Origin of the sequence: Bradyrhizobium sp. 195 (assembly GCF_023101665.1) — a bacterium.
In the GTDB taxonomy this organism is placed as follows: Bacteria; Pseudomonadota; Alphaproteobacteria; order Rhizobiales; family Xanthobacteraceae; genus Bradyrhizobium.
In genome coordinates this window covers 57,672-112,416 of record NZ_CP082161.1, presented here as the reverse complement: position 1 = coordinate 112,416, position 54,745 = coordinate 57,672, and the positions used below count along the sequence as shown (strand labels likewise).

The following is a 54,745-nucleotide window of genomic DNA, read 5'->3' as shown; positions in this document are numbered from 1 at the left end:
GGCCGGCGAAATGCCGGCCGTTCTGCGTTGATGGGACGTGTTCAGCGTATGACGAGTCCCGCCCTTGCCAGCCCCTCCCCGAAAGCGCGACCGCAAACCCACCTCTCTCGTCGCGATGGAGGCGCGTTCGGTCGACGAGATCCCGCGCGGCAAGGAATGGCAGTACGAGCCGAAATGGGATGGCTTTCGCTGCCTGCTGTCGCGCAACGGCGGTGACGTCGATCTACGCTCGAAGTCCGGCGAGGATCTCACGCGCTATTTCCCCGAGATCGTCGCCGCCGCCTTGAGACGGAAGGTGGATCGCTTCACGCTCGACGGCGAGATCGTCGTGCCGCAGGGCAAAAGCTTTTCCTTCGACGCCCTCCTGCAACGCATTCATCCGGCGGCGAGCCGTGTGAAGAAACTCTCGGAGGAGACACCGGCGCTCTACCTCGTCTTCGATCTGCTTGCGACGGCTCGGGAGAAAGGCCTGGCTGAGAAGACGCTGAGCGCGCGCCGGCCGGCGCTGGACGCTTTTGCGAAAGCCAATCTCAAAGGCAGTCGCTTCCGCCTTTCACCGTCGACAACGAGCTACGCCACGGCCAAAAAATGGCTGGCGCAATCCGGCGGCGGCTCGGACGGTGTCATCGCCAAGCGCATCGACCTGCCCTATCAGGCCGGAAATCGCGACGGCATGCAGAAGATCAAGAAATTCCGCAGCGCCGATTGCGTCGTCGGCGGCTTCCGCTATGCCACCAACAAGATCGCGGGCCGGAAAGTCGTGGGCTCACTGCTGCTCGGACTCTACGACGATGAGGGTCTCCTGCACCATGTCGGCTTCACCTCGGCGATCAAGGCCGAACAGAAACCGGCGTTGACCGACCGCCTGGAGGCGCTGATCGGCGAGCCAGGCTTCACCGGGAACGCGCCGGGCGGGCCAAGCCGCTGGTCCACCGAGCGCTCCGCGAAATGGTGTCCGCTCAAGCCGAAGCTGGTGATCGAAGTCTGCTACGACCATTTCAGCGGCGAACGTTTCCGTCACGGCACCTCAATCCTGCGCTGGCGCCCGGACAAGGCGCCGCGGCAATGCACCTTCGAGCAACTGAAGCAGAAGGTCGCCGACCCGATGAAGCTGTTGAAGTAGCCCGGATGGAGCGCAGCGCAATCCGGTGCCGCGTCGCTCGTGGCACGAATCCCGGATGCTTCGCTCCATCCGGGCTACGAAGCAGAGAACACGTCTACTTGATCCATCCCGTCGCGAGCGCGTTTGCCAGCTCAGGCTGACCGTTGCGCCGCGCCAGCACCGCCATCGCCTCATGATCATAGGCGACATGGCGGAACGTCACATGCCAGGCTCCATTCGCCAGTTGGAGAATCGCATAACGCGCGTGCGGCGTGCCCGCCTCCACCACATGCGGATAGGGATGCTTGTCACGATACCCAGGGCTGCCGACGCTGCCGGGGTTGACGATCAAGCGACCGTCGCGAAGTCGCACGGCGCGGGCGAGATGGCTGTGAGCACAGAGGATCAGCGACTGCGTGATACCTCGCGCGAATTGCTCGATGCGGTCCAGCGGCGACAGCGCCACCACACCGTCGGGATGCACGGTGTCGAGCCAGTAGACTTCGTCATTGCCGGGCGTCGCATGACAGAGGAACACCCGGTCACGAAAGACCCGCGTCATCGGCTGCGCGCGCAGCCAGTCGAGCTGCGCGACGCTGAGCGCTGCATGGGCAGGACGATCCCAGGAGCCCATCTTCTCAGGCGGACGGTCGAGCAGGTAGCGGTCGTGATTGCCGAGCACGTGCACGGCGTCGAGCGCCATCAGGATTTCGATGGTCCTGTGCGCATCGAGCGGACCGCTCAGCATGTCGCCAAGATTGACGATGTCTATGATGCCGTGAGCGCGGATGTCGGCGAGGACAGCTTCCAGCGCGAGGTAATTCCCGTGGACGTCCGCAATGGCGGCGAAACGCATTGTTGTATCCCCACTCTCGTGCCCCGGACGCGGCGCAGCGCTTCTTCAGCGGTGCGCTGCAGAGCCGGGGCCCATATCGCGGCATGCTGGGTCCCGGATCAGCGCTCCGCTTCGCTGCGCTTGTCCGGGACAAGAGAAATCATGCAGGAGGCGTGCCGTTGATCGCCAGCACATGGCCGGCCAGATACAGCGAGCCTGATATCAGGATGCGCGGCGGCACCTCATAAGCGAGCTTCGACAGGGCGCGCAGCGCGGCTTCGACGCCAGCGACGGTCTCGACGCGCATGCCGAGGCTGCGCGCGGCGTCGGCGAGGCGATCGACCGGCATGGCGTTCTCGGTGTCGGGAATCGGCACCGCGATGATGTGACGGGTGAGACCGGCAAAATTGGCGAGAAAGCCCTTCGCATCCTTGTTGGCCATCATGCCCGCGATGACGACCAGCGGCCGCGACACCCGCTCTTCGAGGTCGCCGAGCGCGGCGGCCGCGACGCGGCCGCCCTCGGCATTGTGTCCGCCGTCGAGCCAGATCTCCGAGCCCCGCGGCCCAAGAGCGAGCAGCTCGCCCGCGGTGATGCGCTGCATCCGCGCCGGCCATTCCGCGCCGACGATACCGGCCTCGAACGCTGCCTGATTGATCTTGAAGCTCGGAACCGCGCGCAGCGTCGCGATGGAAAGGCCGGCATTGTCGAACTGGTGACGACCGAACAGGCGCGGTGCCGGCAGATCCATCAGGCCGCGATCGTCCGAATAGACCAGACGTCCGCGCTCGACATTGACGTGCCAGCTCTCGTTCGCGGCAAACAGCGGCGCACGCATGCGCTTCGCCTGTCCCTCGATGACGGCCATAGCTTCCGGCGACTGCTCTGCGCAAATCACGGGGACGCCGCGCTTGATGATCGCCGCTTTCTCACCGGCGATCGACGTCAACGTATCGCCGAGGAAGTCCATGTGATCCATGCTGACGGGCGTGATCACGCAGGCCGCCGGCGCATCGACCACATTGGTGGAATCAAGCCGGCCGCCGAGGCCGACTTCGAGCAGCACCACGTCGGCCGGGTTCTGCACGAACAGATGGAGGGCGGCCGCCGTCTTCAGCTCGAACAATGTCGCGGCTTCGCCGGCATTGACGCGCTCGACCTCTTCCAGGGCCGCGCGCAATGCGTCGTCACCGACCAGCACGCCGCCGCCAACGCGGCCGAGCCGGAAGCACTCGTTGATGCGGACCAGATAAGGCGAGGTATAGGCGTGAACCCGCAGGCCCGCCGCCTCCAGCGTCGCGCGCAGATAAGCCAGCGTCGAGCCCTTGCCGTTGGTGCCGGCGATGTGGATCACCGGCGGCAGCTTGCTTTCAGGATGCCCGAGCCGCTCGAGCAGCCGGTGCATCCGCTCCAGCCCGAGATCGATGCGTTTCTGATGCAGGGCCGACAGCCGCCCGATCAGCTCGCCGAGCGGCGTCTTCTCGCTGTCGGGGGACGCGTTCACGCGTGGGGCGCAGCCGGCGCCGTCTCAGCGGCCGATACGATCTGTGCCGGGCTCGTGACGGCCTGCGTCGGCTTCGATGCGCCTTCCTGCGCCGGCGCCTTGGTCAGCAGCCGGCAGAGCCGCGCCAGGGTCGGACGCAACTCGTGGCGATGCACGACCATGTCGACCATGCCGTGCTCTTTGAGATACTCGGCACGCTGGAAGCCTTCCGGGAGCTTTTCACGGATGGTCTGCTCGATCACGCGCGCGCCGGCAAAACCGATCAGCGCGCCCGGCTCGGCGATCTGCACGTCGCCCAGCATCGCGTAGGACGCGGTGACGCCGCCGGTGGTCGGGTTGGTCAGCACGACGATATAGGGCTGCTTCGCCTCGCGCAGCATCTGCACCGCGACCGTGGTCCGCGGCATCTGCATCAGCGACAGGATGCCCTCCTGCATGCGCGCACCGCCGGATGCGGCGAACACAATGAACGGCGACTTCTTCTCGACCGCAAGCTCGAGCCCGCGCACGATGGCTTCGCCCGCGGCCATGCCGAGCGAGCCGCCCATGAAATCGAAATCCTGCACGGCGACGACGGCGGCGGAGCCTTCGAGCTTGCCGTAGCCGACCTTGATCGCGTCGTTGAGATTGGTCCGCGCCCGCGCATCCTTGATGCGGTCGACGTATTTCTTCTCATCGCGGAACTTGAGCGGATCGGGCGTCACCTCGGGCAGCGCAACGTCAAACCAGGTCTCATTGTCGAAGATCGACTTCAGACGCGCCACCGCGCCCATGCGCATGTGGTAGTTCGAGCCGGGGATGACGAACTGGTTGGCCTCGACGTCCTTGTAGAACACGAGCTGCCCGGAATCCGGGCACTTGATCCACAGATTCTCCGGCGTCTCCCGCCGCAGCATGTTGCGGATCTTCGGCCGGACCACATTGGTAAGCCAGTTCATGGTTTGCTCCGATGTGCGAACCCGCTTCGCGGATCGCCTGAAGGGATATATGGCGGCCGGGCTTCTGCCCGGCAAGCCGCCGTGTCGTCCGCGTTAGAACATGATCCGGAAAAGTGTGAAGCGGTTTTCCGACAAGATCATGCTCAAACTAAAGAGCTAAAGCGGAATTATGGCCTATTCCGCCGCCTGTTGCGCGCCCTTGACGCCCTGGGCCAGGGCCGCGGTCAGCTCCGCCACGGCGTTAACGGTCTTGCCGGTCGCCCGCCCGTCCGCATCGAGGCTGTTCTTGAGCGCATCGACCAGCGCGGTGCCGACGACGGCACCATTGGCATGGGAGGCAATGGCGCGTGCCGTCTCCGGCGTGCGGATGCCGAAGCCGACGCAGATCGGCAGTTTTGTATGTCGCTTGATGCGGGCCACAGCCTCGCTCACGACCGAGGTATCCGCGGCGGCCGCACCGGTGATGCCGGTGATCGAGACGTAGTAGACGAAGCCCGAGGTGTTGGCGAGCACGGCCGGCAGACGCTTGTCATCGGTGGTCGGCGTCGCCAGGCGGATGAAGTTGAGACCGGCCTTCATCGCAGGCAGGCAGAGCTCGTCGTCTTCCTCCGGGGGCAGGTCGACGATGATGAGCCCATCGACACCGGCGCTTTTCGCATCGACCAGGAATTTGTCGACGCCGTAGATGTAGATCGGGTTGTAATAGCCCATCAGCACGATGGGCGTTGCGTTGTCGTCCTTGCGGAAGCCACGCACCAGCTCCAGCGTCTTCTTCAGCGTCATGCCGGCCTTGAGCGCGCGAAGCCCTGCGGCCTGGATCGACGGGCCGTCGGCCATCGGATCGGTGAAGGGCATGCCGATCTCGATCACATCGGCGCCTGACTTCGGCAGCGCCTTGATGATCTCGAGCGAGGTCGCCGGATCGGGATCGCCGGCCATCAGGAAGGTTACGAAGGCCGAGCGGCCTTGTTTCGCAAGCTCGGCAAAACGGGTGTCGATACGCGTGGTCACTTGCTCTTGCCCCTCAGGATGTCACCGACTTGCGGGACGTCCTTGTCGCCGCGGCCGGAGAGGTTGATGACCATCAGGTGATCCCTGGGACGCTTCGGTGCGAGCTCCATCACCTTGGCGATGGCGTGCGCGGGCTCGAGCGCGGGAATGATGCCTTCGAGCTTTGATAGCAGCTGGAACGCGGCGAGCGCCTCGTCATCGGTCGCGGAGAGATAATTCACGCGGCCGACCTCGTGCAGCCAGGAATGCTCGGGCCCGATGCCGGGATAATCGAGGCCAGCCGAAATCGAATGCGCGTCCTGGATCTGGCCGTCGGCGTCCATCAGGAGATAGGTGCGATTGCCGTGGAGCACGCCGGGACGTCCGCCCGCGATCGACGCCGCATGCAGCTGCGTCAGGCCGTGACCTGCGGCTTCGACGCCAAAAATTTCGACCGAGGGATCATCGAGGAACGGGTGGAACAGGCCCATCGCATTCGAGCCGCCGCCGATGCAGGCGACCAGCGAATCCGGCAGGCGGCCCTCGATCTCCTGCATCTGCGTCTTGGTCTCGTTGCCGATGATCGACTGGAAGTCGCGCACTAGCGTCGGATAGGGGTGCGGACCCGCCACCGTGCCGATGCAGTAGAACGTGTTGTGCACGTTGGTGACCCAGTCTCGCAGCGCCTCGTTCATCGCGTCCTTCAGCGTGCGCGTGCCCGATTGCACCGGCATCACCGTGGCGCCAAGCATCTCCATGCGGATGACGTTGGGCTGCTGCCGCTCGACGTCGACCGCGCCCATATAGACCACGCATTCGAGGCCGAAACGCGCGCACAACGTCGCGGTGGCGACACCGTGCTGGCCGGCGCCGGTCTCGGCGATGATGCGCTTCTTGCCCATGCGCCGCGCCAGCATGATCTGGCCGAGCACGTTGTTCACCTTGTGCGAGCCGGTGTGGTTGAGCTCTTCGCGCTTCAGGTAGATTTTGGCGCCGCCGAGATGCTCGGTGAGGCGCTCGGCGAAATAGAGCGGCGAGGGCCGGCCGACATAGTTCTTGAGATAGCCATTCATCTCGGCCTGGAACGCCGGATCGGCCTTGGCTTCGGTGTAGGCCTTGTCCAGGTCGAGGATCAACGGCATCAGGGTTTCGGCGACGAAGCGGCCGCCGAAATTGCCGAAATGGCCGCGGTCGTCGGGACCGCTGCGGTAGGAATTTGGCTTGGCGATGTTCATCTGACGCTCAACTCTTGACTTGCATCTTGGGTGGCGCGCGCAGCGCGGATGAAGGCCTCGATCATCTTGGGGTCCTTGACGCCGGGAGCGCTCTCGACACCCGAGGACACGTCGACGCCGCCGGCGCGGGTGACACGGAGCGCCTCGGCGAGGTTGTCGGCGTGAAGCCCGCCGGAGACCATGTAGGGCAGTCTCAGATCGAGGTTCTCGAGCAGGTGCCAGTCGAACGGCTCCCCGAGGCCGCCGGGCCGCGTCGCGTCCTTGGGCGCGCGGGCATCGAACAGGATGCGGTCGGCGACCGCGGCATAGCCGGGCAACACGGCGAGATCGGCCGCGGTTGCGACCGGAACCGCCTTCATCACCGGGCGGCCGAACCGCTGCTTGATGTCGCGCAGCCGCGCGACGCTCTCCTTGCCATGGAGCTGGAGAATGTCCGGCGACACCGCGTCCATGATGTTGTCGAGCGTCGCATCGTCGGCATCGACGGTGAGCGCCACCTTGAGCGCGCGCCCCTTCACCTGGCGGCCGAGGTCACGGCCGAGCTCCAGGGACAGGTGCCGCGGCGACGGCGCAAAGAACACGAACCCCACCATGTCAGCGCCGGCGTCGAGCGCGATTTCAAGCGTCTCGCGCGTGGACAGGCCGCAGATCTTGACGAGCAGGGACATGATCTCAAAGCAAATGGAGGCCGCCAGACGCGGCCGGAGAACGGGGCTTTCGGTTGCGGCCGCTTCTACAACGTCGCGCGCTGCTTGTCTCGCCCGATGGGCCCGTAAAGGCCGACCCCCGAGGGGACCGGGAGGCGCTGGGACTCGGGCCTTGCCGCGGCCATTTGGGCCCGCAGGTCGGCCAATTCGCCCCTGGCCGCCCGTGCCTCCGCCTCGTGCCGGCGCGCCGCGCGGCGCCAGCGCCGCTGGCCGACCCACACGGCACAGCCGCCCGCGAAGACCCCGAGGGCGGCGATCAGGATCAGGAGCAGGAACAGCGGCAGCGTGACCGACAATGACGGGTCGTTGGCAATGAAGGGATCGAACGAAACCGTGATGAAGTGCCGGTTGGCCACCGCGAAGGCCACCAGGATCACGCCCAGCGGAATCACGATCAGCGCGGTCAGGAACTTTCGCATCTCGCTTTGCTCGCCTTGAATCAAGCTTGCGGCCGCGTCATGCACGACCGCAGACAACCCTGACGTCAGCTCAGTCTGGCGCGCCGGGATCCGGATGGTCGCGGTTCAACCGCTCGCGCATTTCCTTGCCGGTCTTGAAGAACGGAACGCTCTTCTGATCGACGGGCACATGGGCGCCGGTGCGTGGATTGCGCCCGGCGCGTGCAGGGCGATGCTTGACCGAGAAGGCACCGAAGCCGCGCAGCTCGACGCGATCACCGCGCGCGAGGGCCGCTACGATCTCTTCGAGAATCGCATTCACAATGTTCTCGACATCCCGCTGGTACAGATGCGGGTTGTGCTCGGCGATACGCTGAACAAGTTCGGATTTGATCATCGAGAGATAGGACCCGGAAGCGTGCGGATGACCATTTCCGTGAAAATACCTTGATCTGTCAAGACGCTAAATCAAGGTTGAGCCTCGTGAAAATGCGTGACAAATGCCGAAAAAGCGGGCTGCGCCGGCGCCCGTCAGACGGGAAAACCCTCAGGCGCTCGCCCAGATCCCTCAGTTTGAGGCAGCCGGCTGCCACAGGGCCAGCATTCCATCCATTCCGAACCGATCAACCGCCTGGGCAACGCCGGTTTGCCCAATTTGATGCGCAATCGAGCCCAAACCGAGCGCTTCCAGCGTGATGGCGGCGGCTGACTTGAGGAACGACAGATCGCCAAAGCGCGGCTCGAGCTTGTAATCGCGCACGGAGAGCCCCTTCTTGACGCCCTTCTGCTCGACCAGCCAGGTCACCGCGGTCTTCTCGTCGCCGATCTGATCGATCAGCTTGAGATCGATCGCCTGGCGTCCGGTGAAGACGCGGCCGTCGGCCACTTTCTCGAGCTGCGTGTCATCCATGCCACGCCGTTCCTTCACCAGTCCCCTGAACCAGGCGTAAGAATCCCTCACCAGCGCATCGAGCGCGGCGCGCGCCTCGGGGCTCGTGGGCTCGAAACCGTTGGGGGCGGCCTTCAGCGGCGACGACTTCACCTCCTCGACCTTGACGCCGATGGTCTTCAGGAGCTCCGAGACGTTGGGATATTGGAACAGCACGCCGATCGACCCGACCAGCGAGCTCTGCTGGGCAATGATGTGGTCGCTGGCAATCGCCGTGATGTAGCCCCCGGAGGCGGCCAGGCCCTCCACCACCACGACGAGCGGCTTCTTTGCCTTCAGCCGGACGAGCGAATCGTAGAGCTGCTCGGAGCCGGCGGTGGTGCCGCCCGGCGAGTTGATGTGAACGATGACGGCGGCGGCCTGCGAATTCTCCAGCCGCTCCAGCGCCTGCGTGCGATCGGAATCGCTGCGGATCAGGCCTTCGATGTGGACCCGCGCGATCGAGCCGGCGGATGCGAAGGTGCCGCGCGCGCCGGGTGTCGCAATCAGCGCAAAGGTTGCGATCGCCGCGATCGCGATCAGCGCGGCCATGACGCGCCAGAACGTCAGCTTGCGACGGATCCGGCGACGATCGACGATGATGTCCGAATCGAGCGACATCGAGATATCTCCAAATGAAAGGCCGGGCGCGTTGTGCCGTCACGGCGTGACCAACAGCTTATCTGGATACATCAATTGCGGCGCAATTTGAAGAAAACAAGGCTGTGACTGCGTAGCCCGGATGGAGCGAAGCGTAATCCGGGGGAAGTCCATCCGCGAGGTGAGAATCCCGGATTTCGCTTCGCTCCATCCGGGCTACAGGCGGCAACTACGAGCACAAAAAAGCCCCGGCTCGCGCCGGGGCTTCGATGTCAGCGAAACGCAGGTTTCGCTTACTTGCTATCGCGGTTCTTGAGCGCGGTGCCCAGGATGTCGCCGAGCGTCGCTCCCGAATCGGAGGAGCCGTACTGCGCGATGGCTTCCTTCTCTTCGGCGACTTCGAGCGCCTTGATCGACACCTGGACCTTGCGGGCCTTCTTGTCGAACTGGATCACGCGGGCATCGACCTTCTCGCCGACGGCAAAGCGTTCGGCGCGCTGGTCGTTGCGGTCACGGGCGAGCTCCGAGCGCTTGATGAAGGTCGAGAAGTCGGTCCCGGTGATCTTCACCTCGATACCGCTCTCCTTCACTTCGAGCACTTCGCAGGTCACGACCGCACCCTTCTTGACATCGCCCGGCTCGGCGAAGGGGTCGCCTTCGAGCTGCTTGATGCCGAGCGAGATACGCTCCTTCTCGACGTCCACATCGAGCACCACGGCCTTCACCATGTCGCCCTTCTTGTAGTTGTCGATCACCTGCTCGCCCGGAAGCTTCCAGTCGAGGTCGGAGAGATGGACCATGCCGTCGACATCGCCCTCGAGGCCCAGGAACAGGCCGAACTCGGTCTTGTTCTTGACCTCGCCCTCGACCGTCGAACCGGTCGGGTGACCTTCGACGAAGACCTCCCAGGGGTTGCGCATGGTCTGCTTGAGGCCCAGCGAGATGCGGCGCTTGACGGAATCGACTTCCAGCACCTGCACGTCGACTTCCTGCGAGGTCGAGACGATCTTGCCGGGGTGCATGTTCTTCTTGGTCCACGACATCTCGGAGACGTGGATCAGGCCTTCGATGCCCGGCTCGAGCTCGACGAACGCACCGTAGTCGGTGATGTTGGTGACACGGCCGGTGAAGCGGGCACCCAGCGGGTACTTGGCTTCGATGCCCTGCCACGGATCATCCAGCAGCTGCTTCATGCCCAGCGAGATGCGGTGCGTCTCGTGGTTGATCTTGATGATCTTGACCTTCACGGTCTGGCCGATCGAGAGCACCTCGGTCGGATGGTTGACGCGGCGCCACGCGATATCGGTGACGTGCAGCAGACCGTCGATGCCGCCGAGATCAACGAACGCACCGTAATCGGTGATGTTCTTGACCACGCCGTCGATGACCTGACCCTCTTCGAGGTTCTGCACCAGCTCCTGACGCTGCTCGGCGCGGGTCTCTTCCAGCACGGTGCGGCGGGACACCACGATGTTGCCGCGGCGGCGGTCCATCTTGAGGATCTGGAACGGCTGCGAGTTGTTCATCAGCGGCGCAACGTCGCGGATCGGACGGATGTCGACCTGCGAGCGCGGCAGGAAGGCCACGGCACCGTCGAGATCGACGGTGAAGCCACCCTTGACCTGGTTGAAGATGACGCCGTTGACCTTCTCGTTGTTCTGGAACGCCTTCTCGAGCTTGCCCCAGCTCTCTTCGCGGCGCGCCTTGTCGCGCGACAGCACGGCTTCGCCGAGGGCGTTCTCGATGCGATCGAGGAACACTTCAACCTCGTCGCCGACCTTCAGTTCACTGTCACGGCCGGGGCCGGAAAATTCGCGCAGGGCGACGCGGCCCTCGGTCTTCAGGCCGACGTCGATGACGGCCATGTCCTTTTCAATTGCAACCACCTTGCCCTTGACGACGGAGCTCTCCTGCAGGTTGCCGCCTGCGAAGGACTCGTCGAGCATCGCGGCGAAATCGTCGCGCGACGGGCTATAGGTATCAGCAGAAATCGAAGCCATTTGTTCTCCAGTTGCGGATGTCGTGCCGGCCGTTGGGTTTTTGGGCGTATCGCGCGCGCAGTGTCGGAAGGTCCGCAAAACCTTCGAGCGACCGCTCGCTGCTCCGGCCTTGGAGGCGGAACAGCGGAAGCGGGCCGGCTGAGGCCCGCGCGTTCGATACGTGGAAAATCTTTGTCCGGAGCCTGGATCGCGCCGGTCCCAAACAGGGACCTGACGTATCGACCTCAAAGAGCGGGAGCGGGCGCTTCCTCCAATGACGGCGGCGGCTTAACCCCGCGACCGGCCCGCTCGGACGGCCTCGATAATGTCGATGGCGGCCCGGACGCCGCCTTCTATATCCAGTTGGGAGTTATCTAGCAAGTAAGCATCCGGGGCCGGTTTCAAAGGCGCAATCGGGCGGTTCTTGTCGCGTTCGTCGCGCTGGATGATATCGGCGAGCACGGCAGCCTCGTCCGCCTCCTCGCCCCTCGCCTTGGCCTCCATGGTCCGGCGGCGGGCGCGGACCTTGGGGTCGGCAACGACGAAGATTTTCACGTCGGCGTCCGGGCAGATCACGGTTCCAATGTCCCGACCATCCAGCACGGCGCCGGGTGGATCAGCGGCGAATTGCCGCTGGAAATTGACCAGGACCTCGCGCACCCCAGGGATCGCCGAGACAATCGAGGCGCCCTCACCGGCCTTCTGGGTCTTCAGGGCCGGATTGCCGAACTTCTCGGGATCGAGCTCCAAGGCCGCCTGCACCGCAGCCGCCTCGTCGTTGAGATCGTGCCCGGACTGCATCAGGGCATAGGCTACAGCGCGATAGATCACGCCGGTATCGAGATGACGATAGCCGTAATGGTGCGCAAGACGCTTCCCGAGCGTCCCCTTGCCCGAGGCCGCGGGCCCGTCGATGGCGATGATCATGAAAACTCGGCCCCTAGCGAACGCATCATCGGAATGAAATCCGGAAAGCTGGTGGCGATGAAGGCGGTGTCGTCGACGCTCACGGGCTGGTCAGAGGCGCAGCCCATCACCAGCGCGGACATCGCGATGCGATGGTCCATGTGGGTGGCGACGAGGCCGCCGCCGGGAACGTGGCCACGGCCTTCGACGATGAGATCGTCGCCGGACACCTCGACCTTCACACCGTTGACGCGCAGCATGTCGGCGGTTGCCTCCAGGCGGTCGGATTCCTTGACGCGCAGTTCGTGCAAGCCGCGCATGATCGTTGTGCCTTCGGCGAAGGACGCCGCCACCGCCAGCACCAGATATTCGTCGATCATCGAGGGCGCGCGCTCCGGGGGCACCTCGACGCCGCGCAGCTTCGAGGCCCGCACGCGCAATTGCGCCATCGGCTCGCCGGCATCACCCCGCACTTCGCTTTCCTCGATGAAAGCGCCCATCTCGCGCAGCGTGGTGAACAGGCCGGTGCGCAGCGGATTGGTCATGACGTCGGACAGCACGACGTCGGAGCCCTCGACGATCAGCGCTGCGACCACCGGGAAAGCCGCCGAGGAGGGGTCGGCGGGCACCACCACGGTGGCGCCGTGCAGCTCGGGTTGGCCTTTGAGCGTGATACGGCGGCCATGCACGCCCTCCCGCGCGGAGGAGATGTCGGCGCCAAAATGCTTCAGCATCAATTCGGTGTGGTCGCGGCTGGCTTCGGTCTCGATGACGGTCGTGGTGCCGGGTGCGGCGAGGCCCGCCAGCAGCACCGCAGACTTGATCTGGGCCGAAGCGACCGGGGTCGTATAGGTGATCGGCAGCGGATCGCGCGCGCCCTGGAGGGTCAGCGGCAGCCGACCGCCCTCACCGCCAGAAATGACCTTCGCGCCCATCTTTTCGAGCGGATCGAGGATCCGGCGCATCGGGCGGCTGCGCAGCGAGGCGTCGCCGTCGAACACCGCCGAGATCGGGCATCCCGCGACGGCGCCCATCACCAGCCGGCAGCCGGTGCCGGAGTTGCCGAAATCCAGTGCGGCCTTGGGCTGGGCGAAACCCGCAACGCCGACGCCGTTTAGCTTCCAGGCGAAATCACCGGTGCGTTCGACCTTGGCGCCCAGCGCCTGCATGGATTTGGCGGTGTTGAGGACGTCCTCGCCCTCCAGCAGACCCGAAATCCTGGTCTCGCCGACCGCGAGCGCACCCAGGATGAGAGCCCGGTGAGAGATCGACTTGTCCCCGGGCACCCGTACTTTCCCGGTCAGGGGACCGCTAGCGCGAGACTGAAGCGGCCGCGGTTGGTCGGAATGAGTCAAGATTGTGTCCTTGGATGAGCCCTGAGGGGACTGCGGCGCAGGTACCACATGGTCCGGGCCCCGTCACGGGCATGTCGTTCTCCCGTAATGCGCTATTGACAGCGGGCCGCCAACTAGCCAAGTGAAACACCGCTTTTCAGACATTCCCAGGATTCCTGCCGTGGCCAAGTCCGAACTCGGAACTAAACGTATTTGCCCGACCACGGGCAAGAAGTTCTATGACCTCAACAAGAATCCGGTGATCTCGCCCTATACCGGCGAAGTGGTGCCGATCGCCCCCGTGGCGCCCGCACGTGCGCCCCGCGGCGCCGAAGCCCGGCACGCGGCGACCGCGGACGCCACGCCCGAGCCGGCAGAGGTCGAAGAGGTCTCGCTCGAGGAGGCCGACGCCGAGGAGAACACCGGCAAGGTCAAGGCCGTCGTGCCCGAATCCGAGGACGATATCGAGGTCGATGAGACTCTCGATGACGACGATGACGATGATTCGACCTTCATTGCCGACGAAGAAGAAGGCGATGAGGACGTGACCGACATCATTGGTGATGTCGGAGGTGATGAAGAGACTTGAGATCAGCCCTGATCTGTGAAAAAGGGTGCACCGCGCGAGTCACCAGGGCTCGCCGGTTGGGGTGAACCACCAGGGTTCATCCCGCGAAGGACTAAGGGGCCATAGCTCAGCTGGGAGAGCGCTTGCATGGCATGCAAGAGGTCGGCGGTTCGATCCCGCCTGGCTCCACCAGCCTTCGCTGGCTTCGCCAGCTTCGGCTGGGCAAGCCTAGGGAAGTCCCTCGTAGCGAAGTGAGCGAAGGCTGCCACGCCATAGCCCGAAGGGCGACGGCGGGCTGGGGCTGGCATCTGCGCAGCCGCCGGCCGTCCGCATCACGGACGACCTGCGGGCCCGCTTGGCGAAGCACAACGCTGGCGAGGTACCGCACACCTCGAAATTCGGACCTTGGCGAATACGGACCTATTTCGCATTTGATGACGCAGCACGCGCGTTCGCGTTCGAGCGATATCTGAAGTCTGGCTCTGGCCGCGCATTCGCAAAGAACCACTTCTAACCGCGCATGACGTCCCCCTACTCCCCGATCACCGCATTCAGCCGGTCGCGCAGCGCAACGATCTCATCCTTCATCGCCACCAGTTCCGGCACCGAGCAATCCGAGGCCGCCAGGATCGACTGCGGCACATTGCGGGCTTTTTCCTTCAAGGCGTGCCCCTGCGCCGTCAGCGCGATCAGGACCTGACGCTCGTCCTCGCTCGAGCGGGTGCGCCTGACCAGATGGGCGGCCTCCAGCCGCTTCAGCAGCGGCGTCAGCGTGCCCGAATCCAGGAACAGGCGCTCGCCGATGTCCTTGACCGGGACGTCGTCGCGCTCCCACAGCACCAGCATGACGAGATATTGGGGATAGGTCAGGCCGAGCCGGTCCAAAAGCGGCTTGTAGACGCGGTTGAACGCATGCGCGGCCGAATAGACCGCAAAGCAGATCTGGTTGTCGAGCCGCAGCGGCGCGTCCGCTGCAGGTGATTTTCGAGGCATGGAGAATCTCTCGGGTTTGTCTCATTCTGGGGCCGCGCGCCGCCACATTCAATTGCGAACAATTAAATGTGAGACCGTGTAATTTCAATTGCGCACAATCTAATTGTCTGCGATAGAGCCGCACCCAACGAAACCCAGGGAGACGACAATGTCCGTGAACGTCCTCTACAAGACCAGCGCCAAGGCCACCGGCGGCCGCGACGGCCATGCTGCAACCCTCGACGGCGCGCTCGACGTCAAGCTGACCACGCCGAAGGAGCTCGGCGGCGGAGGCGGCGCCGGCAACAATCCCGAGCAGCTGTTCGCGGCCGGCTATGCCGCCTGCTTCATCGGCGCGATGAAGTTCGTGGCCTCGCAGGGCGGCCCCAAGGTTCCCGCCGACGCCTCCGTCACCTCGACCGTCGGAATCGGCCCGCGCTCCGAGGGTGGCTTCGGTCTCGACATCGACCTCGCTGTCTCGCTGCCGGGCCTTGCCCGCGCGGAGGCCGAGGCACTGGTCGAGAAGGCGCACCAGGTGTGTCCCTATTCCAACGCCACGCGCGGCAATGTCGACGTTCGCCTGACGGTCGTCTGATCGGAACGGCGGATTGGCTGGCCCGGGATCCCCCTCGGGCCGGCCGTTTCCTTTCGGTTTTGCCCGCGCCGCGGGATTGACCGGCGGCGGCGCATACGCCCCTACGCACGGAGCCATTGCTGGCGTGCACGAAGCTCGCTAGGCCTGTGATCAAACGTCGACACAGGGAAGCGAAAGCAATGAGTTCAGAAGCCGCCACAGGTGCCATGAGCGGACTGCGCGTCATCGATCTCACGCGCGTGCTCGGCGGTCCCTACTGCACTCAGATCCTCGCCGACCATGGCGCCGACGTGATCAAGGTCGAGCCGCCCGCGGGCGACGAGGTGCGCGAATGGGGCCCTCCTTTCCACGAGGAGGACGCGGCCTATTTCATCGGCATTAACCGCAACAAGCGCTCGATCGGTCTCGACCTCGCCTCCGAGGGCGGCCGCATTGTGCTGCTCAAGATGCTGGAGAGCGCCGACGTCCTGATCGAGAATTTCAAGCCGGGCACGCTGGAGAAATGGGGCATCGGCAACGAGGTGCTGCGCGAGAAATTCCCGCGCCTCGTGCATTGCCGGATCTGCGGCTTCGGCGCCGACGGTCCGCGCGGCGGCAATCCCGGCTATGATGCCATCATCCAGGCCATGACCGGCATGATCGCCGCGACCGGCTCGCCCGAGAGCGGACCGATGCGGATCGGCGTGCCGTTGGTCGACATCACCACCGGCCTATACGCGGCGATCGGCATCCTGATGGCACTGTCGGAGCGGCAGCGCTCCGGCAAGGGCCAGTTCCTGGAGACGACGCTGTACGAGACCGGCCTTGCCATCATGCATCCGCACACCGCGAATTATTTCATGCATGGCAAGCCGCCGTCGCTCACAGGCAACGAGCACCCCAACCTCGTGCCCTACGCGATCTTCCCGACCAAGACCGACGACATCTTCATCGGCGTCGGCAATGACGGCACCTTCCGCAAGCTCGCCAAGGAGATCGGCAAGCCTGAGCTCGGCACCGATCCGCGCTTTGCACGCAACAAGGACCGCATCGCCAACCGCGAGGCGCTGCGCGCCGAGCTGGCCGCGGTGTTCAGCCAGCACGAGGCCGAGCCGCTGTGCAATCGCCTGCTTGCGGCGGGCCTGCCCGCTGGGCCCGTGCAGAAGATCGATCAGGCATTGACCAACCCGCACACGATCGCGCGCGGGGATATTATCGAGAAGGACTGGTACAAGGGCGTCGCCTCGCCGATCCGGCTCGACCGCAGCAAGCCGAGCCTGCGCCGCCTGCCGCCCAAATTCAGCCAGCACTCGGCGGAAGTGCTCGGCGAGTTCGGCTTCTCCAAGGCCGAGATCGACGCGATGGTCGAGAAGGGCACCGTCTGCGGCCCCGAGCGCAAGAGGTAGGGCCACCTCCATCCAACGAATGATGCCGCACTGCGGCGCGGGCACGATAGTGCACCGCGAACGGAGGAGCCCGCCCGCTTCGTCTTCGCCTATTTGACAGCTTCCCTTTTCCAGCGCTTGCCGCTTTCGTTTCGGCCGCTTACACAGTCATGTGAACGTCATATGGCGCTGCTAGCGCAAGCGCTTCTTTAGACGGGCAAGGGAGGTTTTCTTGATGGCTCTTCGACATTTTGGCACGGCTGCTGCTGTTGCACTCGCGGTTGGTCTCGGCGCTTCGCCGGCTTTGGCCGTGACGGAAATCCAGTGGTGGCACGCGATGACCGGCGCCAACAATGACGTCATCGTCAAGCTCGCCAACGATTTCAACGCCGCGCAGAGCGACTACAAGGTGATCCCCACCTACAAGGGCAATTACGCCGACACGATGAACGCGGGCATCGCGGCGTTCCGCGCCGGCAACGCGCCGCACATCATGCAGGTGTTCGAAGTCGGCACCGCGACCATGATGGCTGCCACCGGCGCCGTGAAGCCCGTTTACAAGCTCATGGCCGACGCAGGCGAAAAGTTCGATCCCAAGATCTACCTGCCCGCCATCACCGGCTACTACTCGACCTCGAAGGGCGAGATGCTGTCGTTTCCCTTCAACTCGTCGTCCACCGTCATGTGGGTCAATCTCGACGAGCTGAAGAAGGCCAATGTCGAGATCCCGAAGACCTGGCCCGAAACGTTCGAGGCCGCCAAGAAGCTGAAGGCTGCCGGTCATGACACCTGTGGCTTCTCCGGCTCCTGGGTGACCTGGGTCAACCTCGAGCAGCTCTCCGCCTGGCACAACGTGCCGCTCGCCAGCAAGGCCAACGGCCTCGACGGCTTCGACACCGTGCTGGAGTTCAACGGGCCGCTCCAGGTCAAGCATCTCGAGAACCTGGTCGAGCTCCAGAAGACCAAGGTCTACGACTATGCCGGCCGTACCAACACCGGCGAAGGCCGCTTCACGTCGGGCGAATGCCCGATCTACCTGACCTCGTCGGCCTTCTTCGGCAACGTCAAGGCCCAGGCCAAGTTCAACTTCACCGCCGTCCCGATGCCCTATTATCCCGACGCAAAGGGCGCGCCGCAAAACTCGATCATCGGCGGCGCTTCGCTCTGGGTCATGGGCGGCAAGCCGGCCGAGGAATACAAGGGCGTCGCAAAATTCCTGACCTTCCTCTCGGACACCGATCGCCAGGTCTATATCCACAAGGCCTCGGGCTACCTGCCGATCACCAAGGCGGCCTATGAGAAGGCGAAGGCCGAAGGCTTCTACAAGGACCAGCCCTATCTCGAGACCCCGCTGCTCGAGCTGACCAACAAGGAGCCGACCGAGAACTCCCGCGGCCTGCGTCTCGGCAACATGGTGCAGCTCCGCGACGTCTGGTCGGAAGAGATCGAGCAGGCGCTTGCCGGCAAGAAGACCGCCAAGCAGGCGCTGGACGCGGCCGTCGAGCGCGGCAACACGATGCTGCGCCAGTTCGAAAAGACCGCCGTCAAGTGAGACGATCAGCGGCAGGCCGGTGACCCCGGCCTGCCGCTCTGGGGCATCATGCAAAAGCAAGCCATTTTCCAATCGAAGCTGTTGCCTTACGCGCTGGTTGCGCCGCAGCTCGCGATCGTCCTGATTTTCTTCTACTGGCCGGCCCTGCAGGCGGTGATCCAGTCCTTCCTGCTCCAGGATGCCTTCGGCCTTTCGACCACCTTCGTCTGGTTCGACAATTACATCGAGCTCTTGAAGGACCGCGCCTATTTCGAGGCGATCGTGCGGACCTTCTTCTTCTCGTTCGCCATCGCTGTGTCGTCGCTGTCGTTTGCGCTGCTGCTTGCCGTGATGGCGGACAAGCCACTGCGCGGCTCGACGCTCTACCGGACACTGCTGATCTGGCCCTATGCGGTGGCGCCGCCGGTCGTCGGCGTGCTCTGGATCTTCATGCTGCACCCCTCGCTCGGTGTGCTCTCGCGATATTTGCGCGCCCTCGGCGTCGACTGGAATCCGCTGCTCGACGGCGACCAGGCCGCCGCACTGATCATCTTCGCCGCCGCCTGGAAGCAGATCTCCTACAACTTCCTGTTCTTCCTCGCCGGCCTGCAGAGCATCCCGCGAAGCGTGCTCGAGGCCGCCGCGATCGACGGCGCGCGCCCGATGCGCCGGTTCTGGACCGTGACCTTCCCGCTGCTGTCGCCGACCATCTTCTTCCTGCTGGTCGTCAACATCGTCTACGCCTTCTTCGACACGTTCGGCATCATCGACACAATGACCCGCGGCGGGCCCGGCACGTCGACGGTCACGCTGGTCTACAAGGTCTATTCCGACGGCCTGCTCGGCGGCAATCTCGGCAGCTCCGCGGCGCAATCGGTGATCCTGATGATCATGGTCATCGTGCTGACTGGAATCCAGTTCCGCTTCGTCGAACGCAAGGTGACCTACTGATGGTCGAGGAAGAGGGCTTCCGGCGCTACGTCGCTCACGCGATCCTGTGGATCGGGATCGCGATCGTCGCGTTCCCCGTCTACATCGCGATCGTCGCCTCCACCCAGGACAATGCGCTGATCGCCAACGGGCAAATGTCGCTGCTGCCCGGCGGGCATTTCTTCGAAACCTACTACCAGACCATCTTCGTCGGCACGAGCGGCTCGACCCGCGAGCCGGTCGGCAACATGATGCTGAACTCGCTGGTCATGGCGCTGCTGATCGCGGTCGGCAAGATCGCGATCTCGATCATCTCGGCCTATGCGATCGTGTATTTCCGCTTTCCGTTCCGGATGGCGATCTTCTGGATCATCTTCATCACCCTGATGCTGCCGGTCGAGGTTCGCATCTATCCGACCTACAAGATCGTCGCCGATCTGCACATGCTCGACAGCTATGCCGGCCTGTCATTGCCGCTGATCGCCTCGGCCACCGCAACCCTGCTGTTCCGCCAGTTCTTCATGACGGTGCCGGACGAGTTATTGGAAGCCTCGCGCATCGACGGCGCCGGTCCCTTCCGCTTCTTCTGGGATACGCTGCTGCCGCTGTCGCGCACCAACATGGCCGCGCTGTTCGTGATCCTGTTCATCCTCGGCTGGAATCAATATCTCTGGCCGCTGCTGATCACCACGCGCGACGACATGCAGACCATCCAGATCGGCATCCGCAAGATGATCACCACCACCGACGCGTTGACCGAATGGCCGATCGTGATGGCGACCGCCGTGCTCGCGATGCTGCCGCCGGTCTTCGTCGTCGTCGCAATGCAGAAATTGTTCGTGCGCGGTCTGGTCGAGACGGAAAAGTGAAGATGGCGAATAGTGAATGGCGAGTGGCGAATGGGGTCGCTGCGTCTGCCTTGCGTATTACACATTCCCCATTCGCCACCCCCTATTCGCTACTCGCCGGTGCAACCCATGGCTAACGTCACCCTGCGCAGCGTCCGCAAGACCTATCCCGGCGGCTTCGAGGCCATCAAGGGCGTCGATGTCGATGTCGGCGACGGACAGTTCTGCGTGCTGGTCGGCCCCTCCGGCTGCGGCAAGTCCACGCTGCTGCGCATGGTTGCGGGGCTCGAAACCGTCACCGGCGGCGAGATCGACATCGGCGGCCGGATCGTCAACCAGGTCGAGCCCGCCGATCGCGACATCGCGATGGTGTTCCAGAACTACGCGCTCTATCCGCATATGAGCGTCTACAACAACATGGCCTACGGCCTGCGCAACCGCGGCATGGCGGAAGCCGAGATCAAGACCCGCGTCGAGGAAGCCGCGCGCGTGCTCGAATTGTCGCCGATGCTGGAGCGCAAGCCGCGCCAGCTCTCGGGCGGCCAGCGTCAGCGCGTCGCCATGGGCCGCGCCATCGTGCGCCAGCCGAAGGTGTTCCTGTTCGACGAGCCGCTCTCGAATCTCGACGCCAAGCTGCGCATCGCGATGCGCGTTGAGATCCGCAAATTGCAGCGCCGCCTCAACACGACGTCAATCTACGTCACCCACGACCAGCTCGAGGCGATGACGCTCGCCGACATTCTCGTGGTGATGAATGGCGGCGAGGTCGAGCAGGTCGGCAATCCCCTTGCGATCTACGAGAAGCCGGCGACCACCTTCGTCGCTTCCTTCATCGGCGCACCGCCGATGAATTTGATGTCGACGCGCGCCGAGGAGATCAAATCACAGCTCGGGGGCAGCGCATCTGACGTCGGCATCCTCGGCATCCGCCCGGAAGATTTCGTCATCACCGACCAGACCCCGGCCGGCGGCGTCGCTCTGCCGCTGACCGTGGAAGCGATCGAGCGCGTCGGCGCCGAGACCTTCGTCTACGGCGCACGCGAGCAGGACGAGCAGCGCGTCGCCGCCACGCCCGGCGAGCTGCCGCCCGGCGAGATCATCGTCCGCATTCCCGGAACCGAGGCCCCGGCCATCGGCGCGAAAATCCGGGTCGCGGCGGTGCGCAACAAGCTGCACCTTTTCAGTGGCGATGGCCGAAAGCGGCTCGAAGCCTGACGGAGGCTTCCCAAACCAAAACTGCGAAAACAACCCCATGCACAGTAGAAGGGGCTTTGTTTTCGTTGGGAAAATCCGCCACGGAAAACCGTCACGCCCGGGCTTGTCGGCTCAGCCCGTACGAAATCGCTGGCAAGCGTTCGGAGACATGGCTGACACATAACGACGGCAGAATGGACGGGCGCAGCTAGCACGGGCCCGTCCACAGCCTCCCGGCTACCTGCTTGAACCCACATGGGAACATGCCCATATTGCTGATCAAGGGGTGCCGCTTGCGGGCCCTGATGCACCAAAGTCGCTTCGAGAGGACTTTGTAAACTATGTCTCGTGTTCCCACGTTATCCAGTCCGTTCCTTCTGGGCTTCGACGAGATTGAGCGCGTGCTCGACCGCGTCGTCAAAGGCGCCGACGGTTATCCTCCCTACAATATCGAGAGGTGCGACCGGTCGGACGGCCAGCCCGAGCGCTTGCGGATCACGCTGGCGGTCGCAGGATTCACGCGCGACCAACTCGATGTAACCATTGAGGAAAACCAGCTCGTCATTCGCGGGCGGCAGCAGGACGACAAGTCCCGGCAATACATCCATCGCGGCATCGCCGCGCGCCACTTCCAGCGCACCTTCGTGCTGGCGGAGGGGATGCTGGTGCTGGGTGCGGATCTGAAGAACGGGTTGTTGTCGGTCGATCTGGCCCGGCCTGAACCGGAGAGGATCGTTAAGACAATCGCTATCAATGAGCACGAATAATGGAACGAGTAGCGGACTCGACCGCTTAGTGTTCCAGAGGAGTCGAGACCATGAGTGAAGGTCACGTTGCGTTCGAATACGAAGCCAAGAACGTCTCGCCCGAGACACTGGCAACCCTCGGCGAGGGTCATATCGCCTATGTGAAGCAGATCCGCTCCGAGGACGTGCCGGGCCTGTTTCCCGAAGCGCCGAAAATCGCGCCGGGCCTCAAGCTCTTCGCGCTCCACGCCGCCGACGGCACGCCGATCATGCTGACCGACAGCCGGGAAGCTGCGATCGCCAACGCCTGGAGCAACGAGCTGCAAGCCGTCAGCGTGCACTGAGCGCACGTCGCGCGATAGAGATTCAAGCGGGCACGCCTTCGCAGGAGGGCGTGCCCGCTTTCATTTTGGGCGATGATGTTGCCGCGCCGTCATTGCGAGGAGCTCGCGACAAAATTGCGCAGCAATTTTGCGCTGAAGCGACGAAGCAATCCAGAATCCCTTCGCGGATGGATTCTGGACTGCTTCGCTTCGCTCGCAATGACCGACTGTGAGGCGGCAGCGCCCACCTGTCTCGCACATCACTTCACAAATCCGAGCCCTTCACGCGCCGTGTCCACGGCCCATTTGTCGGTCGGCGGCAGCGCGAGCACGCTGTTGAAGTCCACGCGCGCATGCTTGGCATCGGACATCATCATGTAGAGAAGGCCGCGATTGACCAGGACATCCTGATTGTTGGGATCGAGCCGAAGCGCCTCGTTGTAGTCGGCGAGCGCGCGATCGTGCTGTCCGAGGTCGCGAAACACGCCGGCGCGATCGGTATAGACCTGCGAATCTCGCGGCTGTAGCCGAATCGCTTCGTCGAAATCGGCAAGGGCCCGTTTATCATCGCCCTTCCTGTGCAGGACAACGGCGCGAACGCGATAGGCCTTCTGGAAAGACGGCGTGATTCTCGTGACGTCATCCAACTCCCGGATGGTGCCGTCGGTGTCATCCTTGTTCAGGAACACAATGGCCCGGCAATAATGGCCGCCGGCACTTCCGGGCTCGAGACGGACGGCGCTGTCGCAGTCGTCGAGGGCTGCATCGATCTCGCCCTTGTTGAGACGAATGTTGCTTCGCAGTTCGTAGGGCCAGGCAGCGGCTGGATTCCGCTGCATCGCCTCGGTGTAATCGGCGGCGGCGCGATCGGCGGCGCCCTTCACCGCATAGACCTGCCCGCGCATCATGAGCGCACGGTAGGCCTGCTTGGGGCTGCGTTCGATGGCCTCGGTGAAGCCGGCGATCGCGAGATCGAAATCGCGGTGGTTGAAATATTCCTCGGCGCGCGAGGTGTAGGGCGCGCCATAGTCGGGATCGAGGCGGATGGCCTCGTTGTAGTCGGCCATCGCGCGATCGCGGTCGCCTTTGGCGGAATAGGCGCGGCCGCGGCAATGATAGGCACGCCCGAAGTTCGGGTCGATCCGGATCGAAGCGCTGCAATCGTCGAAGGCGCGATTCCAGTCGTGCTTGATGTAGTAGGCTTCGCCACGCAGCTCGTAAGCCGCCGCATTCGCCGGCTCCGCCGCGATGATCGCGGTCTTCTCGGCGATGACGCGATCGCTGGATGCCTCGTCAGCATGCGCCACGGCCGTGGCGACGACAGTCACCGAGCAAAGCAGACCGAAAACCCGGCCGATCGAACCGCAAATCATGTGTTGAAAATTCCCGCGCCGAATCCCTGCCGGACGCGTGCAGAATCCGATCGACGGCGCCCGACCGTGAAAATAGGTCGCAGAAGGCGCGCGGTGGGTTCGAACGGGCGGGAGCTTTAAGCCGCCGTCGCCGGCGGCAGCGCGAGCACCGAATAAATCGCCTGGGCATCGCGCGAGGCGCGGAGCTTCTTGGCGATGTCCTGGTCGCGCAGCAGGCGGGCGATGCGGGCGAGCGCTTTGAGGTGATCGGCGCCGGCGCCTTCGGGGGCTAGCAGCAGGAAGACCAGATCGACCGGTTGGCCGTCCATCGATTCGAAATCGATCGGGCGGTCGAGCCGTGCGAACAGGCCAAAGATCTTTTCGAGCTTGGGCAGCTTGCCGTGCGGAATGGCAACGCCGTAGCCGACCGCGGTGGTGCCGAGCTTCTCCCGCTGCAGCAGCACCTCGAACACGGAGCGCTCGTTCTGGCCGGTCAGCTCGGCGGCCTTGGCCGCGAGCTCCTGCAAGGCCTGCTTCTTGCTGTTGACTTTCAATGCCGGGAGAATCGCCTCGGGTGCGACCAGATCGGTAATCGGCATGGAGGCTTTCCGAGGTGAATTAAACCGTCAGGTTCCGATTTGGCCGGCTTGATAGACCAAGCTCGGCCGGCGTCAATAACATGAAGCAGGAGGGGGACTTAGCCCAGAGTCCTGCCAAGTCCAGATGTGGGGGGCTTCTACTCCAACGCAATCCCGGTGCCAACTCCCGCGTGCGGCTTTGCCACGGTCATTGTTAAGGGCCGGGATCGTACGGAGTCCCGCCTCGGCCTAACCGCCCGCCTTGCCATCGACCTTGGCCCCCGGCGGATCGATCCAGCCCACATTGCCGTCCGCCCGGCGGTAAATGATGTTTACCCGGCCCGAAGAGCCGTGCTGGAAGACCAGGCAAGGCGCTCCGCTGAGATCGAGTTCCATGACCGCCTCGCTGACCGACAGCGGCCTCAGCGAGGTGGTCGCCTCGGCGATGATGACGGGGCTGTAGCCGGTGACCTCGTCCTCGCCCTCCGGCGCCTCCAGCACGTAGCTCGTCGCATCGAGCGCAGCCATCGCCTCGGAGGCGACATGGGCTTTGCGGGCGGAGCGGTCCTTGAGCCGGTTCTTGTAGCGGCGCAGCCGCTTCTCGATCATCACCAGCGCCTGGTCGGCGCTGGCATAAGCATCCGGCGCGTTCGAATCGGCCTCCAGCGTGATCCCCGAATCGAGGTGCAGGGCACAATCGGTGCGGAAGCCGAAGCCGTCCTTGCTGAGCGTGATGTGGCCGGAATAATTGCCGTCGAAATATTTGCGCAGCACCTCGTCGGTGCGGTCGGCAACGCGGCCGCGCAGGGCCTCACCGACGCTGATGCTCTTGCCCGAAATCCGAAGAGTCATGGGATGCCTCGCTTGGTTTGCTCTTCAGCTGCGACGACGCGTCATCGCAGCTGAAGTTCTTCCCTGCGCATGATCTCCCCACGGGCCCTTTCCGCGTTCGTCGGGAGAGGAAGCCGCTGTGCGCTTTTCCGGATCATGCGCGTGCCTGGATCAGTTGCAAAGGGGGGCCGAGAGTAGCGCGATTTCGCGCCAGTGCAATCAGGCCGGTTCGGTGTTGCGGGAGCGGTCGGACATTGCGGTGGAGAGGACGTTGCCAAGAGCGCTCTGCTTGTCGCGGCGGCGTTGCACCGAGGAAGGTATGCGCATGGCTTCGCGGTACTTCGCGACCGTGCGGCGGGCAATATCAATGCCCGAGGCGCGCAAGCGTTCCACGATGGTGTCGTCCGACAGGATCGCCGAGGGCTCTTCCGAATCGATCAGCTGCTTGATGTGGTGGCGTACCGCCTCGGCGGAATGCGCCTCGCCGCCGTCGGCCGAGGCGATCGAGGCCGTGAAGAAATATTTCAACTCGAATGTGCCGCGATTTGTCGCCATGTATTTGTTGGCGGTGACGCGCGACACCGTGGATTCATGCATCTGAATGGCGTCGGCGACGGCCTTCAGATTCAGCGGCCGCAGGTGCGCCACGCCGTGGGTGAAGAAGCCGTCCTGCTGGCGCACGATCTCGGTTGCAACCTTCAGGATGGTGCGGGCGCGCTGATCGAGCGCGCGCACCAGCCAGGTCGCGTTCTGGAGCGCGTCGGTGAAATAGGACTTGTCGCCGTCCTTGCCGATCTTCTTCGACAGCTCGGAATAGTAGGTCTGGTTGACCAGCACACGCGGCAAGGTGTCGCTGTTGAGCTCGACATGCCAGCCGCCGTCGGGACCCGGGCGGACATAGACATCGGGCACCATGGTCTGCAAACGCGCCGAGCCGAACTTCATGCCGGGCTTGGGATTGAGGCGGCGGATTTCGCCGATCATGTCGGCGATGTCCTCGTCGTCGACGCCGCAGAGCTTGCGCAAGGCCACGATGTCGCGTTTGGCGAGGAGATCGAGATGCTCGACCAGGGCCTGCATTGCGGGATCATAGCGGTCGAGCTCGCGGAGCTGGATCGCAAGGCATTCGCTTAAGTTACGCGCGCAGACGCCGGGCGGATCGAATTTTTGCAGCACGGCAAGGACGCCCTCGACGTCGGCTTGCGATGCGCCGAGACGCTCGGCGGCCTGGCCGAGATCGCCCGGCAGATAGCCGGCCTCGTCGACGAGGTCGATCAGGTACTGGCCGATCATGCGCTGCGCCGGACCGGAGAAGGCCACCGAGAGCTGCTCGGCGAGATGGTCCGACAGGGTCAACTCCGCGGCAACGAAGGCTTCGAGATTGTAGTCCTCGTCGCCGGAGGCGCCGCCGCCCCATTCGGTATAGGTGGTCGGCGCCGCGTCCTGGGCGTTGCGCGCCGCAGCCTCGGCCGGCTCCTCGGAGAAGACGTTGTCCAGGCCCGTGTCCAGGGTCTGCTCGATCTCGGCGCGGGTGCCGAGATCCTTGCTCATCCATTCTTCCTGGCCCGGCTCGAAGCCTTCCGCACTGCCGCCAAAGCCGTCGTCACCCTGACCGTCACCTTGGCCGCCGGCCTCGTCGCCATCGCCGTACTGACCGGCATCAGTGGGGGTCTCGCCCGCGGGGGCCTCGTCACTGGCCCGTTCCAGCAGGGGGTTACGCTCGAGCTCCTCTTCCACGAAGGTCGTGAGATCGAGATTGGACAATTGCAGCAGCTTGATCGCCTGCATCAATTGCGGCGTCATGACCAGCGACTGCGATTGCCGGAACTCTAATCTCTGCGTAAGCGCCATGAAGCAAGAACCGATCCAAAAAGTTGGTCCGATTTTTGCTTACCCTAGTCCGGGCCCGATGTACACGTCTTGACGAAACGCAAAAACGGGCTAGAGGCGGAATTCCTCGCCAAGGTAAAGGCGGCGCACGTCCGGATCTGCGACGATCTCATCCGGACTCCCCTCGGTCAAGATTTCCCCGGCATAGACGATATAGGCGCGATCGGTGAGGCCGAGCGTCTCGCGGACGTTGTGGTCGGTGATGAGCACGCCGATGCCGCGATTGGTGAGATGGCGGACGAGGTCCTGGATGTCGCCGACCGCGATCGGGTCGATGCCGGCGAAGGGCTCGTCGAGCAGCATGTAGTTCGGACGCGTCGCCAGCGCACGCGCGATCTCGACGCGGCGCCGCTCGCCGCCGGAGAGCGCGATCGACGGCGATTTGCGCAGCCGCGTGATGTTGAATTCGTCGAGCAGGGAATCGAGCTGCTGCTCGCGCTTCTTGCGCGAGGGTTCGACCACTTCGAGTACGGCACGGATGTTCTGCTCGACGGTGAGGCCGCGGAAAATCGAGGCTTCCTGCGGCAGATAGCCGATCCCGAGCCGCGCGCGCTGGTACATCGGGAGTTTCGTGACATCGTGGCCGTCGAGCTCGATCGCGCCGCGATCGGCCTTGATCAGGCCGGTGATCATGTAGAACACGGTGGTCTTGCCGGCGCCGTTCGGGCCGAGCAGGCCGACCGCTTCGCCGCGGCGCACATAGATGCTGACGCCGCGCACCACCTGGCGGCTGCCGAACGCCTTTTCCACGCTATGCACAGCCAGGAAACCCGGCCGCTTCAGCAGCTGCGGTCCGCCCGCGCCATTGGACCTGCCGGCCGCCCTGACGGGATGAACCGCCTGCGCACGCGGTTCGGCTTGATAATCGGCTTGATAGTCGTCCTGGTAGTCACCCGGGAACTGGTCGGGCGCATGGATCGCCTGGTCGCGGGCCCTCGGCGGCGCGTCCCGGATCGGGCTGGTCACGAGCCCGCCGACGCTGTCACCGAGCGCGGTGATGTCCTGACGCGCAAATCCTGGCCGGCCGCGCTTGGCGGGGCGCCGACGGAACATGCTGAAGAGATCGACCATCCCCGCCTTTTAGCCTTTCGCGACGATCCTGCGCGAATTCGCGCGATCTGCCGCACCGACCTTTCGATTCGCCGATGCAGCATGAGTGAAGGGATGTCTCATGCCCAGTGAAACACGCCCGAAAAGCGGCGGACCCCGCTTCGATAGCCCTGCGCGCTAGATACAGTCTCGCCGGCCAAGCTTCAACCTCGGTTCGGTCGCATCCGAACCAAGACGTTGAATTCATTTCGGTTTACTTGCGCCAGGCAATTGCAGAGGAGGCGCCCCGCCGGGCTTGCCCGAACCGCAATCATTGCCGCCGCCCTGCGGCAGCAGAGCCTGAACCCGGCCGTTGTCGGATTCCACCCGCGACACGCCCGTCGTCATGTCGACCATCAAGCGGTCGCCGCGCAGCACGTTCTTGCACTGCGTCAGAACCACCTGGCCGCCACCGCCGAGCATGGTGATGAGATTGGTCCTGGTATCGAACACGGCGGTCTCGCCCGTCACCACCTGATCCTTCTGGGTGACCACGACATTGCCGCGTGCCTCCAGCCGCTTGATCGAGGAGCTGCCGCCCGGGCCCGGCTGCGCCGACTGCATCGGCGCCGACTTCGCGCCCTTCGCCGGTGCGGGCTGTGGCGTCGCAGGCTTGTCGCCGCCAGATTCGTAAAACACCACCAGCGTCTTCGAGGTCATGGTGGTGTCGCCCTGCACGACCTTCACATTGCCGGCGAAGGTCGCCTCCTTCTTCTTGTCGCGCATCTCGAGCGAGGCGGCCTCGATCTGAATCGGCTGGTCGCGGTTCTGCGAAAAGCCCTGCATCGCGTTGGGCACGCCCTGCATCGTGCTCTGCGCGAGTGCCGCACCGCCAGCGACCAGCGCGATGCCGACTGCAAGTGCAGCCGCGCTGATGATGGCGCACCGCTTGTCGCCGCTGCGCGAAAAAGACTTGATCATGAAAATCATCTTGAGTTGGCAGACTTGTTCTGAGGCGTACGTGTCTTCGCTGGCGGCGCCGGCTCGGGTGGCGCAGGCTGAGCGGCGGGCTCATCCAGCTTGTCCAGATGCATCACCACATTGCCCTCGAAGCGGATGACGTCGCCGCCTTCGGTGATGCGCAATTTGTCCGCGGTCAGCGTGCCATTGGTCAGCTTGACGTCGACGCGCTCGTCCGAGGAGACCGTGCCCTTGTTCATGTCGACGAAGGCGGAGTTCAGCCGCGCCTCGTAGCCGGTGGAAGTGCGCAGGAAGATGTCCTTGTGCAGATCGAGCTGCTGCTGCTTGTTGTCGAAGCGGCCGGTGCGGGCATCGAGGAACAGGGTGGATTGATCCTCCATCAGCACTTTCGCGCGCAGGTCCTTGAGATCGACATGATCGGGATCGGTGATGTCCTGGGTCGCGGTCTTGGCCCAGAGCTCGTAGGGCCGCTGGTCCGGCGTGAAGCCGGAAAGATGCGGCGACTCCATGGTGATCTTGGTTCCCGACACCACCATGTTTTCGACCGTGAGCGGCAGCTCCGGAATCCGGAATTTGTTGAAGAACGCGACGTAGATGATCACGGCCATGGCCACGACCACCGTCGCCGGCACCGAGACGCGCAGAATCCGCACCAGGCGGCTGTGGCGCGCCGCGCTGGCAAACTTCGCCGCAAGGGCGGCGTCGTAGGTGGGATTATGGGCCGAATTCACCTGGGTTCCTGAGGTGTCGCTCGCCTGATCCGGTTGAAGGGCGCTGCATTGTAACCGGCGGCGCCTAAATATGCAGCCCGCGACAGGCTGTTACGAAAGTGTCCGAAACGGGGCGACCACTCCCTCCAAGGGGGCTCAGGAGTGCGCGAAAATGTCCTCTTCCTCCCAGCCCTGGAGGTCGAGCAAGGCGCGGGTCGGCAGGAAATCGAAACAGGCCTTGGCGAGCGCGGTGCGGCCTTCCCGCACCAGCATGGCATCTAACCGCTCGCGCAGGGCATGCAGATGCAGCACGTCGGATGCGGCGTAGGCCAGCTGCGGCTCGGTCAGGCTGTCGGAACCCCAGTCGCTGGACTGCTGCTGCTTGGAGAGGTCGACATTGAGGACCTCGCGCACGAGGTCCTTGAGGCCATGGCGGTCGGTGTAGGTGCGGATCAGGCGGGAGGCGATCTTGGTGCAGTAGATCGGCCCGGTCATGACGCCAAAAGTCTGGTACAGCACCGCGACGTCGAACCGCGCAAAGTGGAAGATCTTGGTGATCTCAGGATTGGCCAGCAGCGCCTTCAGGTTCGGCGCGTCGGTGTGCCCCTTGGGGATCTGCACCACGTCGGCGCTGCCGTCGCCGGGCGAGAGCTGCACCACGCAGAGTCGGTCACGGTGCGGGTTCAGCCCCATCGTCTCGGTATCGATCGCCACCGCTCCGGTGTAGCGGGACAGGTCCGGCAGGTCGCCGCGATGCAGGCGTACGGTCATGGCGTTTCAAAACCTCGGGTCGAATTGGTGCGTCGGCACAATAATGAATTCGGATTGCCCGCGATGTAGCCATTGCCGGCGGGCCGCGCAAGCACGGGGTTCGGTCAGATCGCGGCCAGCATGATGCAGATCATCGCCGCGACCGTGACGCGGCTGGCGCCGTCGCGGAAGGTGTAGAGAATCGGATCGTCCGGCATCTCGCGGCGATGCGCCATCATCAGGGCGCGGCCGAACCAGTAGAGCAGCAGCGGGTTGAGCAGCCACAGCATCCAGGGCCGGCTGTACAGCGGTGTGACCGCGCTCGAGGAGACATAGAGCGAGAACACGGTCACCGCGTTCATCGCGCTCGCCGCCGCCATCGCGGCGATGACATGCAGATCGGTGACGCGATAGTCGCGGTTGGAGGGATCGGCAAGGCCTGCGCTCTCGCGCATGCTGAGCTCGCTGAAGCGCTTGATCAGCGCCAGCGAGGTGAACACGAACAGCGAGAAGATCAGCAGCCATTCCGACAGCACGACGCCGACGCCGACCGCGCCGGCGACGATGCGAAGCGTGTAGAGACCGGCGAGCGTGACGATGTCGACCAGCATCTTGCGCTTGAGCACGAGCGAATAGGCGATCGTGGTGACGAGATAGGCGCCGAGCACGCCGAGGAACAGCGGCGAGATGCAGAGGCCGGCCGCGACCGCGAACAGCCACAGCGCGGGGATCGCTAATAGCGCGGACGAGATCGGCAGGTCGCCGGCCGCGAGCGCGCGATGGCGCTTGGTCGGATGTTGCCGGTCGGCCGCGAGATCGAGCAGATCGTTCATCAGGTAGGCGCCGGACGCGCAGGCCGAGAACGCCAGGAACGCCAGCAGCGCGGAGCCGAAGCTGGCAGGGTTCAGCTGATGCGCGGTGATGACGGGCACGAACACCAGCGTGTTCTTGGCGTATTGGTAGACGCGCAGCGCTTTCGCCCAGGTCTTGAAGCCGGCTCTGCTTCTGTCGCGATTTTCGATTTGCTCGATGGAGGCACGATCGAACGGCAGGCTGCCCGCAGCGAGGTCGGCCGGGGTGACGACGCCGTCGAAGCCGAGATGCGTCGCAATGCCGGCGGCATGATCGGCGAAACGACGCGCGACGAGGTAGATCTTCTCACCCCGCGCCCGCGCCGCCAGCGCCCTGTTCAACACGTCGGAATCATAGGGCAGATGGGCGTAGTCGATCTCGGCCCGAGCCAGGATATCGGTGAGGGCCGCCATGCCCGGTCGCCCGCCCGCACCGAAACGGGCAAGCATAAGGGCGGGCCGGCTGAAGAGCGCTTCCATCAGCAGCTCCGAGCGCAACAGCGCGCCTTCGAGATCGATGGCAAGCGTCCGCGAAGCCGCCGGGACTACCGACGGTGCGCCAGACTCGTGCTGCCGGGCAGGCTGCTCCATCCGAAAACGCTTCTCGTGACCTCGACATGACCGGCATTCAGCCGGGGAGCAGGGAAATGGACGGCCGCGAGCCTAGGGGGCATTCGCTAAGGGCGGCTTAATTCAGCCGCAGCAGGGAAAGGCCGGCGAGCACCGGGCTCAATGGGTCTACCCGGCTGTTGCCGGGATCCCACAATTTCGCGCGGCCTTCACATTCCGGCGCGATCTGCGCCACTTGCCGGTGGAAATCGTCCCTGCCCACCCCATCTGCCAGTTTCCCTCCCCGCTCCCGGCGAAATCGAGACCTAATGACCGAACAGACGCTCGCCGCGCCTATCGACGATCCATCGGAGCGCCCGCGCGGCTTCTCGCGCTACCAGGCGCTTCTCATTGCGCTGCTCGCGTTCACGCAGTTCACGATCATTCTCGACTTCATCATCATGTCGCCGCTCGGCGCCATCCTGATGCCCGCGCTCGACATCACGGCGGGGCAATTCGGCATCGCGGTGTCGGCCTACGCGTTCAGTGCGGGCATTTCGGGCGTGCTGGCCGCCGGCTTTGCCGATCGTTTCGATCGCAAGCGCCTGCTGCTGTTCTTCTATGTCGGCTTCACGCTCGGCACGATGCTGTGCGCCGCGGCGCCGAACTACCACGTGCTGCTGCTCGGCCGGATCGTGACCGGATTGTTCGGCGGGGTGATCGGCTCGGTGGTGCTCGCCATCATCACCGATCTATTCCCGCTGCAGCTGCGCGGCCGCGTGATGGGAATCATCCAGACGGCGTTTGCCGCGAGCCAGGTGCTGGGCATTCCAGCGGGGCTGTTTCTCGCCAATCACTGGAGCTGGCATGTCTGCTTCATCGCGATCGTCATCGTGTCGATCGTGGCGATCATCATCATCGCGTTCGCGATGGAGCCGGTCGATGCGCATCTGAAGCTGAGGCAGGACAGAAACCCGTTCCGCCACCTGGTCGCGACGATCGGTGAGCCACGCTATACGCTGGCCTTTGCCGTGACGACCTTGCTGGCGACCGGCGGCTACATGCTGATGCCGTTCTCCAGTGCCTTCACCGTGTACAATCTCGGCATCGACCTCACGCATCTGCCGACGATCTATCTCGTCTCCGGCCTGTTCAGCATCGTCACGGGGCCGATGGTCGGCAGGGCGAGCGATGCGTTCGGCAAATACCCGACCTTCGTGTTCGGCTGTGTGATGACCGTCATCATGGTGCTGATCTACACTCATCTCGGCCCGGTCTCGCTCGTGACGGCGATCACCGTCAACGTGCTGATGTTCGTCGGCATCTTTTCACGGATGATCCCGTCGCAGGCCCTCATGTCGGCGATCCCCGATCCCACCCAGCGCGGATCCTTCAGCGCGGTCAGCGCCTCGCTCCAGCAGCTCTCCGGCGGCCTCGGCTCGGTGCTTGCCGGCGCGATCATCGCGCAAGCGCCCGACGGCTCGCTGATCCATTTCGACCGGATCGGCTACGTCGTCGTCACGACGACGCTCGTCACGCTGGTGATGATGTATTTTGTGCAGAAGGCAGTGGCGGCGCGGGCCGGGAAGCGGGTCGTGTGACGGGCGGCCTGGCGGGGGCGATTTGGCGTACCCAAGAACCGCTGCGACAGCGATCTAGAGATCCCCGTGCCGCCATCTTCAACGATCGGAAGCACCCCTATTTTGCGGCCAAATTCCGCAAAATGGTGCCCAGGAAAGGACTCGAACCTTCACGGCCGTTAAGCCACTGGCACCTGAAGCCAGCGCGTCTACCAATTCCACCACCTGGGCATGCCGTTTGGGGCACGGAGGCGGTTACTACGGTTCGGTGACGCCGTTGTCAATTCATGCTTGCAGCCCCCTCGGGATGCCGATTGCGCATCGCAAACCGGCCCGATACAAGCCTGACAAGACGCACTCTTTTCCGCAGGATTGGCTCCCATGGCATCGAATCTGGACACGCTCGTCACGGTTTTCGGCGGATCGGGGTTTTTGGGCCGCAGCGTGGTCCGCGCCCTGTGCAAGCGCGATTACCGGGTCCGGGTCGCGGTCCGGCGGCCGGAACTGGCCGGATTCCTCCAGCCGCTCGGCCGGGTCGGGCAGGTCCACACCGTGCAGGCCAATCTGCGCTATCCGGCCTCGGTCGAGGCGGCGCTGCGTGATTCGCATGTCGTGATCAATCTGGTCGGCGTCCTCACTGAAGCCGGCGCGCAGACGTTCGACGCCGTTCAGGCCAGGGGCGCCGAAACGGTCGCCAAGGCGGCGGCCGCCGCGGATAGCTCCCTGGTCCATGTCTCCGCGATCGGCGCCGACGCCGAATCGCCCTCGCGCTATGCCAAGGCCAAGGCGGCCGGCGAAGCGGCGGTCCTGGCCGCGGTGCCGTCGGCGACGATCTTCCGCCCCTCCGTGATGTTCGGCCCCGAGGACCAGTTCACTAACCGTTTCGCGGCGCTGGCGCGGATGTCGCCGGTGCTGCCGCTGATCGGCGGCGAGACGAAGATGCAGCCGGTCTATGTCGGCGACGTCGCCACCGCGATCGCGGATGCCGTCGACGGCAAGGCCAAGGCGGGCGCGACCTACGAGCTCGGCGGGCCGGAAGTGCTGACCATGCGCGAGATCATCGAGGCCATCCTCGAAATCGCCGATCGCAAGCCGATGCTGGCGCCGCTGTCGTTCGGCCTCGCCCGCTTCCAGGCCAACTTTCTGCAATTTGCGCCGGGGGCGTTCAAGCTGACGCCGGACCAGGTCACGATGCTCGAGCGCGACAATGTCGTGTCGGAGGCGGCGAAGGCAGCCGGCCTGACGCTGGAAGGGCTTGGCATCACGCCCGATTCGCTGGAAGCGATCGCTCCGCAATATCTCTGGCGCTTCCGCCCGCAGGGCCAGTTCCAGCGCATGGGCGTGTGAGGTCTCTTACCTCTCCCGCTTGCGGGAGAGGTCGCCGCGTAGCGGCGGATGAGGGCTTTCTCCTCTTGGGGGTCCTCGCCCGCGGAGACACCCTCTCCCCCTGCCCTCTCCCGCAAGCGGGCGAGGGAGCGCACCTCCAGCGCGGCGACAGCCTCAAAACTTCAGCTTCTTGAAAACCGCTTCCGGCAGCGTCTTGATGATGAGCATCACCAGGCGCCATTTGCCGCTGACATAGACGACGTCGGTCTTGTTCTCGACGGCGGCGAGGATCGCATCGCCAACCACCGGCGCTTCGACGGTGAGCGGGCCGATCAGCTTCATGCCCTCTGTCATCCTGGTGCGGACGAAGCCGGGCTTGACGGTGACGACATGCACGCCGCCACGGCTGGCACGGGCGCGCAAGCCGGAGAGGAACGCGGAGAAGCCTGCCTTGGCCGAGCCGTAGACATAGTTCGAGGCGCGGCCGCGATCGCCGGCGACGGACGACACGCCGACGAGCGTGCCGCTGCCGCGTGCCAGAAACTTTTCCGCGAACAGGCCGAGGATCAGTGCGGGGCCTTCGTAGTTCGAGCGCATGATCGCGGTGGCGTGCGTGAGATCGCTCTCGGCATCCTGCTGTACGCCGAGCAGGCCGACAATCGAAATGACAACGTCAGGCAATGCCGGCAGACCGGCGACGAAGCCATCGAATGAGGCCGTGTCGAGCACATCAAACTTATGGAGACCGACTTCCACGGCATAGCGCGCGCGCAGATCGGCGGCATCAGGCTCCAGCGCGGCAACGTCGCGGCCTGCGAGGGCGACATCGTACCCGGCCTTGGCGAAGGCGCGCGCGGCGGCGCGGCCGATATCGGAGGAGCCACCGAGCACAATTGCGGATTTGCGTGACGTCACGGCCTAGACCTCATCGAACAGACGCTGTGAAAGTTTCGATCGGATGTTGCCGGCGGGATCGAGCGATTTGCGGATCGCGTTGAAACGCTGCAACGCAGGATAGCCCGCCGCGAAGGTCGTGCGCGACTGACGCGCGTCTTTCGCCAGATACAGCCGCCCGCCGGCGGCGACGACAAGACGATCGATCTCGTCGAGGAAATTCAGGATGTCGCCCTTCACGGGGAAATCCAGCGCCAGCGTGTAGCCGGGCAGCGGGAACGACAGGATGCCGTCGCCCTGGCCGAGCTTCTTGAGCACGGCGAGGAAGGAGGCATCGCCGCGCCGTGCGACGCGATCGAGGATCTCGCCGAGCACGGCGCCCGCCCCTTGCTCCGGGATCACGCATTGATGCTGGAGGAAGCCGCGCTTGCCATAGATGCGATTCCACCCACCGATGCCGTCGAGCGGAAAGAAATACGGATAGAGCGAGACCACATGGCTGCCGCCGGAGCGCCGCGCGCCCATGCGATAGTAGAGCTCGTTGAAGGCGCGGACGCTGGTGCGGTTCAGCGCCATTGACGGCAGATCGACCGGCACGCTGAGCCTGGGGTCCTTGCCGACCGGAAATGCATCGGCGCCGTCCGGCAGCTCGCCTTTGCCCGCGTGCTCGCCGAGATAGATCAGCGAACGGCCGAGATCGCGCCCTCGTGCCACGCAGTCGATCCAGGCCACCGAATAGGTCGCCTCATCGCTCGCCTCGAGCGCGCGCATCGCGGCATCGAGATCGGACGCGGAGATCACCCGCTCGCGGATCCACCCGGTTTCGACCGGACGCAGCCGCATCGTCGCTTCCAGGATGATGCCGGTCAGGCCCATGCCGCCGACGGTCGCGAAGAAGGCCTCGGAGTTCTGTTCGCGCGAGGCCTCGATGACCTCGCCCTGCCCGGTGCGCAGCAACAGGCTATCGACATAGCGGCCGAAGCCGCCTTCGCAATGGTGGTTCTTGCCGTGCACGTCGGCCGCGATGGCGCCGCCGATCGAGACGAACCGCGTGCCGGGCACAACGAAAGGCAGGAAGCCGCGCGGGCCAAAGGTGTCGATCAGGTCCGACAGCAGAATGCCGGCCTCCAGGCGGATGCGGCCCGTCACCGGATCGAACGACCTGACGCGGTCGAAGCCGGTCATCCCGACGGTCCTGACGGCGCCGATCGCGGCATCGCCATAGGCGCGGCCGTTGCCGCGCGCGACGGTACCGGACGAGACGGCCTCGCCGACCGCCGCGAACGAGCGCGGACGCAGCACATCGCTATCGACGACCGGGAAGCGCCCCCAGCCGCTGACGAGGGTCATGGTTCAGCTCCTGTGCCGGGCGCGCGCCGCCCTGCCTTGGAAACTGCCTACCGATCAAAAGCTTATTTTGCGTTGAAGGCGTGGTGGAACGTAGCCCGGATGGAGCGCAGCGTAATCCGGGAATCGTGCCACAAGTGATAGCGGCCCCGGATTGCGCTGCGCCCCATCCGGGCTACGAACCGATAATTTACCGCCCCAGCGCCAGCGCGATCAGGCCGAGCGTGCCGACGATGACGCGCCACCAGGCGAACACCACGAAGCCATGCCGGGTGACGTATTCCAGGAACGTCTTGACCACGATGATCGCGGTGATGAACGACACCACGAAGCCGATCGCGACGATGCCCATATGGTCCATCGTCATCTCGGACCGGTTCTTGTAGAAATCGTAGGCGAACGCGCCGATCATGGTGGGGATGGCGAGGAAGAACGAGAACTCCGCCGCCGCGCGCTTGTCGGCGCCCAGGAACATCGCGGCGACGATGCTGGCGCCGGAACGCGACACACCCGGGATCATAGCTACGCACTGCGCGATGCCGATATAGAGATACATCAGCAGCGGAAACCGGGTGGCGTCATGCTCGCGCGGCTTGAGGTCGAGCTTGTCGACCCAGAGCAGGATGGCGCCGCCGACGATCAGCGTGAAGCAAACGACCCAGGGATTGAACAGCACGCTCTTGATGTATTTGCCGGCAACGAGGCCGACGATCACGGCGGGCAGGAACGCCACCAGCACGCCGATCACGAAGCGGCGCGCATAAGCATCGCCCGTGAAGAAGCCGATCACGACATCCCACAGCTTCTTGAAGTAAAGTCCGACGATCGCGAGGATCGCACCTAACTGGATCAGAACCGTAAAGGAATCCCAGAAGGCGCCTTCACCGAGATGGAAGAAGCGTTCCGCAAGCAAGAGGTGGCCGGTCGAGGACACGGGAAGGAACTCGGTCACACCCTCGATGATGCCGAGGATCACTGCCCGTATTGCATCTGACATATTTACGGTCCATTTCGGCTAGAAAAGCGGGGCCCTTCTCGCCTATTCGCCCCCATGCCGCAATCGCAAAATGCGAAATCACGCCCTTGCTTCGCGGTTTTGAAGGACTAGTGTGGCGCCGCACAAACATTGATGGATTCTTAAGCACCATCAAATAGTCAAAGGCTTCATGTTTACGCTGTTTCATCATCCGTTCTGTCCGCATTCGCGCTTCATCCGCCTGGTCGCGGGCGAATACGGGCTCGACCTGAAGCTGGTCGAGGAGCGCAGCTGGGAACGGCGCGAGGCGTTTCTGTTGCTCAATGCGGCAGGCACGACGCCCGTGATGGTGGACGACGAGCAGCCCCCGATCCCGGGCGCGGCGATCATCGCCGAATATGTCGACGAGGCCTATGGTGCCGAGATGGGACCCAAGCGCCTGATGCCGGAAACGATCTCCGAGCGCGTCGAGGTGCGCCGGCTGATGGCCTGGTTCAACGAAAAGTTCTTCGAGGAGGTCTCGCACCCTCTCGTCACCGAGCGCATCTACAAGCGCTTCATGAGCGAGGAGAACGGCGGCGGGCCACCTTCGGCCGACGTGATGCGCGCCGCCAAGGCCAATGTGCGCTATCATCTGGCCTATATCGGCTGGCTGGCGCAGACGCGTAATTTCCTCGCCGGCGACCGGCTCACTTACGCGGACCTCGCCGCCGCGGCGCATCTCTCGGCGATCGACTATCTGGGCGACGTGCCATGGAGCGAGGACGACGCAGCAAAGGCGTGGTACGCGCGGGTGAAGTCCCGTCCGTCGTTCCGTCCGCTGCTGAGCGAATGGCTGGCCGGCGTGCCGGCGTCGCGGACCTACGTGGACCTGGATTTCTGAGCTCCGATCCAATTGAACTGAAAACGGCGCTTGCGCGCGAAGCGCTTGCGCTCGGCTTCGACTGCATCGGCGTCACCGCACCCGGCACGATCGAAAAGGCAGGAGCGCATTTTCTCGAATTCATCGCCTCGGGCGGTCACGGCGACATGGACTGGCTCGCCGCTCAGCCGGAGCGCCGCGTCGATCCGCGTGGGCTGTGGAGCGACGTGCGCAGCGTGATCATGCTCGGCGTCAATTACGGTCCCGACCAGGATCCACTCGCGACCCTCGAACAACGCACGCGCGCGGCGATCTCGGTCTATGCGCAAGGCGACGACTATCACGACCTCATCAAGAAGCGGCTGAAGGCGCTGGCGCGTTGGCTGGTCGCGACCGCGCCATCGGACGTGAAAGTGTTCGTCGACACCGCGGCGGTGATGGAGAAGCCGCTGGCGCAAACCGCGCGTCTCGGCTGGCAGGGCAAGCACACCAACCTCGTCTCGCGCGAATTCGGCTCGTGGCTGTTCCTCGGCGCGATCTACACCACGCTGGAGCTGCCGCGCGACGACGCCGAGATCGATCATTGCGGCTCGTGCCAGGCCTGCCTCGACATCTGCCCGACCGCTGCGTTTCCCGCGCCCTACAAGCTCGATGCGCGGCGCTGCATCTCGTACCTGACCATCGAGAACAAGGGGCCGATCCCGCGCGAGTTTCGCAAAGCCATCGGCAACCGCATCTACGGCTGCGACGACTGCCTTGCGGCGTGTCCCTGGAACAAGTTCGCGCAGGAAGGACGCGAGGCCAAGCTTGCCGCGCGCGACGAATTGCGCGCGCCTGAACTTGCGGAGCTGGCACGGCTCGACGACGCCGCGTTTCGCGCGCTGTTCACGAAATCGCCGGTCAAGCGCATCGGCCGCGATCGCTTTTTGCGGAACGTGCTGATCGCGATCGGCAATTCCGGCGATGCGACGCTGGCTGAAGAGGCGCGGCGATTGCTCGATGATGCGAGCCCACTGCTGCGCGGGGCCGCGGTGTGGGCGCTGGGGCAGTTGATGTCGCGGGAAGAGTTTGCGGAGATGAAGAGCTCTGCTTTGAGCGCAGAGTCCGACGCGACCGTGTGTGAGGAGTGGCGCGCCGCCTCCTAACTCTCGGTGTCATTCCCCGCGAAGGCGGGGAATCCAGTACGCCGCAGCTTATCGACTCCATCACTGCCGTCTCGGAGTACTGGATCGCCCGATCAAGTCGGGCGATGACACCATTGTTGTGGCCACGGTGCGCGCACCTCACCACACTTGATTTTCCCCCTCATTCCCGCAATCTCGCGCGCATGACAAACATGCCTTTCTTCACCCGCGACGGCGACACATTCCATCCGACGGAAGTGGCCAACGGTCCATGGGATCCGACATCACTGCACGGGCGCGTCATCATCGGCCTGCTCGGCTTCGCCATCGAGGAGCGCCATTCCGGGTCTGAATTCGTGCCGGCGCGGCTCACCGTCGACATGTTTCGGCTGCCGACCATCGACAAGCCGATCGAGGTGACGACGCGCCTGGTGCGAGACGGCCTGCGCATCCGCGTGGTGGAAGCGGAGTTCGTCTCCGGCGGCGTCAGCATGGCGCGCGCCTCGTGCCAGCTGTTGCGGCGGACGCAAAACCCGGACGGTAACGTCTGGTCGCCGCCGAACTGGGATGCGCCGAAGCCGGCCGATATTCCCAAGCCCACCGATCCCAGGCTCGGCATGAACGGCAAATGGACGACGCGGCCGATCGTCGGCCATATGGGCTCGCTCGGTCCGCGCCGACTATGGATGAGCGAGGTGCGCGAACTCGTTGAGGGCGTGCCGATGACGCCGTTCGTCCATGTCGCCACCGGCGCCGATTTCACCAGCCCGTTTGCGAATGCCGGCGACAAGGGGCTCGGCTACATCAACAGCGACGTGACGATCTATCTGCACCGTCTGCCGGTGACGAGCTGGATCGGCTTCGAGGTGGTGAATCATCACGCCACCGACGGCGTCGCGATCGGCGAATGCTGGCTCTACGACGAACAAGGTCCGATCGGCACCGCGACGGTGGCGGCACTGGCACAGCGCAAGCCGATCGTGAATCCGTCGAAGCGGTAGCGGCGCGACAACGCTCTCCATTCGTCATTCCGGGGCACGCGAAGCGTGAGCCCGGAATCGATAACCACGATCGGGAGTATGGATTCCGGGCTCGCGCCAAGAGGCGCGCCCCGGAATGACGAATGGAGAAAGCTACTTCAAATGTCGCTGCATCTCCGGCCGCGCCTTCAGCTCGGCGCCCTGCTTGGCGACGATCTTCGCAATCCGTTCCGGTGCAAACTTCAGATCGACGAACGCCGGCGCGGTGTTGGCGACCTCGTGATAGCCCACGATCTGGCCGTCACGCAGCGTCATGATCGCCACACCCTCGAACATCGCGCGCGCGCCGTTCGCTTCCGGCAGGGTTGATTTGTAGCTGAAAGTGTAGCGCGCATAGAGCGTGGTGCCGTCGGTGACGGCGTCATGCATGTCCCAGCGGAAATCGGTCGCCGTGCGATAGAACCAGTCGTCGATCAGTTCGGCGATCTTCGCGCGGCCAGCGAAAGCGCCGTAGAAGACGTCGTGATAGACGCCATCCTCGGTGAACAGCTCGGCAAACGCGCGGCCGTTGCGCTGCTCGACCGCGTCGCAGAACGCGCGCAGCATCGCGGTGGTGTTCATTGGCGTTTCTCCTTCCCCATGCTCAGCATGCCGCGGCTTTTCGGTTCAAACACAACGGCCGCGGCGTACTGGATCGTCCGCCTTCGCGGACGATGACATCGAATTCTTGGCGAGCAATTTCACCCGATCTCCGCCACTGCGGCAAGAATGCGCGCGATGTCCTGCGGGCGGGAGAGGCGGTGATCGCCGTCCTGGATCATGGTCAGCACGACATCGTCGGCCGGCAGACGGTGCGTCAGCGCGAAGGCATGCTGCCAGGGCACGTCGGGATCCTGCGCGCCTTGCAGGATGCGGACGGGGCAGCCGAGATCGATGGCGCTGCCGAGCAGGAGATGATTGCGCCCCTCCTCGATCAGGTTCCGCGTGATCGGATAGGGCGAGCCGTCGCCATAGTCCGACGGCCTCATCCAAACGCCCTTGGTCTCGATCTCCCGCTTCACCGCCGCCGAAAAATTCTTCCACATCAGCTCTTCGGTGAAATCCGGCGCCGGCGCGATCAGGACGAGACCGGCCAGCGACGCCTTGGTCTGTTGTTTCTCTTGCCGCTTCTTGATCTCGCGCGCGAGCAGCAGCGCCATCCAGCCGCCCATGGACGAGCCGATCAGGACCTGCGGGCCCTCGCAGAAGCGCTCGAACACCGCCACGCTCTCCTCTAGCCAGCGCCCGATGGTTCCATCGGCGAAATCGCCGCCGGATTCGCCGTGGCCGGAATAGTCGAACCGGACCATTGCGCGGCCGTGATCGCGGGCCCAGCCGTCCAGCGCCAAGGCCTTGCTGCCCTGCATGTCCGACTTGAATCCGCCGAGCCAGAGCAGCCCGGGCCCTTGCCCGGGCCGGCTGCGGACCGCGATCCTGCGTGCTGACGTGCCCTCGCCCACGTCGATGAAGCCGGGCACGGCCTCGGGAATTGCATTGGTCATGGAACGTTTCCCCTGGCTGCACGGTTTGAGCTGTCCGGTCGTATTCCGCGGCGCCGCAGACCGGCATTGCCCCTTGGGACGCTTGCGGAACGGAAGCAAGGTGTCTATGTCGGTCACCGGGCCCAGGCGTGGCCGAAATACCTCGCATTTGAGGGTTTTTCGATCGCGCTCCGAGCGAATTGCTTGCCGGCCAACGCATCTTCCTGCAAAATAGCAGCCTCTTTCACAACTTTGGAGAACCACCCATTCGCCGTCCCAATAAAGCCCCGCCCGTCGCCAGCAAAGATGGGCCGCGCATCAATGATGATATTCGCAATGCGCAGATCCAGCTGATCGATCAGGCCGGTGACAACAAAGGCACGGTCGAGACTGTTGCGGCCATCCGCATGGCCCAGGAGGCCGGCATGGATCTGGTCGAGATCTCGCCGAACGTCAGCCCTCCCGTGTGCAAGATCATGGACTACGGGAAGTATAAGTACTCCGCCCAGAAAAAAGCCGCCGAAGCCCGCAAGCGGCAGAAGATCGTCGAGATCAAGGAGATCAAGCTCCGCCCGATGATCGACGACCACGATTACGACGTGAAGATGCGCGCGATGCAGCGGTTCTTCGAAGAGGGCGACAAGGTCAAGATCACGCTGCGCTATCGCGGCCGCGAAATGGCGCATCAGGAGATCGGCACTAAGCTGCTCGACAAGATCAAGACCGACGTCGCCGAGCTCGCCAAGGTCGAGCAGGACGCGCGGTTCGAGGGCCGTCAGGTCGTCATGGTGCTGGCGCCGCGCTGACACCGGTTTGTCAGGACTGATAATTCAACGGCCCGTCCGGATGTCCGGCGGGCCGTTTTGTTTGTGCGGGGGTGCACGCCGCGAGCGTTGCTGCACCCTCGCCCGCTTGCGGGAGAGGGTGGCGCGAAGCGCCGGGTGAGGGCTCTCTCCTCTGGAAGACTGTCCCGTTGTGGAGACACCCTCTCCCCAACCCTCCCCCGCAGGCGGGGGGAGGGAGCGCACCGCCTTCTTGGCGATAGTTAGGTCCGCGTCGCCTGCCAGGTGCCGCTGCACTGGTCTCCGGAAATGATCCCCTTCCACGACCCGGTGCCGTTCACGCCGGCGAGCCGACCGCCGCCGCTGGCATGGGACGCGCCGACCGAGACCTGGACCGCGACTGCGCCGCCGCGATTGACCCTGCCGGAGACCCGGCCCCCGCCGGCGGACGAGACCCGGCTGCCGGTCACGGCGAACGGGACGCTGTAACCGGAGCTGCAATTGCCCCGTGTGGTGGCGAAGGTGACATTCCAGACGCCGTCATAGCTGCCGACGCGGGCATCGGCAGTCGACGGCAGCGCAGCCGTTGCGAGCACGGCGATCAGCGCCAGTTGGCGCGGGCGGGCGAAATCGGTCAGAGACGACAGCAACTGGGAAAAATGGGCCATTTTGGTCCTGCTCCGGGCGACAGACTTGGACATAAGGGCAGCAATTCCCGATAGTCGCCGGGCAGGTTCCGCCGGTTCATCGTTGCCAATTGGCTCGTCCTCTGCCATAAGCCCAGCCTTCATCGCCCGGCTGATTAAGGGCTGCCGTGGCGGTGTTTCGGTGCGGGTTTCGCGCTTGTTCGCAAAACCTGAGCACAATCAACGCTCTAACGAGCATTTTTGACGGCCAGCCGCCTTCGCGGGCGGATCTCTGTGGCCATTAGGAGAGCCAAATGCCCAAGCTGAAGACCAAATCGGGCGCTAAAAAGCGCTTCAAGGTGACTGCCACCGGCAAAGTGATGCACGCCCAGCGCGGCAAGCGTCACGGCATGATCAAGCGGACGAAGAAGCAGATCCGTCAGCTCCGCGGCACCCGCGTGCTGTTCAAGACCGACGGCGACAACGTCAAGAAGTACTTCTTGCCGAACGCCTGATCGCGTCCACGATCACTGCCACCTCGCGCCGCATTCGCGCGGCGATCCGAAACCGAAGTCATCTCTGAAGGATATTTGTCATGTCTCGCGTCAAACGCGGTGTGACCGCCCACGCCAAGCACAAGAAAGTCTACAAGGCCGCCAAGGGCTTCTATGGCCGCCGCAAGAACACCATCCGCGCCGCCAAGCCGGCCGTGGAGAAGGCCCAGCAATACGCCTTCCGTGACCGCAAGCGTAAGAAGCGCACATTCCGCGCGCTCTGGATCCAGCGCATCAACGCTGCCGTCCGTCCGTTCGGCCTGACCTACAGCCGATTTATCGACGGCATGGCCAAGTCCGGGATCACCGTGGACCGCAAGGTGCTGTCGGATCTCGCGGTCCACGAGCCCGCCGCGTTCCAGGCGATCGCCGAGAAGGCCAAGGCCGCGCTCGCCGCCTGAGCCGTGCGGCGCTAGCGGCCGGCTCCGCCGGCCTTCAGCGCGCGTTGCGAGTAGCGCTGGGCGACCTCCGCCCGGCAGAAGGCCGTGGCCGAGATATACATGGTACCGGACTTGTTCCGGTACTTTTGGTCGCAGATCCGCAACCCGCGCTGGTAGCTGAGCTTCTGTGGCGGCCCCAGCCGGCCGATGAAATCGACCTCGCACTTCTTCTCGACCGCCTCACCGAACTGCACGTCGCCGCTGGCGCCGTATGCGCAGGCCTCGAACAGCTTCATGGCACGGTCGCAGCTCGGCGCCGCGTTCAGGGCCACGACGATGTCATCCATCGACGTGGATTTGGCCTGGCATTCGTCGGCGAGCGCCGCGCCTCCCAGAATGCCTTCCAACAGAACCAGGGCCAGGCCGGCCACGCAGGATCTCAAACGCATCGTCTTCTCCTTCGCGTTCAGGTTGGTGCCAGCCATGCCTTGACGGTTCAAATGCCCCACATTTTCGACCTCCATTCGGCTTGACGTTCCGCCCCGGCTGCGGCCACAACCCGGCAGCCTTTTGCAAGTTTGAGGGATCCGACCGTGTCCGACCTCGCCAGTCTCGTTCAATCCATCCTCGCGCAGATTAGTGCTGCCGGCGACGAAGCGGCCCTCGAAGCCGTGCGTGTTGCCTCGCTCGGCAAGAAGGGCTCGATCTCAGCCTTGCTCGCGACGCTCGGCAAGATGTCGCCGGACGAGCGCAAGACGCAGGGCGCCGCGATCAACCAGGCCAAGGACGAGGTCACCCAGGCGCTGGCCGCGCGCCGCGACGTCTTGAAATCGGCGGCGCTCGATGCGCGGCTGGCGTCGGAGACCATCGACGTCACCCTGCCGCTGCGCGACGCGACGACTGAAGCCGGCCGCATCCATCCGCTGAGCCAGGTCTGGGACGAGCTGACCACGATCTTCGCCGACATGGGCTTCTCGGTCGCCGAAGGCCCCGATATCGAGACCGACGATTACAACTTCACCAAGCTGAACTTCCCCGAAGGCCATCCCGCGCGCGAGATGCACGACACTTTCTTCTTCCATCCGAAGGAAGACGGCTCGCGCATGCTGCTGCGAACCCACACCTCGCCGGTGCAGGTGCGCACCATGCTGAGCCAGAAGCCGCCGATCCGCGTGATCTGTCCGGGCCGCACCTACCGCATCGATTCGGATGCGACCCACACGCCGCAATTCCACCAGGTCGAAGGCCTCGTCATCGACAAGACCTCGCATCTCGGCCACCTCAAATGGATCCTGCACGAGTTCTGCAAGGCGTTCTTCGAGGTCGACCACATCAACATGCGCTTCCGCCCCTCGTTCTTCCCGTTCACCGAGCCGTCGCTGGAAGTCGACATCCAGTGCCGCCGCGACAAGGGCGAGATCCGCTTCGGCGAGGGCGAGGACTGGCTCGAGATTCTCGGCTGCGGCATGGTGCACCCGAACGTGCTGCGCGCATGCGGCATCGATCCCGACGAATACCAGGGCTTTGCCTGGGGCATGGGCATCGATCGCATCGCCATGCTGAAATACGGCATCGCCGACCTGCGCCAGCTGTTCGACAGCGACGTCCGCTGGCTGTCCCATTACGGCTTCAAGCCGCTCGAAGTGCCGACGCTGGCTGGGGGGCTGAGCGCGTGATGCTCGCTCTCAACATTGAGCCAGCGAAGACTTTCTCCGTTCCCGTTGCGGAGACAACCCTCTCCCTGCCCCTCCCCCGCCTGCGGGGGAGGGAACGGATAGAGCGAGGGCTTCGCGTTCGTCGTATGGATACGTTTTCTCGAGCCTCGCAACCGGTCGGACTCCCTCTCCCGCTTGCGGGGGAGGGCTGGGGTGAGGGTGTCTCCTCGATGGGGCTGCCAATGGTCGATCCTGAACATCCGGACTGGAAGGTGTCGGCCAAGCTACGAGCCAATGCACGAGCGCTCGGGCGCAACTCCACCGATGCAGAGCGTATCTTGTGGTCGGAGCTGCGTGCTGGCCGATTGAACGGCGCCAGCTTTCGTCGCCAAGTGCCGATCGATCGGTACATCGCCGATTTCATCTGCCATACAGCCAAGCTCGTCATCGAGCTCGATGGCGGCCAACATTCCTCCGACGCAGGCGAGCGCGCCGATGCGCCTCGCTCTGCCGCGATCGAAGCGAAAGGTTTCAAGGTGCTTCGCTTCAGCAATCTCGACGTCATGACCAACCGCGCCGGTGTTCTCGAAACAATCGCCACTACCGTCGCGGAGAGAGCCCCCACCCCAACCCTCCCCCGCAAGCGGGAGAGGGAGCAGACCGTCTCCGTGGAGAAGAAACAGCCATGAAATTCACCCTCTCCTGGCTGAAGGATCATCTCGAGACCGACGAGCCGCTGGACAAGCTCGCCGAGAAGCTCACCATGATCGGGCTCGAGGTCGAGAACATCGAGGACAAGGCGAAGGCGCTGAAGCCTTTCACCATTGCGAGGGTGATCTCGGCCGAGCAGCATCCGAATGCTGATCGTCTGCGCGTCTGCATGGTTGACACCGGGGACGGCGGTGCGCCCGTGCAGGTCGTGTGCGGTGCCCCGAATGCGCGTGCGGGCCTCGTCAGCGTGTTCTCGCCGCCCGGCACTTACATTCCCGGCAAGGACATCACGCTCGGTGTCGGCACCATCCGCGGCGTCGAAAGCCGCGGCATGCTGTGCTCGGCGGCCGAGCTGCAGATCTCCAATGACCATGACGGCATCATGGAATTGCCGGCGGACGCGCCGCTCGGCGCGGGCTATGCCGAATGGGCCGCGCTCGGCGATCCCGTGATCGAGATCAATTTGACGCCGAACCGGCAGGACTGCACCGGCGTGCACGGCATCGCGCGCGACCTTGCCGCGGCCGACATGGGCAAGTTCAAGGACCCCACCATCAAGCCGATCAAGGGCGAATTCCCGTGCCCGGTGAAGGTCACGGTCGAGGATTCCACGCTGTGCCCGGGCTTCGCGCTTCGCCTCGTGCGCGGCGTGAAGAACAAGCCGTCGCCGGAATGGCTGCAGAAGCGGCTGACCGCGATCGGGCTGCGCCCGATCAACGCGCTGGTCGACATCACCAACTTCATGACCTACGACCGCGCGCGTCCGCTGCACGTGTTCGATGCCAAGAAGGTGAAGGGCCATCTCGTCGTGCGCCGCGCGCGCGACGGCGAGACGCTGCTCGCGCTCGACGGCCGCACCTATAATCTCGATCCCGCCATCTGCGTGATCGCGGACGAGCACGGCGTCGAATCGCTCGCCGGCATCATGGGCGGCGAGGCCTCGGGCTGCGACGATGATACCACCGACGTGCTGATCGAATCGGCGCTGTGGAACGAGATCAACATCGCCCAGACCGGCCGCAAGCTCGGCATCAATTCGGACGCACGCTATCGCTTCGAGCGCGGCGTCGATCCGGCCTTCATGGTGCCCGGCCTCGAGCTTGCGACCAAGCTGGTGATGGAAATGTGCGGCGGCGCGCCGTCCGAGACCGTCGTGGTCGGCAAATCCTTCGGCGACGACCGTGTGATCGATTTCCCCGTCACCGAGGTCAAGCGCCTCTCCGGCATCGAGGTGCCGCAGTTGGAGATGAAGCGCATCCTGACCCATCTCGGCTTCATGATGGCGGGCCCGGGCCCCGTCGTGAAGGTCGCTGTGCCCTCGTGGCGCTCGGACGTGCACGGCAAGGCCGACATCGTCGAGGAGATCGTCCGCATCTTTGGCGTGGACAAGGTGCCGATGACGCCGTTCGAACGCGGCGAGGACGCGCGCAAACCGGTGCTGACGCCGCTTCAGCTGCGCACCCGCCGCGCCAGGCGCGCGCTCGCAAGCCGCGGCATCATCGAAGCGGTGACCTGGTCATTCATCACGAAGCCCGCGGCGCAATTGTTCGGCGGCGGGCAACGCGAGCTCGAAGTCGCCAACCCGATCGCGTCGGATCTCTCCGACATGCGCCCGACCCTGCTCGCGGGCCTGATCGCGGCGGCGCAGGCCAACGCCGATCGCGGCTTTGGCGATGTCGCGCTGTTCGAGGTCGGCCAGCTCTTCAAGGGCGATCGCCCGCAGGATCAGTTCATGGCGGCGAGCGGCGTTCGCCGCGGCTTTGCCTCCTCGGAAGGTCTGGGGCGGCACTGGTCGGGCTCGGCACAGGCCGATGTGTTCGACGCCAAGGCGGATGCGCTGGCGGTGCTGGCTGCCGCCGGCGCGCCGATGCAGGCGCTGCAGATCGTCGCGGGCGGTCCGGCATGGCTCCATCCGGGTCGCTCCGGCACGATCCAGATCGGGCCGCAGAACGTGCTCGGCACTTTCGGGGAGATGCATCCGCGCGCGCTGGAAGCGCTCGGCGCCGACGGCCCGCTGATGGTGTTCGAGGTGATCCTCGACCGGATCCCCGAGGCCAAGAAAAAGCCGACCCGCGCCAAGCCCGTGATCGAGCTGTCGGCGTTCCAGCCGGTGTCACGCGACTTCGCCTTCATCGTCGATCGCAGCGTGAAGGCCGGCGACATCGTGCGTGCCGCGCAAGGCGTCGACAAGAAGCTGATCACCGGCGTGAGCGTCTTCGACGTCTATGAGGGCAAGGGCATCGACGACGGCAAAAAGTCGATCGCGGTCGCGGTCATGCTCCAGCCGCGCGAGAAGACGCTGACCGACCAGGAGATCGAAGCTGTCGGCGCCAAGATCGTGGCGGAGGTCACGAAGAAGACCGGCGGCACGCTCCGAGCATGATACCGAAAAGTGTGAAGCGGTTTTCGGACAACATCATGCTCCAGAATCATAGAGCATGACCCTCGCTGATTTCCTTCCGAAGGACGTCAGCCTCACCATTGCGATGGCGCTCTGCGCCGTCGCTTTCGTTTCGGGTACCGCACGCGGCTTCTCCGGCTTCGGCTCGGCGCTGATCTTCATGCCGCTGGCGAGCAGCATCGCTGCGCCGCGGCTCGTTGCCGCCTTGCTGCTCGTGATCGATTTTGTTTCGGCAGCGCCGCTGCTGCCGGACGCGTGGCGGAAGGCGGATCGCAAGGCCACCGCCGTGATCGTACTGGGTGCGCTGATCGGCGTCCCCCTCGGCACCTATTTCCTCAGCGTGCTCGAACCCGTCACGACGCGCTGGATCATCTCCTGCTTCGTCGCGGCGCTGTTGCTGCTGCTGCTGTCGGGCTGGCGCTATCGCGGCAAGGACCACGCCTGGCTCTCGGTCGGCATTGGCGGCCTCTCGGGTTTCTGCAGTGGCCTCGCGCAGACCGGCGGCCCGCCGATCGTCGGCTACTGGCTCGGCCGCCCGATCGCGCCGATCGTCGCGCGCGCCAATATCGTGCTGTTCTTCGGCGCGTCGGATCTCTTCTCGATGATCAGTTACGCGACCACGGGCTTGATCTCGCGCGAGTCGCTGCTGTTGTCGCTGGTCGTCGGCCCGGTCTATGCGGTTGGTGTCGCGTTCGGGGCGTCGCTGTTCGGACGCGCCAGCGAAAAAGTGTTTCGCGGCATCTGCTACGCGCTCATCGCGATGGCGGTGATTGCCGGGCTGCCGGCGCTGGATGGGGTGTTGCGCTAACTCTCTCAGCGGGTCGCCCCCGCGAACGCGGGGACCCATACCGCGTGATTTATCGAGTAGACACAGCTGGCAGTACCGATAAAGGTCCTGAACGGCGAGTCTTCGCCCAACTACGCCCTGTGGTTATGGGTCCCGGATCTGCGCTTCGCTTGTCCGGGACGACAGTGGAGTTTGCTGCGGCTTAGTTTGGCCTATTGCCGCGGCACCCGGCGCTTCTTCGTAGATTGCGTCGGCACGTCGGCCGGCTCGTCCTTCAACGCGCCGATCTTGCGCAATGCTGCGTCAGCGGCGCGCTCGCCGCTTTCCCAGGCGCCGTCGACGGTGCCCCACAGCGTCTCATGGGTGGCCTCGCCCGCGAGAAACACGTTGCCGATCGGCTCGGCCAAGACCTTTCGCGAGAGCTGACCGCCGGGGGAGGCCGCCGACATCGCGCCCATCACGAAAGGCGACGCGTTCCAGCGCGTGGCGCTGGTCTTTTGCACCGCGGCCGCGGCCTCGCTGCCGAACAATTTCGTGATCCATTCCCTGGCGAAGGCCGCCATCGCCTTCTCGCCCTGCTCGGAGAGATCGCGGCCGAACGCACCGCCGACGTCGATGGAGCAGAGCGAGGAGCCGCCGATATTGGCGAACATGAGCGCCGTGCGCGTCGAACTGCTCTGCTCGATCAGGATATCGTCACGCGACAGGCCGAGCGGATTGCCCGGCAATTGCACCACGATGCGATCGTAGCTGCCGAGGCCGAGCTTCGATGCCGCGTCCAGCGTGCGCTTGGGGATGTCGGGCGTGAACTTGATCGCGCCCGATGTCAGCACGTTGGTCGAGACCGTGACGACGACGGCGCGCGCGGCGATCTTGCCGGCTTGCGTCTCCACGCTGACGTCGCGGTTGCTCCAGGCGATTCGGCTCGCCGACGTCGACAGCGCCACCGGCGCCTGCTCGCCGAGTTTCGCGATCAGCGTGCCCAAGCCCTGACGGCAGGCGATCGCCGCGTTGCGGTCCTGCGCGCGCCCCTTGTCGATCGCGGACAGTTCCTTCAGGTCCTTGCCGGCGAAGCTCGCGCCCAGCATAAACTCGGCCGCGCCCGCCCAATCGCCAAGATCCTTCGGCAGCACGGACGCGCAGGAGGTATCCAGCTTGCCGCGCGCGGCCTCGTCGATGGCGCGGTTGGCACGCACCAGCGCCGCCAGGAACTGCTCGGTCTCGCCTGCGCGCGCGTTGCGGCGGCCGATGCGCATCTTCTGGCCCGAGGGCGCCGGCAGCACGTCGAGCCCCGCGCTGCGCGCCAGCCGGATCATCGGATTGGTGTCGGGATTGTGCATCCAGCGCGCGCCGCGGTCGAACGGCGTGTCGAAGGTCGTGTTGTCAGTGATACAACGGCCGCCGACCTGGGACGCCGCTTCCACCACGATGACCTTGCGCCCCGTCGCCATGATGCGCCGCGCCGCAGCGATGCCGGCAGCCCCCGCTCCGATCACGACGATGTCGGCCTCGCGCGGCAGGGTTGCGGCGTTCGCGCGCAGGACCGGCATGGCGGCAAGGAACGCCGACGCCGAAAGGAAACCGCGGCGCGTGATTGTCATGTCATGGTTTCCGAGGACTTGCGGCGAACGGGAACAGTCAGCGAACCTTGCCGTATCTGATGTTGCACGGCAACCATCATGGTGAATCAATCGTGCTTGACCTCACGGAGTGATGAACCGAATTGCAACACGTTTCGACCATGATAGAGAAGGGAAAAAGACGGCCGGAAAAGGCCGTGGGGGGAGTTTGAGATGGGGACGGTCCTAGATTCAGTCGGCAAGCTGATTGCCGCGTACCTCTCCAAGGAGGTGCCCGGCTACGAGCCGTTCACGCCGAGCGACCCGGAGCACCTGCGCGGCGTCATCGAGCCCGGCGACGTGCTGCTGGTCGAGGGCAACAACCGCATCTCCGGCATCATCAAATATCTGACGCAGTCGACCTGGTCGCATGCCGCGCTCTATGTTGGTCCGATCGAGGGCGCGGAAGAGGCGGACGGCGAGCCGCATGTGCTGATCGAAGCCAATATCGGCGAAGGCGTCACCTCGGCGCCGCTGTCGAAATATTTCCCCTATCACACCCGCCTCTGCCGTCCGGTCGGGCTGTCCCATGAGGACCGCACCACGGTCTGCCGCTATGCGATCAACCGCATCGGCTTCGGCTACGACACCAAGAACATCGTCGATCTCATGCGCTTCCTGTTCCCGCTGCCGGTGCCGCAGCGTTGGCGGCGGCGCATGATCGCGCTCGGCTCGGGCGATCCGACCAAGATCATCTGCTCGGCCCTGATCGCGCAGGCATTCGATGCCGTGCGCTACCCGATCCTGCCCAAGATCACCAAGGCCGGCAGCCGCGCTGCTCGCCGCGAGATCCTGCACATCCGCGATTCCTCGCTCTACATGCCCCGCGACTTCGACATCTCGCCCTATTTCGAAGTCGTCAAACCCACCATCGTGCACGGGTTCGACTACACCGCCCTGCACTGGGCCGACAAGCAGAAGCCGCTCGAGGAGGTAGCGGGCACATTCAGTGTGTTTCCAGAAACGCTCCGTGCGCCGCCGCTCGTTCCTGAGGCGATTGACGAAGAAGCGCCGGTTGAGATTCCGACTGAAGAAGTGAGCGCGCAGCCTGCGGAGACCACCAATTTCTCCGAACATTTCGTGCAGCTGAACGAACTCGCGATGTACCGCGCGTGGCGCCGCGGAGATAAGTGCGAGATCGCGGCGTAGGCCTCACCGTCGTCCCTGCGAAGGCAGAGACCATACCGCGTAATCTATCGGTTACAGGTAGTAGAAGTACCAAACGACGAGTCTTCGCCAAACACCTCCCTGGGGTTATGGGTCCCTGCGTTCGCAGGGACGACACCTGAGGGTGGAGCGGGACGTCACCTCAACAACCGTCATTGCGAGGAGCTCGCGACAAAATTGCGCAGCAATTTTGCGCTGAAGCGACGAAGCAATCCAGACTGCCTCCGCGGGGGCGGGCCTGGATTGCTTCGCTGCGCTCGCAATGACGGCGAGGGCCGAAGCTACCGCTCCGCCCGTCCGATCACCGCCATCAGCTCCGCGATCTTCTCGCGCTGATCGGCCTTGTCGCCGCTCGCGATCGCGTGCTCGACGCAATGGGCGACGTGGTCCTTCAGGACCTCCTCCTCGACCCGGCGCAGCGCGGCACGCACCGCCGAGATCTGCGTCACGATGTCGATGCAGTAGCGGTCTTCCTCTACCATTTTCGAGAGGCCGCGAACCTGGCCCTCGATCCGGCCGAGCCGTTTTCCAACAGATGCCTTGATGTCCTTGCGCATGAGCTCTATATACCCCCCTAGGGTATATATTGCAAGGCCGGAGCTTCGCCATGAAAGACGCCGAACACGGGCATCATCACGAGCCGGAAACAGGATGCGGCTGTTCCAGCCAAGCTGCTCCAGCGGCCACGCCGGCCGCGTCCTCCTGCTGCGGCGGGCACGGCGACCGTGCCGGCCACGCGCATCATCACGCGCATGACCATGGTGATGGCGCGACCAAGGTGCTCGATCCCGTCTGCGGCATGACAGTCGATCCTGCGACCTCGAAGCACCACCTCACACATCACGACAAAACCTTCTATTTCTGCTCGGCCGGCTGCCGCACCAAATTCGCCGCCGATCCCGCCAAATATCTCGCCAAGGACAAGGCGCCCGAGCCCGAGATGCCCGCGGGCACGATCTACACTTGTCCGATGCATCCGGAGATCCGCCAGGTCGGACCCGGCAGCTGCCCGATCTGCGGCATGGCGCTCGAGCCGGAAGTGGTAAGCTTGGAGACCGGCCCCAACCCGGAGCTTGCCGACATGACGCGGCGGTTCTGGATCGGTGGCGCACTTGCGCTGCCGGCCGTGGTGCTGGAGATGGGCGGCCATCTCGCGGGCCCACACAACTGGATCGATCAGACGCTCTCGAACTGGATCCAGCTCGTCTTCGCCACGCCAGTGGTGCTGTGGGCCGGCTGGCCGTTCTTCGTTCGCGGTTGGCAATCGCTGCTGACTCGCAACCTCAACATGTTCACGCTGATCGCGATGGGCACCGGTGTTGCCTATGTCTACAGCATCATCGGCACCGTCGCGCCGCAGATTTTTCCTGCGACCTTCCGCGGCCATGAAGGCGCGGTCGCCGTCT

The 54,745-nt window shown here is 64.5% G+C and carries 56 protein-coding genes and 2 tRNA genes (1 of these 58 running past the window's edge); 26 read left to right on the top strand and 32 right to left on the bottom strand.

The window, feature by feature from the left end; all coding sequences use genetic code 11:
• The first annotated feature begins 115 nt into the window (after positions 1 to 115).
• On the top strand, positions 116 to 1,123 hold the full coding sequence (locus IVB26_RS00590) for an ATP-dependent DNA ligase (RefSeq protein WP_247973381.1): 1,008 nt from the start codon (positions 116 to 118) through the stop codon (positions 1,121 to 1,123).
• A 94-nt stretch (positions 1,124 to 1,217) separates the two neighbouring features.
• Here IVB26_RS00590 and IVB26_RS00585 read toward each other — a convergent pair whose 3' ends face one another.
• From IVB26_RS00585 to aroA, 12 genes are all read right to left on the bottom strand, one after another.
• Positions 1,218 to 1,958 (bottom strand): metallophosphoesterase family protein, encoded by a 741-nt coding sequence (locus tag IVB26_RS00585; RefSeq protein ID WP_247970150.1) that lies wholly within the window; start codon positions 1,956 to 1,958, stop codon positions 1,218 to 1,220.
• A 139-nt stretch (positions 1,959 to 2,097) separates the two neighbouring features.
• A complete protein-coding gene (locus tag IVB26_RS00580; protein ID WP_247970149.1) occupies positions 2,098 to 3,441 on the bottom strand; it encodes a bifunctional folylpolyglutamate synthase/dihydrofolate synthase in 1,344 nt (447 codons plus the stop codon).
• Positions 3,438 to 4,379, bottom strand: a complete 942-nt coding sequence (gene accD / locus IVB26_RS00575; RefSeq protein ID WP_247314525.1) for an acetyl-CoA carboxylase, carboxyltransferase subunit beta — start codon at positions 4,377 to 4,379, stop codon at positions 3,438 to 3,440. The genes IVB26_RS00580 and accD overlap by 4 nt, the downstream gene beginning before the upstream one ends.
• Positions 4,380 to 4,553: 174 nt before the next feature.
• Positions 4,554 to 5,390, bottom strand: coding sequence for a tryptophan synthase subunit alpha (gene trpA, locus IVB26_RS00570; RefSeq protein ID WP_247970148.1), 837 nt, complete (start codon positions 5,388 to 5,390; stop codon positions 4,554 to 4,556).
• Positions 5,387 to 6,604, bottom strand: a complete 1,218-nt coding sequence (gene trpB / locus IVB26_RS00565; RefSeq protein WP_247970147.1) for a tryptophan synthase subunit beta — start codon at positions 6,602 to 6,604, stop codon at positions 5,387 to 5,389. The genes trpA and trpB overlap by 4 nt, the downstream gene beginning before the upstream one ends.
• A complete protein-coding gene (locus tag IVB26_RS00560; protein WP_247970146.1) occupies positions 6,601 to 7,272 on the bottom strand; it encodes a phosphoribosylanthranilate isomerase in 672 nt (223 codons plus the stop codon). The genes trpB and IVB26_RS00560 overlap by 4 nt, the downstream gene beginning before the upstream one ends.
• 65 nt (positions 7,273 to 7,337) lie before the next feature.
• The gene (locus tag IVB26_RS00555; RefSeq protein WP_247970145.1) at positions 7,338 to 7,730 is read right to left on the bottom strand and encodes a lipopolysaccharide assembly protein LapA domain-containing protein; all 393 of its coding nucleotides are present in this window, start codon (positions 7,728 to 7,730) and stop codon (positions 7,338 to 7,340) included.
• Positions 7,731 to 7,800: 70 nt separating this feature from the next.
• The gene (locus IVB26_RS00550; protein WP_007598410.1) at positions 7,801 to 8,106 is read right to left on the bottom strand and encodes an integration host factor subunit beta; all 306 of its coding nucleotides are present in this window, start codon (positions 8,104 to 8,106) and stop codon (positions 7,801 to 7,803) included.
• Positions 8,107 to 8,277: 171 nt separating this feature from the next.
• Positions 8,278 to 9,258 (bottom strand): signal peptide peptidase SppA, encoded by a 981-nt coding sequence (gene sppA, locus IVB26_RS00545; RefSeq protein WP_247970144.1) that lies wholly within the window; start codon positions 9,256 to 9,258, stop codon positions 8,278 to 8,280.
• A gap of 272 nt (positions 9,259 to 9,530) precedes the next feature.
• Positions 9,531 to 11,237 carry a 30S ribosomal protein S1 gene (gene rpsA, locus IVB26_RS00540; protein WP_247970143.1) on the bottom strand — a complete coding sequence of 569 codons (1,707 nt, stop codon included), beginning with the start codon at positions 11,235 to 11,237 and terminating at the stop codon, positions 9,531 to 9,533.
• Positions 11,238 to 11,504: 267 nt separating this feature from the next.
• On the bottom strand, positions 11,505 to 12,143 hold the full coding sequence (gene cmk, locus IVB26_RS00535) for a (d)CMP kinase (protein WP_246929967.1): 639 nt from the start codon (positions 12,141 to 12,143) through the stop codon (positions 11,505 to 11,507).
• Positions 12,140 to 13,477 (bottom strand): 3-phosphoshikimate 1-carboxyvinyltransferase, encoded by a 1,338-nt coding sequence (gene aroA / locus IVB26_RS00530; protein ID WP_247970142.1) that lies wholly within the window; start codon positions 13,475 to 13,477, stop codon positions 12,140 to 12,142. Before aroA ends, cmk begins: the two co-directional genes overlap by 4 nt.
• Before the next feature lie 160 nt (positions 13,478 to 13,637).
• On the opposite strand from aroA, the gene IVB26_RS00525 reads away from it, so the two are divergent.
• The 3 genes from IVB26_RS00525 to IVB26_RS00515 all read left to right on the top strand — a co-directional run bounded on the left by IVB26_RS00525 (position 13,638) and on the right by IVB26_RS00515 (position 14,538).
• Positions 13,638 to 14,045 carry a TIGR02300 family protein gene (locus IVB26_RS00525; protein WP_212083327.1) on the top strand — a complete coding sequence of 136 codons (408 nt, stop codon included), beginning with the start codon at positions 13,638 to 13,640 and terminating at the stop codon, positions 14,043 to 14,045.
• A gap of 95 nt (positions 14,046 to 14,140) precedes the next feature.
• A tRNA-Ala gene (locus tag IVB26_RS00520) sits at positions 14,141 to 14,216 on the top strand.
• A gap of 103 nt (positions 14,217 to 14,319) precedes the next feature.
• Positions 14,320 to 14,538 (top strand): GIY-YIG nuclease family protein, encoded by a 219-nt coding sequence (locus IVB26_RS00515; protein ID WP_247973380.1) that lies wholly within the window; start codon positions 14,320 to 14,322, stop codon positions 14,536 to 14,538.
• 17 nt (positions 14,539 to 14,555) lie between these two features.
• Here IVB26_RS00515 and IVB26_RS00510 read toward each other — a convergent pair whose 3' ends face one another.
• The gene (locus tag IVB26_RS00510; RefSeq protein WP_247970141.1) at positions 14,556 to 15,017 is read right to left on the bottom strand and encodes a MarR family winged helix-turn-helix transcriptional regulator; all 462 of its coding nucleotides are present in this window, start codon (positions 15,015 to 15,017) and stop codon (positions 14,556 to 14,558) included.
• Between the two features lie 148 nt (positions 15,018 to 15,165).
• On the opposite strand from IVB26_RS00510, the gene IVB26_RS00505 reads away from it, so the two are divergent.
• The 8 genes from IVB26_RS00505 (at position 15,166) to IVB26_RS00470 (ending at position 22,548) form a co-directional block, all read left to right on the top strand.
• On the top strand, positions 15,166 to 15,591 hold the full coding sequence (locus IVB26_RS00505; protein WP_061023501.1) for an organic hydroperoxide resistance protein: 426 nt from the start codon (positions 15,166 to 15,168) through the stop codon (positions 15,589 to 15,591).
• A gap of 179 nt (positions 15,592 to 15,770) precedes the next feature.
• Positions 15,771 to 16,976 carry a CaiB/BaiF CoA transferase family protein gene (locus IVB26_RS00500; RefSeq protein WP_247006727.1) on the top strand — a complete coding sequence of 402 codons (1,206 nt, stop codon included), beginning with the start codon at positions 15,771 to 15,773 and terminating at the stop codon, positions 16,974 to 16,976.
• Between the two features lie 214 nt (positions 16,977 to 17,190).
• Positions 17,191 to 18,507 (top strand): sn-glycerol-3-phosphate ABC transporter substrate-binding protein UgpB, encoded by a 1,317-nt coding sequence (gene ugpB, locus IVB26_RS00495; RefSeq protein ID WP_247970140.1) that lies wholly within the window; start codon positions 17,191 to 17,193, stop codon positions 18,505 to 18,507.
• 48 nt (positions 18,508 to 18,555) lie between these two features.
• Positions 18,556 to 19,437 (top strand): sn-glycerol-3-phosphate ABC transporter permease UgpA, encoded by an 882-nt coding sequence (gene ugpA / locus IVB26_RS00490; protein ID WP_247970139.1) that lies wholly within the window; start codon positions 18,556 to 18,558, stop codon positions 19,435 to 19,437.
• Complete coding sequence (gene ugpE, locus IVB26_RS00485) at positions 19,437 to 20,285, top strand: sn-glycerol-3-phosphate ABC transporter permease UgpE (RefSeq protein WP_247970138.1); 849 nt, start codon at positions 19,437 to 19,439, stop codon at positions 20,283 to 20,285. The genes ugpA and ugpE overlap by 1 nt, the downstream gene beginning before the upstream one ends.
• A 108-nt stretch (positions 20,286 to 20,393) precedes the next feature.
• Positions 20,394 to 21,479 carry a sn-glycerol-3-phosphate import ATP-binding protein UgpC gene (locus IVB26_RS00480; RefSeq protein ID WP_247970137.1) on the top strand — a complete coding sequence of 362 codons (1,086 nt, stop codon included), beginning with the start codon at positions 20,394 to 20,396 and terminating at the stop codon, positions 21,477 to 21,479.
• A 320-nt stretch (positions 21,480 to 21,799) separates the two neighbouring features.
• Entirely contained in the window at positions 21,800 to 22,225 is a 426-nt protein-coding gene (locus tag IVB26_RS00475) for an Hsp20 family protein (RefSeq protein WP_018645065.1), read from the top strand.
• Between the two features lie 50 nt (positions 22,226 to 22,275).
• Positions 22,276 to 22,548 carry a BQ00720 family protein gene (locus tag IVB26_RS00470; RefSeq protein ID WP_007598581.1) on the top strand — a complete coding sequence of 91 codons (273 nt, stop codon included), beginning with the start codon at positions 22,276 to 22,278 and terminating at the stop codon, positions 22,546 to 22,548.
• Positions 22,549 to 22,787: 239 nt separating this feature from the next.
• Here IVB26_RS00470 and IVB26_RS00465 read toward each other — a convergent pair whose 3' ends face one another.
• The 9 genes from IVB26_RS00465 to IVB26_RS00425 form a co-directional block, all read right to left on the bottom strand.
• On the bottom strand, positions 22,788 to 23,900 hold the full coding sequence (locus IVB26_RS00465) for a tetratricopeptide repeat protein (RefSeq protein WP_247970136.1): 1,113 nt from the start codon (positions 23,898 to 23,900) through the stop codon (positions 22,788 to 22,790).
• Positions 23,901 to 24,016: 116 nt separating this feature from the next.
• A complete protein-coding gene (gene ptsN, locus IVB26_RS00460) occupies positions 24,017 to 24,478 on the bottom strand; it encodes a PTS IIA-like nitrogen regulatory protein PtsN (RefSeq protein ID WP_027514736.1) in 462 nt (153 codons plus the stop codon).
• Between the two features lie 228 nt (positions 24,479 to 24,706).
• The gene (gene hpf, locus IVB26_RS00455) at positions 24,707 to 25,309 is read right to left on the bottom strand and encodes a ribosome hibernation-promoting factor, HPF/YfiA family (RefSeq protein ID WP_247314562.1); all 603 of its coding nucleotides are present in this window, start codon (positions 25,307 to 25,309) and stop codon (positions 24,707 to 24,709) included.
• A gap of 198 nt (positions 25,310 to 25,507) precedes the next feature.
• Positions 25,508 to 27,139, bottom strand: coding sequence for an RNA polymerase factor sigma-54 (rpoN, locus tag IVB26_RS00450; protein WP_247970135.1), 1,632 nt, complete (start codon positions 27,137 to 27,139; stop codon positions 25,508 to 25,510).
• Positions 27,140 to 27,229: 90 nt separating this feature from the next.
• Positions 27,230 to 28,249, bottom strand: coding sequence for an LPS export ABC transporter ATP-binding protein (gene lptB / locus IVB26_RS00445; RefSeq protein ID WP_247970134.1), 1,020 nt, complete (start codon positions 28,247 to 28,249; stop codon positions 27,230 to 27,232).
• 222 nt (positions 28,250 to 28,471) lie between these two features.
• The gene (locus tag IVB26_RS00440) at positions 28,472 to 29,188 is read right to left on the bottom strand and encodes an LptA/OstA family protein (RefSeq protein ID WP_247970133.1); all 717 of its coding nucleotides are present in this window, start codon (positions 29,186 to 29,188) and stop codon (positions 28,472 to 28,474) included.
• 5 nt (positions 29,189 to 29,193) lie between these two features.
• A complete protein-coding gene (lptC, locus tag IVB26_RS00435; RefSeq protein ID WP_247970132.1) occupies positions 29,194 to 29,919 on the bottom strand; it encodes an LPS export ABC transporter periplasmic protein LptC in 726 nt (241 codons plus the stop codon).
• Between the two features lie 135 nt (positions 29,920 to 30,054).
• Positions 30,055 to 30,669, bottom strand: coding sequence for a ribonuclease D (locus tag IVB26_RS00430; protein WP_247970131.1), 615 nt, complete (start codon positions 30,667 to 30,669; stop codon positions 30,055 to 30,057).
• Between the two features lie 104 nt (positions 30,670 to 30,773).
• A complete protein-coding gene (locus IVB26_RS00425) occupies positions 30,774 to 32,090 on the bottom strand; it encodes a UbiA family prenyltransferase (RefSeq protein WP_247970130.1) in 1,317 nt (438 codons plus the stop codon).
• A gap of 287 nt (positions 32,091 to 32,377) precedes the next feature.
• Here IVB26_RS00425 and IVB26_RS00420 point away from each other — a divergent pair, with 287 nt between their 5' ends.
• Positions 32,378 to 33,649: an MFS transporter gene (locus IVB26_RS00420; protein ID WP_247970129.1), complete on the top strand. Its 1,272-nt coding sequence runs from the start codon at positions 32,378 to 32,380 to the stop codon at positions 33,647 to 33,649.
• Between the two features lie 123 nt (positions 33,650 to 33,772).
• On the opposite strand, the gene IVB26_RS00415 is transcribed toward IVB26_RS00420, so the two are convergent.
• Positions 33,773 to 33,859 (bottom strand) — tRNA-Leu (locus tag IVB26_RS00415).
• A gap of 150 nt (positions 33,860 to 34,009) precedes the next feature.
• On the opposite strand from IVB26_RS00415, the gene IVB26_RS00410 reads away from it, so the two are divergent.
• The gene (locus IVB26_RS00410; protein ID WP_247970128.1) at positions 34,010 to 34,975 is read left to right on the top strand and encodes a complex I NDUFA9 subunit family protein; all 966 of its coding nucleotides are present in this window, start codon (positions 34,010 to 34,012) and stop codon (positions 34,973 to 34,975) included.
• A 153-nt stretch (positions 34,976 to 35,128) separates the two neighbouring features.
• Here the strand turns inward: IVB26_RS00410 and IVB26_RS00405 are convergent, their stop codons facing one another.
• The 3 genes from IVB26_RS00405 to IVB26_RS00395 form a co-directional block, all read right to left on the bottom strand.
• Entirely contained in the window at positions 35,129 to 35,869 is a 741-nt protein-coding gene (locus IVB26_RS00405; protein WP_247970127.1) for an SDR family oxidoreductase, read from the bottom strand.
• Between the two features lie 3 nt (positions 35,870 to 35,872).
• Positions 35,873 to 37,198, bottom strand: a complete 1,326-nt coding sequence (locus tag IVB26_RS00400; protein WP_247970126.1) for an FAD-binding oxidoreductase — start codon at positions 37,196 to 37,198, stop codon at positions 35,873 to 35,875.
• 187 nt (positions 37,199 to 37,385) lie between these two features.
• Complete coding sequence (locus IVB26_RS00395; protein ID WP_246925019.1) at positions 37,386 to 38,192, bottom strand: undecaprenyl-diphosphate phosphatase; 807 nt, start codon at positions 38,190 to 38,192, stop codon at positions 37,386 to 37,388.
• 169 nt (positions 38,193 to 38,361) lie between these two features.
• Between IVB26_RS00395 and IVB26_RS00390 the strand changes: the two genes are divergently transcribed.
• The 3 genes from IVB26_RS00390 (at position 38,362) to IVB26_RS00380 (ending at position 41,158) form a co-directional block, all read left to right on the top strand.
• A complete protein-coding gene (locus IVB26_RS00390) occupies positions 38,362 to 39,054 on the top strand; it encodes a glutathione S-transferase family protein (protein ID WP_247970125.1) in 693 nt (230 codons plus the stop codon).
• A complete protein-coding gene (queG, locus tag IVB26_RS00385) occupies positions 39,003 to 40,178 on the top strand; it encodes a tRNA epoxyqueuosine(34) reductase QueG (protein ID WP_247970124.1) in 1,176 nt (391 codons plus the stop codon). The genes IVB26_RS00390 and queG overlap by 52 nt, the downstream gene beginning before the upstream one ends.
• A 182-nt stretch (positions 40,179 to 40,360) precedes the next feature.
• On the top strand, positions 40,361 to 41,158 hold the full coding sequence (locus IVB26_RS00380) for an acyl-CoA thioesterase domain-containing protein (protein WP_247970123.1): 798 nt from the start codon (positions 40,361 to 40,363) through the stop codon (positions 41,156 to 41,158).
• A 132-nt stretch (positions 41,159 to 41,290) separates the two neighbouring features.
• On the opposite strand, the gene IVB26_RS00375 is transcribed toward IVB26_RS00380, so the two are convergent.
• Both IVB26_RS00375 and IVB26_RS00370 read right to left on the bottom strand, forming a co-directional pair.
• On the bottom strand, positions 41,291 to 41,758 hold the full coding sequence (locus IVB26_RS00375) for a nuclear transport factor 2 family protein (protein WP_247970122.1): 468 nt from the start codon (positions 41,756 to 41,758) through the stop codon (positions 41,291 to 41,293).
• A gap of 119 nt (positions 41,759 to 41,877) precedes the next feature.
• Positions 41,878 to 42,678, bottom strand: coding sequence for an alpha/beta hydrolase (locus tag IVB26_RS00370; protein ID WP_247970121.1), 801 nt, complete (start codon positions 42,676 to 42,678; stop codon positions 41,878 to 41,880).
• Positions 42,679 to 42,923: 245 nt separating this feature from the next.
• Between IVB26_RS00370 and infC the strand changes: the two genes are divergently transcribed.
• The gene (gene infC / locus IVB26_RS00365; RefSeq protein WP_091962567.1) at positions 42,924 to 43,463 is read left to right on the top strand and encodes a translation initiation factor IF-3; all 540 of its coding nucleotides are present in this window, start codon (positions 42,924 to 42,926) and stop codon (positions 43,461 to 43,463) included.
• 239 nt (positions 43,464 to 43,702) lie between these two features.
• On the opposite strand, the gene IVB26_RS00360 is transcribed toward infC, so the two are convergent.
• Positions 43,703 to 44,107, bottom strand: coding sequence for a hypothetical protein (locus tag IVB26_RS00360; protein WP_247970120.1), 405 nt, complete (start codon positions 44,105 to 44,107; stop codon positions 43,703 to 43,705).
• Between the two features lie 272 nt (positions 44,108 to 44,379).
• Here IVB26_RS00360 and rpmI point away from each other — a divergent pair, with 272 nt between their 5' ends.
• Both rpmI and rplT read left to right on the top strand, forming a co-directional pair.
• Positions 44,380 to 44,580: a 50S ribosomal protein L35 gene (rpmI, locus tag IVB26_RS00355; protein WP_008539890.1), complete on the top strand. Its 201-nt coding sequence runs from the start codon at positions 44,380 to 44,382 to the stop codon at positions 44,578 to 44,580.
• Between the two features lie 80 nt (positions 44,581 to 44,660).
• A complete protein-coding gene (rplT, locus tag IVB26_RS00350) occupies positions 44,661 to 45,020 on the top strand; it encodes a 50S ribosomal protein L20 (protein ID WP_063198836.1) in 360 nt (119 codons plus the stop codon).
• 11 nt (positions 45,021 to 45,031) lie between these two features.
• Here the strand turns inward: rplT and IVB26_RS00345 are convergent, their stop codons facing one another.
• A complete protein-coding gene (locus IVB26_RS00345) occupies positions 45,032 to 45,523 on the bottom strand; it encodes a hypothetical protein (protein WP_458309305.1) in 492 nt (163 codons plus the stop codon).
• Positions 45,524 to 45,592: 69 nt separating this feature from the next.
• Between IVB26_RS00345 and pheS the strand changes: the two genes are divergently transcribed.
• The 4 genes from pheS to IVB26_RS00325 all read left to right on the top strand — a co-directional run bounded on the left by pheS (position 45,593) and on the right by IVB26_RS00325 (position 50,574).
• Entirely contained in the window at positions 45,593 to 46,675 is a 1,083-nt protein-coding gene (pheS, locus tag IVB26_RS00340; protein WP_247970119.1) for a phenylalanine--tRNA ligase subunit alpha, read from the top strand.
• A gap of 221 nt (positions 46,676 to 46,896) precedes the next feature.
• Positions 46,897 to 47,343, top strand: coding sequence for an endonuclease domain-containing protein (locus IVB26_RS00335; protein ID WP_247970118.1), 447 nt, complete (start codon positions 46,897 to 46,899; stop codon positions 47,341 to 47,343).
• Positions 47,340 to 49,748: a phenylalanine--tRNA ligase subunit beta gene (gene pheT, locus IVB26_RS00330; protein WP_247970117.1), complete on the top strand. Its 2,409-nt coding sequence runs from the start codon at positions 47,340 to 47,342 to the stop codon at positions 49,746 to 49,748. The genes IVB26_RS00335 and pheT overlap by 4 nt, the downstream gene beginning before the upstream one ends.
• A 55-nt stretch (positions 49,749 to 49,803) precedes the next feature.
• Entirely contained in the window at positions 49,804 to 50,574 is a 771-nt protein-coding gene (locus IVB26_RS00325) for a sulfite exporter TauE/SafE family protein (protein ID WP_247970116.1), read from the top strand.
• Between the two features lie 191 nt (positions 50,575 to 50,765).
• Here the strand turns inward: IVB26_RS00325 and IVB26_RS00320 are convergent, their stop codons facing one another.
• A complete protein-coding gene (locus IVB26_RS00320) occupies positions 50,766 to 52,154 on the bottom strand; it encodes a flavin monoamine oxidase family protein (protein ID WP_247970115.1) in 1,389 nt (462 codons plus the stop codon).
• A gap of 192 nt (positions 52,155 to 52,346) precedes the next feature.
• Between IVB26_RS00320 and IVB26_RS00315 the strand changes: the two genes are divergently transcribed.
• The gene (locus IVB26_RS00315) at positions 52,347 to 53,321 is read left to right on the top strand and encodes a YiiX/YebB-like N1pC/P60 family cysteine hydrolase (protein ID WP_247970114.1); all 975 of its coding nucleotides are present in this window, start codon (positions 52,347 to 52,349) and stop codon (positions 53,319 to 53,321) included.
• A gap of 299 nt (positions 53,322 to 53,620) precedes the next feature.
• On the opposite strand, the gene IVB26_RS00310 is transcribed toward IVB26_RS00315, so the two are convergent.
• Positions 53,621 to 53,896: a metal-sensitive transcriptional regulator gene (locus tag IVB26_RS00310; protein ID WP_007598521.1), complete on the bottom strand. Its 276-nt coding sequence runs from the start codon at positions 53,894 to 53,896 to the stop codon at positions 53,621 to 53,623.
• A 50-nt stretch (positions 53,897 to 53,946) separates the two neighbouring features.
• Here IVB26_RS00310 and IVB26_RS00305 point away from each other — a divergent pair, with 50 nt between their 5' ends.
• On the top strand, positions 53,947 to 54,745 hold the 5' end (the start) of the coding sequence (locus IVB26_RS00305; protein WP_247970113.1) for a heavy metal translocating P-type ATPase. Its footprint extends 1,655 nt past the window's final position; only the first 799 of its 2,454 coding nucleotides appear in the window; it begins with the start codon at positions 53,947 to 53,949; its stop codon lies off the right edge, out of view.

Bases quoted from the DNA above. Each gene is read 5' to 3' on its own strand.
- IVB26_RS00590 (WP_247973381.1), top strand. From the start codon at position 116: ATGGAGGCGCGTTCGGTCGACGAGATCCCGCGCGGCAAGGAATGGCAG.
- IVB26_RS00585 (WP_247970150.1), bottom strand. From the start codon at position 1,958: ATGCGTTTCGCCGCCATTGCGGACGTCCACGGGAATTACCTCGCGCTG.
- accD (WP_247314525.1), bottom strand. From the start codon at position 4,379: ATGAACTGGCTTACCAATGTGGTCCGGCCGAAGATCCGCAACATGCTG.
- trpB (WP_247970147.1), bottom strand. From the start codon at position 6,604: ATGAACATCGCCAAGCCAAATTCCTACCGCAGCGGTCCCGACGACCGC.
- IVB26_RS00560 (WP_247970146.1), bottom strand. From the start codon at position 7,272: ATGTCCCTGCTCGTCAAGATCTGCGGCCTGTCCACGCGCGAGACGCTT.
- IVB26_RS00555 (WP_247970145.1), bottom strand. From the start codon at position 7,730: ATGCGAAAGTTCCTGACCGCGCTGATCGTGATTCCGCTGGGCGTGATC.
- IVB26_RS00550 (WP_007598410.1), bottom strand. From the start codon at position 8,106: ATGATCAAATCCGAACTTGTTCAGCGTATCGCCGAGCACAACCCGCAT.
- sppA (WP_247970144.1), bottom strand. From the start codon at position 9,258: ATGTCGCTCGATTCGGACATCATCGTCGATCGTCGCCGGATCCGTCGC.
- rpsA (WP_247970143.1), bottom strand. From the start codon at position 11,237: ATGGCTTCGATTTCTGCTGATACCTATAGCCCGTCGCGCGACGATTTC.
- cmk (WP_246929967.1), bottom strand. From the start codon at position 12,143: ATGATCATCGCCATCGACGGGCCCGCGGCCTCGGGCAAGGGGACGCTC.
- IVB26_RS00510 (WP_247970141.1), bottom strand. From the start codon at position 15,017: ATGCCTCGAAAATCACCTGCAGCGGACGCGCCGCTGCGGCTCGACAAC.
- IVB26_RS00505 (WP_061023501.1), top strand. From the start codon at position 15,166: ATGTCCGTGAACGTCCTCTACAAGACCAGCGCCAAGGCCACCGGCGGC.
- IVB26_RS00500 (WP_247006727.1), top strand. From the start codon at position 15,771: ATGAGTTCAGAAGCCGCCACAGGTGCCATGAGCGGACTGCGCGTCATC.
- ugpB (WP_247970140.1), top strand. From the start codon at position 17,191: ATGGCTCTTCGACATTTTGGCACGGCTGCTGCTGTTGCACTCGCGGTT.
- ugpA (WP_247970139.1), top strand. From the start codon at position 18,556: ATGCAAAAGCAAGCCATTTTCCAATCGAAGCTGTTGCCTTACGCGCTG.
- ugpE (WP_247970138.1), top strand. From the start codon at position 19,437: ATGGTCGAGGAAGAGGGCTTCCGGCGCTACGTCGCTCACGCGATCCTG.
- IVB26_RS00480 (WP_247970137.1), top strand. From the start codon at position 20,394: ATGGCTAACGTCACCCTGCGCAGCGTCCGCAAGACCTATCCCGGCGGC.
- IVB26_RS00475 (WP_018645065.1), top strand. From the start codon at position 21,800: ATGTCTCGTGTTCCCACGTTATCCAGTCCGTTCCTTCTGGGCTTCGAC.
- IVB26_RS00470 (WP_007598581.1), top strand. From the start codon at position 22,276: ATGAGTGAAGGTCACGTTGCGTTCGAATACGAAGCCAAGAACGTCTCG.
- IVB26_RS00465 (WP_247970136.1), bottom strand. From the start codon at position 23,900: ATGATTTGCGGTTCGATCGGCCGGGTTTTCGGTCTGCTTTGCTCGGTG.
- ptsN (WP_027514736.1), bottom strand. From the start codon at position 24,478: ATGCCGATTACCGATCTGGTCGCACCCGAGGCGATTCTCCCGGCATTG.
- hpf (WP_247314562.1), bottom strand. From the start codon at position 25,309: ATGACTCTTCGGATTTCGGGCAAGAGCATCAGCGTCGGTGAGGCCCTG.
- rpoN (WP_247970135.1), bottom strand. From the start codon at position 27,139: ATGGCGCTTACGCAGAGATTAGAGTTCCGGCAATCGCAGTCGCTGGTC.
- lptB (WP_247970134.1), bottom strand. From the start codon at position 28,249: ATGGTCGATCTCTTCAGCATGTTCCGTCGGCGCCCCGCCAAGCGCGGC.
- IVB26_RS00440 (WP_247970133.1), bottom strand. From the start codon at position 29,188: ATGATCAAGTCTTTTTCGCGCAGCGGCGACAAGCGGTGCGCCATCATC.
- IVB26_RS00430 (WP_247970131.1), bottom strand. From the start codon at position 30,669: ATGACCGTACGCCTGCATCGCGGCGACCTGCCGGACCTGTCCCGCTAC.
- IVB26_RS00425 (WP_247970130.1), bottom strand. From the start codon at position 32,090: ATGGAGCAGCCTGCCCGGCAGCACGAGTCTGGCGCACCGTCGGTAGTC.
- IVB26_RS00420 (WP_247970129.1), top strand. From the start codon at position 32,378: ATGACCGAACAGACGCTCGCCGCGCCTATCGACGATCCATCGGAGCGC.
- IVB26_RS00410 (WP_247970128.1), top strand. From the start codon at position 34,010: ATGGCATCGAATCTGGACACGCTCGTCACGGTTTTCGGCGGATCGGGG.
- IVB26_RS00400 (WP_247970126.1), bottom strand. From the start codon at position 37,198: ATGACCCTCGTCAGCGGCTGGGGGCGCTTCCCGGTCGTCGATAGCGAT.
- IVB26_RS00395 (WP_246925019.1), bottom strand. From the start codon at position 38,192: ATGTCAGATGCAATACGGGCAGTGATCCTCGGCATCATCGAGGGTGTG.
- IVB26_RS00390 (WP_247970125.1), top strand. From the start codon at position 38,362: ATGTTTACGCTGTTTCATCATCCGTTCTGTCCGCATTCGCGCTTCATC.
- queG (WP_247970124.1), top strand. From the start codon at position 39,003: ATGGCTGGCCGGCGTGCCGGCGTCGCGGACCTACGTGGACCTGGATTT.
- IVB26_RS00380 (WP_247970123.1), top strand. From the start codon at position 40,361: ATGACAAACATGCCTTTCTTCACCCGCGACGGCGACACATTCCATCCG.
- IVB26_RS00375 (WP_247970122.1), bottom strand. From the start codon at position 41,758: ATGAACACCACCGCGATGCTGCGCGCGTTCTGCGACGCGGTCGAGCAG.
- IVB26_RS00370 (WP_247970121.1), bottom strand. From the start codon at position 42,678: ATGACCAATGCAATTCCCGAGGCCGTGCCCGGCTTCATCGACGTGGGC.
- IVB26_RS00360 (WP_247970120.1), bottom strand. From the start codon at position 44,107: ATGGCCCATTTTTCCCAGTTGCTGTCGTCTCTGACCGATTTCGCCCGC.
- rpmI (WP_008539890.1), top strand. From the start codon at position 44,380: ATGCCCAAGCTGAAGACCAAATCGGGCGCTAAAAAGCGCTTCAAGGTG.
- rplT (WP_063198836.1), top strand. From the start codon at position 44,661: ATGTCTCGCGTCAAACGCGGTGTGACCGCCCACGCCAAGCACAAGAAA.
- IVB26_RS00345 (WP_458309305.1), bottom strand. From the start codon at position 45,523: ATGGAGGTCGAAAATGTGGGGCATTTGAACCGTCAAGGCATGGCTGGC.
- IVB26_RS00335 (WP_247970118.1), top strand. From the start codon at position 46,897: ATGGTCGATCCTGAACATCCGGACTGGAAGGTGTCGGCCAAGCTACGA.
- pheT (WP_247970117.1), top strand. From the start codon at position 47,340: ATGAAATTCACCCTCTCCTGGCTGAAGGATCATCTCGAGACCGACGAG.
- IVB26_RS00325 (WP_247970116.1), top strand. From the start codon at position 49,804: ATGACCCTCGCTGATTTCCTTCCGAAGGACGTCAGCCTCACCATTGCG.
- IVB26_RS00320 (WP_247970115.1), bottom strand. From the start codon at position 52,154: ATGACAATCACGCGCCGCGGTTTCCTTTCGGCGTCGGCGTTCCTTGCC.
- IVB26_RS00315 (WP_247970114.1), top strand. From the start codon at position 52,347: ATGGGGACGGTCCTAGATTCAGTCGGCAAGCTGATTGCCGCGTACCTC.
- IVB26_RS00310 (WP_007598521.1), bottom strand. From the start codon at position 53,896: ATGCGCAAGGACATCAAGGCATCTGTTGGAAAACGGCTCGGCCGGATC.